Annotated in this window: 48 protein-coding genes (1 of these 48 only partly in view); 20 read left to right on the top strand and 28 right to left on the bottom strand. The window is 69.1% G+C overall.

Going from position 1 to position 43718, the window contains the following annotated elements; translation table 11 throughout:
* Positions 1–430: the 5' portion of a MarR family winged helix-turn-helix transcriptional regulator gene (locus tag ABZX37_RS19730; RefSeq protein WP_354741379.1), read on the bottom strand. It extends 20 nt beyond the left edge of the window; 430 of the gene's 450 nt are visible here — the first part of the coding sequence; its start codon is at positions 428–430; its stop codon lies off the left edge, out of view.
* A gap of 68 nt (positions 431–498) precedes the next feature.
* Here ABZX37_RS19730 and ABZX37_RS19735 point away from each other — a divergent pair, with 68 nt between their 5' ends.
* A complete protein-coding gene (locus ABZX37_RS19735) occupies positions 499–891 on the top strand; it encodes a nuclear transport factor 2 family protein (RefSeq protein WP_354741381.1) in 393 nt (130 codons plus the stop codon).
* A 39-nt stretch (positions 892–930) separates the two neighbouring features.
* Here ABZX37_RS19735 and ABZX37_RS19740 read toward each other — a convergent pair whose 3' ends face one another.
* From ABZX37_RS19740 to ABZX37_RS19765, 6 genes are all read right to left on the bottom strand, one after another.
* On the bottom strand, positions 931–2874 hold the full coding sequence (locus tag ABZX37_RS19740) for a right-handed parallel beta-helix repeat-containing protein (protein WP_354741383.1): 1944 nt from the start codon (positions 2872–2874) through the stop codon (positions 931–933).
* A gap of 30 nt (positions 2875–2904) precedes the next feature.
* On the bottom strand, positions 2905–3783 hold the full coding sequence (locus tag ABZX37_RS19745; protein ID WP_354741385.1) for a carbohydrate ABC transporter permease: 879 nt from the start codon (positions 3781–3783) through the stop codon (positions 2905–2907).
* 11 nt (positions 3784–3794) lie between these two features.
* Entirely contained in the window at positions 3795–4745 is a 951-nt protein-coding gene (locus tag ABZX37_RS19750; RefSeq protein WP_354741387.1) for a sugar ABC transporter permease, read from the bottom strand.
* The gene (locus ABZX37_RS19755; protein WP_354741389.1) at positions 4724–5968 is read right to left on the bottom strand and encodes an extracellular solute-binding protein; all 1245 of its coding nucleotides are present in this window, start codon (positions 5966–5968) and stop codon (positions 4724–4726) included. Before ABZX37_RS19755 ends, ABZX37_RS19750 begins: the two co-directional genes overlap by 22 nt.
* Positions 5969–6247: 279 nt before the next feature.
* On the bottom strand, positions 6248–8089 hold the full coding sequence (locus ABZX37_RS19760; protein ID WP_354741391.1) for a heparinase II/III family protein: 1842 nt from the start codon (positions 8087–8089) through the stop codon (positions 6248–6250).
* Positions 8082–9332 carry an alpha-L-fucosidase gene (locus ABZX37_RS19765; protein WP_354741393.1) on the bottom strand — a complete coding sequence of 417 codons (1251 nt, stop codon included), beginning with the start codon at positions 9330–9332 and terminating at the stop codon, positions 8082–8084. The genes ABZX37_RS19760 and ABZX37_RS19765 overlap by 8 nt, the downstream gene beginning before the upstream one ends.
* A gap of 149 nt (positions 9333–9481) precedes the next feature.
* Here ABZX37_RS19765 and ABZX37_RS19770 point away from each other — a divergent pair, with 149 nt between their 5' ends.
* Positions 9482–10288: a ribonuclease activity regulator RraA gene (locus tag ABZX37_RS19770; RefSeq protein ID WP_354741395.1), complete on the top strand. Its 807-nt coding sequence runs from the start codon at positions 9482–9484 to the stop codon at positions 10286–10288.
* Here ABZX37_RS19770 and ABZX37_RS19775 read toward each other — a convergent pair whose 3' ends face one another.
* The 3 genes from ABZX37_RS19775 to ABZX37_RS19785 are packed head-to-tail and all read right to left on the bottom strand — an operon-like array spanning position 10289 to position 13904.
* Positions 10289–11029: a sugar phosphate isomerase/epimerase family protein gene (locus tag ABZX37_RS19775; RefSeq protein WP_354741397.1), complete on the bottom strand. Its 741-nt coding sequence runs from the start codon at positions 11027–11029 to the stop codon at positions 10289–10291.
* Between the two features lie 52 nt (positions 11030–11081).
* A complete protein-coding gene (locus ABZX37_RS19780) occupies positions 11082–12509 on the bottom strand; it encodes an MFS transporter (RefSeq protein ID WP_354741399.1) in 1428 nt (475 codons plus the stop codon).
* A 60-nt stretch (positions 12510–12569) separates the two neighbouring features.
* Positions 12570–13904: an aminotransferase class V-fold PLP-dependent enzyme gene (locus ABZX37_RS19785; protein ID WP_354741401.1), complete on the bottom strand. Its 1335-nt coding sequence runs from the start codon at positions 13902–13904 to the stop codon at positions 12570–12572.
* A 129-nt stretch (positions 13905–14033) separates the two neighbouring features.
* Here ABZX37_RS19785 and ABZX37_RS19790 point away from each other — a divergent pair, with 129 nt between their 5' ends.
* Positions 14034–14477 (top strand): hypothetical protein, encoded by a 444-nt coding sequence (locus ABZX37_RS19790; RefSeq protein ID WP_354741403.1) that lies wholly within the window; start codon positions 14034–14036, stop codon positions 14475–14477.
* Between the two features lie 63 nt (positions 14478–14540).
* Positions 14541–14888 carry a helix-turn-helix transcriptional regulator gene (locus ABZX37_RS19795; protein ID WP_354741405.1) on the top strand — a complete coding sequence of 116 codons (348 nt, stop codon included), beginning with the start codon at positions 14541–14543 and terminating at the stop codon, positions 14886–14888.
* 232 nt (positions 14889–15120) lie between these two features.
* On the opposite strand, the gene ABZX37_RS19800 is transcribed toward ABZX37_RS19795, so the two are convergent.
* From ABZX37_RS19800 to ABZX37_RS19835, 8 genes are all read right to left on the bottom strand, one after another.
* Positions 15121–15711 carry an ATP-dependent Clp protease proteolytic subunit gene (locus ABZX37_RS19800; protein WP_344266854.1) on the bottom strand — a complete coding sequence of 197 codons (591 nt, stop codon included), beginning with the start codon at positions 15709–15711 and terminating at the stop codon, positions 15121–15123.
* A complete protein-coding gene (locus tag ABZX37_RS19805; RefSeq protein WP_354741407.1) occupies positions 15708–16322 on the bottom strand; it encodes an ATP-dependent Clp protease proteolytic subunit in 615 nt (204 codons plus the stop codon). The genes ABZX37_RS19800 and ABZX37_RS19805 overlap by 4 nt, the downstream gene beginning before the upstream one ends.
* Before the next feature lie 79 nt (positions 16323–16401).
* Positions 16402–17952: a hypothetical protein gene (locus ABZX37_RS19810; protein ID WP_354741409.1), complete on the bottom strand. Its 1551-nt coding sequence runs from the start codon at positions 17950–17952 to the stop codon at positions 16402–16404.
* Positions 17953–17978: 26 nt separating this feature from the next.
* Complete coding sequence (locus ABZX37_RS19815) at positions 17979–18650, bottom strand: haloacid dehalogenase type II (RefSeq protein ID WP_354741411.1); 672 nt, start codon at positions 18648–18650, stop codon at positions 17979–17981.
* A 9-nt stretch (positions 18651–18659) separates the two neighbouring features.
* Positions 18660–19094 carry a helix-turn-helix domain-containing protein gene (locus tag ABZX37_RS19820; protein ID WP_354741413.1) on the bottom strand — a complete coding sequence of 145 codons (435 nt, stop codon included), beginning with the start codon at positions 19092–19094 and terminating at the stop codon, positions 18660–18662.
* Between the two features lie 52 nt (positions 19095–19146).
* Positions 19147–20595: a polyprenol phosphomannose-dependent alpha 1,6 mannosyltransferase MptB gene (gene mptB / locus ABZX37_RS19825; RefSeq protein ID WP_354741415.1), complete on the bottom strand. Its 1449-nt coding sequence runs from the start codon at positions 20593–20595 to the stop codon at positions 19147–19149.
* A gap of 152 nt (positions 20596–20747) precedes the next feature.
* Positions 20748–21398, bottom strand: coding sequence for a superoxide dismutase family protein (locus tag ABZX37_RS19830; protein ID WP_354741417.1), 651 nt, complete (start codon positions 21396–21398; stop codon positions 20748–20750).
* Positions 21399–21531: 133 nt separating this feature from the next.
* The gene (locus ABZX37_RS19835; RefSeq protein ID WP_354741419.1) at positions 21532–22470 is read right to left on the bottom strand and encodes a hypothetical protein; all 939 of its coding nucleotides are present in this window, start codon (positions 22468–22470) and stop codon (positions 21532–21534) included.
* A gap of 71 nt (positions 22471–22541) precedes the next feature.
* Between ABZX37_RS19835 and ABZX37_RS19840 the strand changes: the two genes are divergently transcribed.
* From ABZX37_RS19840 to ABZX37_RS19870, 7 genes are all read left to right on the top strand, one after another.
* Positions 22542–23081: a hypothetical protein gene (locus ABZX37_RS19840; protein ID WP_354741421.1), complete on the top strand. Its 540-nt coding sequence runs from the start codon at positions 22542–22544 to the stop codon at positions 23079–23081.
* A gap of 88 nt (positions 23082–23169) precedes the next feature.
* The gene (locus ABZX37_RS19845) at positions 23170–24321 is read left to right on the top strand and encodes a hypothetical protein (RefSeq protein WP_354741423.1); all 1152 of its coding nucleotides are present in this window, start codon (positions 23170–23172) and stop codon (positions 24319–24321) included.
* 25 nt (positions 24322–24346) lie between these two features.
* Positions 24347–24673, top strand: a complete 327-nt coding sequence (locus ABZX37_RS19850) for a hypothetical protein (RefSeq protein WP_354741424.1) — start codon at positions 24347–24349, stop codon at positions 24671–24673.
* On the top strand, positions 24670–25467 hold the full coding sequence (locus ABZX37_RS19855) for an ESX secretion-associated protein EspG (RefSeq protein WP_354741426.1): 798 nt from the start codon (positions 24670–24672) through the stop codon (positions 25465–25467). Before ABZX37_RS19850 ends, ABZX37_RS19855 begins: the two co-directional genes overlap by 4 nt.
* A gap of 29 nt (positions 25468–25496) precedes the next feature.
* Complete coding sequence (locus ABZX37_RS19860) at positions 25497–25904, top strand: YbaB/EbfC family nucleoid-associated protein (RefSeq protein ID WP_354741428.1); 408 nt, start codon at positions 25497–25499, stop codon at positions 25902–25904.
* Entirely contained in the window at positions 25901–26209 is a 309-nt protein-coding gene (locus tag ABZX37_RS19865) for a type VII secretion target (RefSeq protein WP_354741430.1), read from the top strand. The genes ABZX37_RS19860 and ABZX37_RS19865 overlap by 4 nt, the downstream gene beginning before the upstream one ends.
* Positions 26206–27144 (top strand): hypothetical protein, encoded by a 939-nt coding sequence (locus tag ABZX37_RS19870; RefSeq protein ID WP_354741432.1) that lies wholly within the window; start codon positions 26206–26208, stop codon positions 27142–27144. The genes ABZX37_RS19865 and ABZX37_RS19870 overlap by 4 nt, the downstream gene beginning before the upstream one ends.
* Here ABZX37_RS19870 and ABZX37_RS19875 read toward each other — a convergent pair.
* The 3 genes from ABZX37_RS19875 to ABZX37_RS19885 are packed head-to-tail and all read right to left on the bottom strand — an operon-like array spanning position 27122 to position 30152.
* Complete coding sequence (locus ABZX37_RS19875) at positions 27122–27529, bottom strand: VOC family protein (protein ID WP_354741434.1); 408 nt, start codon at positions 27527–27529, stop codon at positions 27122–27124. The genes ABZX37_RS19870 and ABZX37_RS19875 overlap by 23 nt on opposite strands.
* Positions 27526–28989 carry a BTAD domain-containing putative transcriptional regulator gene (locus ABZX37_RS19880; RefSeq protein ID WP_354741436.1) on the bottom strand — a complete coding sequence of 488 codons (1464 nt, stop codon included), beginning with the start codon at positions 28987–28989 and terminating at the stop codon, positions 27526–27528. The genes ABZX37_RS19875 and ABZX37_RS19880 overlap by 4 nt, the downstream gene beginning before the upstream one ends.
* Positions 28986–30152 carry a histidine kinase gene (locus tag ABZX37_RS19885; RefSeq protein WP_354741438.1) on the bottom strand — a complete coding sequence of 389 codons (1167 nt, stop codon included), beginning with the start codon at positions 30150–30152 and terminating at the stop codon, positions 28986–28988. Before ABZX37_RS19885 ends, ABZX37_RS19880 begins: the two co-directional genes overlap by 4 nt.
* Positions 30153–30212: 60 nt before the next feature.
* Here ABZX37_RS19885 and ABZX37_RS19890 point away from each other — a divergent pair, with 60 nt between their 5' ends.
* The 3 genes from ABZX37_RS19890 (at position 30213) to ABZX37_RS19900 (ending at position 32643) form a co-directional block, all read left to right on the top strand.
* Entirely contained in the window at positions 30213–30785 is a 573-nt protein-coding gene (locus ABZX37_RS19890; RefSeq protein WP_354741440.1) for a TlpA disulfide reductase family protein, read from the top strand.
* A gap of 49 nt (positions 30786–30834) precedes the next feature.
* Positions 30835–31509: a TetR/AcrR family transcriptional regulator gene (locus tag ABZX37_RS19895; RefSeq protein WP_354741442.1), complete on the top strand. Its 675-nt coding sequence runs from the start codon at positions 30835–30837 to the stop codon at positions 31507–31509.
* A 237-nt stretch (positions 31510–31746) separates the two neighbouring features.
* The gene (locus ABZX37_RS19900) at positions 31747–32643 is read left to right on the top strand and encodes a C1 family peptidase (RefSeq protein ID WP_354741444.1); all 897 of its coding nucleotides are present in this window, start codon (positions 31747–31749) and stop codon (positions 32641–32643) included.
* A gap of 87 nt (positions 32644–32730) precedes the next feature.
* Here ABZX37_RS19900 and katG read toward each other — a convergent pair whose 3' ends face one another.
* Both katG and ABZX37_RS19910 read right to left on the bottom strand, forming a co-directional pair.
* The gene (gene katG / locus ABZX37_RS19905; RefSeq protein WP_354741446.1) at positions 32731–34959 is read right to left on the bottom strand and encodes a catalase/peroxidase HPI; all 2229 of its coding nucleotides are present in this window, start codon (positions 34957–34959) and stop codon (positions 32731–32733) included.
* Positions 34960–34988: 29 nt separating this feature from the next.
* Positions 34989–35420 (bottom strand): Fur family transcriptional regulator, encoded by a 432-nt coding sequence (locus ABZX37_RS19910; RefSeq protein ID WP_354741448.1) that lies wholly within the window; start codon positions 35418–35420, stop codon positions 34989–34991.
* A 147-nt stretch (positions 35421–35567) separates the two neighbouring features.
* On the opposite strand from ABZX37_RS19910, the gene ABZX37_RS19915 reads away from it, so the two are divergent.
* On the top strand, positions 35568–36398 hold the full coding sequence (locus ABZX37_RS19915) for an SAM-dependent methyltransferase (protein ID WP_354741450.1): 831 nt from the start codon (positions 35568–35570) through the stop codon (positions 36396–36398).
* 63 nt (positions 36399–36461) lie between these two features.
* Here ABZX37_RS19915 and ABZX37_RS19920 read toward each other — a convergent pair whose 3' ends face one another.
* The gene (locus ABZX37_RS19920; protein WP_354741452.1) at positions 36462–37151 is read right to left on the bottom strand and encodes a TetR/AcrR family transcriptional regulator; all 690 of its coding nucleotides are present in this window, start codon (positions 37149–37151) and stop codon (positions 36462–36464) included.
* 236 nt (positions 37152–37387) lie between these two features.
* Here ABZX37_RS19920 and ABZX37_RS19925 point away from each other — a divergent pair, with 236 nt between their 5' ends.
* Together ABZX37_RS19925 and ABZX37_RS19930 are read left to right on the top strand one after the other, a co-directional pair.
* Entirely contained in the window at positions 37388–37624 is a 237-nt protein-coding gene (locus ABZX37_RS19925) for a hypothetical protein (RefSeq protein WP_344266772.1), read from the top strand.
* Positions 37621–37761, top strand: a complete 141-nt coding sequence (locus ABZX37_RS19930; protein ID WP_344266769.1) for a hypothetical protein — start codon at positions 37621–37623, stop codon at positions 37759–37761. Before ABZX37_RS19925 ends, ABZX37_RS19930 begins: the two co-directional genes overlap by 4 nt.
* A 240-nt stretch (positions 37762–38001) precedes the next feature.
* On the opposite strand, the gene ABZX37_RS19935 is transcribed toward ABZX37_RS19930, so the two are convergent.
* Both ABZX37_RS19935 and ABZX37_RS19940 read right to left on the bottom strand, forming a co-directional pair.
* Entirely contained in the window at positions 38002–38655 is a 654-nt protein-coding gene (locus ABZX37_RS19935) for a response regulator transcription factor (RefSeq protein WP_354741454.1), read from the bottom strand.
* Positions 38643–39890 (bottom strand): sensor domain-containing protein, encoded by a 1248-nt coding sequence (locus tag ABZX37_RS19940; RefSeq protein WP_354741456.1) that lies wholly within the window; start codon positions 39888–39890, stop codon positions 38643–38645. Before ABZX37_RS19940 ends, ABZX37_RS19935 begins: the two co-directional genes overlap by 13 nt.
* A gap of 146 nt (positions 39891–40036) precedes the next feature.
* On the opposite strand from ABZX37_RS19940, the gene ABZX37_RS19945 reads away from it, so the two are divergent.
* Both ABZX37_RS19945 and ABZX37_RS19950 read left to right on the top strand, forming a co-directional pair.
* Positions 40037–40219, top strand: a complete 183-nt coding sequence (locus tag ABZX37_RS19945; RefSeq protein WP_354741458.1) for a hypothetical protein — start codon at positions 40037–40039, stop codon at positions 40217–40219.
* A gap of 25 nt (positions 40220–40244) precedes the next feature.
* A complete protein-coding gene (locus ABZX37_RS19950; RefSeq protein ID WP_354741460.1) occupies positions 40245–41117 on the top strand; it encodes a type II CAAX endopeptidase family protein in 873 nt (290 codons plus the stop codon).
* Here the strand turns inward: ABZX37_RS19950 and ABZX37_RS19955 are convergent.
* Positions 41111–41905 carry an SDR family oxidoreductase gene (locus ABZX37_RS19955; RefSeq protein WP_354741462.1) on the bottom strand — a complete coding sequence of 265 codons (795 nt, stop codon included), beginning with the start codon at positions 41903–41905 and terminating at the stop codon, positions 41111–41113. The two genes, ABZX37_RS19950 and ABZX37_RS19955, sit on opposite strands and share 7 nt — an antisense overlap.
* A gap of 18 nt (positions 41906–41923) precedes the next feature.
* Complete coding sequence (locus ABZX37_RS19960) at positions 41924–42661, bottom strand: LysR family substrate-binding domain-containing protein (protein ID WP_354741464.1); 738 nt, start codon at positions 42659–42661, stop codon at positions 41924–41926.
* Between the two features lie 44 nt (positions 42662–42705).
* Here ABZX37_RS19960 and ABZX37_RS19965 point away from each other — a divergent pair, with 44 nt between their 5' ends.
* Positions 42706–43080, top strand: a complete 375-nt coding sequence (locus ABZX37_RS19965; RefSeq protein ID WP_344266748.1) for a DUF5997 family protein — start codon at positions 42706–42708, stop codon at positions 43078–43080.
* Positions 43081–43718: the final 638 nt, after the last annotated feature.

Below are 43718 nucleotides of genomic sequence, written 5' to 3' on the forward strand. Positions count from 1 at the left end.
CCAGCACCCGACCCAGCAGCCGCACCAACGTCGCCCGTTCCTCCGCTGGCAAAGCCCCCAGCAGCTCGTCCTGGACCCCGTCCAGGACCTTGTCCATCCGGCGCAGCTGGCGGCCCCCGGACTTGGTGAGGTGCACGATGTTGCGCCGTCCGTGGTCCGGGTCCGGGGTGCGTTCCGCGTAGCCCAGCTCGGCCAGCTGGTTGACCGCCGCCACGACGTCGCTGCGGTCCACCCGGCAGCGGCGGCCCAGGTCCGCCTGGCTGGCCGGGCCGAACTCGTCCAGCGCCGCCAGGATCCGGTAGTGGTATCCGCGCGCCCCGGCCTCGGCGAAGCCCTGAGACACCAGCCGGCGGGCGTGCACGGTCAGCTGGGTGAGCAGCCAGCTCGGCTTCTCCGTCAGGCGGCGCGGGATCTCGTCCATGGCGCTCATGCTAGCAGTGTTGGCGCGACCAACAACTTTGCTCTATTGTTGGTCGCACCAACATTGAAGGAGTTCCCATGCCGACCACTGATCGTCTCGACGTCGCCGAGTTGTTCGCCCGTCTCGCGCGGATGCTGGACGAGCGGCGACACGACGAGATCGACCGCGTTTACCACCCCGACATCGCCGTTCATTCCCCGCGCGGCGAGCTGAGAGGGCTGGCCGAGGTGACCGAATTCCTCACCCAGCAGCGCGACGAACTCGCCCAGCACGTGCACAGCGACATCCTGGTCGACCTCGACGGCGAGCGTGCCACGGCGACTGCCAATCAGCTCGTCTACTTCTACCGCGAGGGCGAGCCGCCCCATCGCCGCAGCGGTTTGCGGCTGACCACTGCTGCGACCAAAACGGCAGAAGGCTGGCGGTTTACCGAGATGGGCATCAGTCCGGCGTGGATCCAGGAAAACTGAAAACAAACGGCGCCCGGACCGTTCCGGGCGCCGCCAGTTTTACCGCGTCGCTCCAGCTGTCCATTTAGGAGCGCCGTACTGATACGCGCCGAGGCTTGGCGTCGGGTCGGTGGAGCCGTCGTTGATGCCGGGCAACGGGATCGCCGCGTTGCGCGCGGGGGAATCCGCGCTCAGCCGGTAGTCGTGGGCAGCCGCGTCGACGAACTTCGGGTCAGTGCCTGCCGGGAGGTTGTTCGAGATCAGCATTCCGCCGTCGGTCGCCCCGGCTAGGCCGACGATCTCGCCGATGTTGTTGTACAGCTTGGTTCCGGTCGACTGCCCCGGCCCCTTGACGTAGAACAACGTCGCGCCGCCGGTGTTGTTGTAGACGAGGTTGTCGCGCGAACCGGAACCGAGACCGTTCAGCATCACGGTTTTCTCGAGGTTGTTCCAACCCACGTTGTTCGCGATGGTCAGGTTGCTCTGACCGTTGTCGGCATAGATCCCGGCTACGGCGAACGGGTTCACGCCGGGAGTGGGCGTGCCGTCGTGCAGGATGTTGTGGTCGATCGACGTTCGCAGCATGTCGGAGGCGCAGCAGGTGTAGATCGCCGCCGTATCCAGGCTCAGCCGTGCGTATTGGGAAATATCGTTGTATGCGATCCGGTCCGGGCCGGGTGTCGTACCCGTCGCGACGTCCCATTGCAGGTTGATGCCACTCCGGCCAACGCGGTAGATCGTGTTGTGCTGCACGGTTTGGTTATTCCCCGCGACGGCGATGCCCGCGGCGTAGGTGCCGAGATAGTCGGCGTCGTGGATCACGTTGTTGGAAGCGGTATTGTGCTGGCCGCGCAACGCGATCGCATTGCCTGCGCTGTAGGCGAGATTGCTGTTGACGACCTGGTTGTTCGTGCCGTTGATGACCAGGCCGGTGTCGGCGACGCCGCGGGTGACGGTGGAACCGCAGTCCGTCGCGCCCTGCGTGATGTCGGTGTAGTGCGACAGGTAATGGGCATTGATCTTGTCCAGCACCACATTCGTGCTCGAAGAACCGGTCTGGACCGAAGCGCCGAACAAAGTCAGTCCGGTCAGGTTCGTGTAGCTGCTGTTCGTGAGATCAAAGGCGAGTTTGCGTCGTTTCGCCTCGACGTTGTGTGCGGTCGGGTTGTCCGTGCTGTACACGTAAAGCCGTTTGGCGGTGGTGTCGTAGAACCACTCCCCCGGATTCGCGAGCTCGCCGATCTTGCCGGACAGCGAGTACCGCGTGTCCTTCGGCACGACCTTGTGCGTGCACGGCGGAGCCGCGGCCAACGTCACCGAGCCCACTGCCGAAGTGTTCACTGTGGACGTTGCCGACACATACCAGTATCCGGTCAGCGCGCGAGCGCCGTTCCAGTATCCGGCCGGACGGGTCATGCCTGGGTCGACGATGGTCGCGTCCGCGCTGCCTGCGCCTGCGTACGCGAGTTTCGGCGTCACCAGATCCAGGCCTGGGTAAGGCCACTGCGCCTCGACGCCCATGGTCCCGTCGGTGAAGACCTGCACGGTGGTCACATCGCTGCCCAGATCCACCGCGGTGCTGTAGATATTCCCCGCCGAAACCGCCTGGCTGAACGGCGAGTTCGCGGCGAACGGGTCCGTCTTGGCAATGGCAGCGACGTCGGCCGCGGACACCTTCGCCCAGCCGCGCACTGGCTCCGCGCCGCTCAGCGTCACCTTCTCGCCGGGCGCGGTGCGATAGGTGATCGGCTTTCCGGCAGTACCTGAATTGGCTGGCTTAACCGTTTCCCGGTAGGTGCCGCCGGCGATGACGCAGGTATCACCGGCCACCATCACGTCGGCGCATCGTTGGACGTGCTGGAACGCCGCGGTCGGGGCCTGCCCGTTCGCGGTGTCGTGGCCGTTCGTGGCCACGTAGAACGTGCGCCCGGCGGCCGAAGCGGCAGGGGCGACGGCGAGCGTCGTGACGAATGCGGCCGCCAGGACCGCGACCTTCCTCAGCACTGCATTGTCCTTACTCCTCATGAGAGAGACTCAGCCCTTCACGGCCCCGACAGTGAGGCCGCTGATGATGTGCCGTTGCATGTAGATGAAGAAAATGATCACCGGAGCGATCGCCAGCAGAAGATTCGGGAACACCTTCGTCAGGTCGGTCGAATACTGGCTGATCCCGGCGTAGATCGCGGTGGTCACGGTGTAGTGGCCGGAACCGGGGCTCAGCAGGATCTGCGGGCTCACGAAGTCGTTCCAGATGCCGATCGAATTGAGGATCAGCACGGTGACCACGGCCGGGCGCATGAGCGGGAAAATGATCATCCAGAACGTCCGGTACCGGCCCGCGCCGTCGATGGTCGCCGCGTTGTCGATGTCGACCGGAATGGTGCGGATGAAGCCGACGAACAGGAAAATGCTCACCGGAAGCGTCGAGGCCACGTCGTGCGCGATCAGGCCGGTCACGGTGTTCGCGAGGCCGACCGAACGCAGTACGTAGATCACCGGGATCACCAGCGCCGCGCCTGGAATGAACGTGCCCGCCAGGAAGTACAGCAGCAGCAACTGGGTGCGTTTCTTCAGGCTGCGCGCGATCACGTACGCCGCGGGTCCGGCGAGCGCGATGCAGAAGATGTCCACCATCACGACGAGGAACAGCGTGAATCCGTAGCCCTGCAGCACATTGAAGTCCGGGCTCGTCGCCGCGGCCTTGATGAAATCGAAGGTGAAGCTCCCGATCGGCAGCGCGAACGGGTTGTTGACGATGTCTTCCTGCGGTTTGAAACTGTTGACCAGCAACAGATAGACCGGCACCACCATGACCACGAGGAGCCCGGCGAGCAGCACGAACCGGACGACGCCGCCCTCGCGATCCGTGACTCGCTTCGCCGGAACAGCCCGCGGCCGCACCTGTACCACCACTGCTTGCCCCCTTATCCGGCCGCGGCTTGGTCTTGCCGGTTGCGCAACGCCGTGACCAGCAGGGCGAGCGCGGCCGAGACCACCATCAGGAACACGGCCTGCGCGGTCGCGTAACCGATTTTGGTGCCCTCGAACGATTTGGCGAGGATGAGATATCCGTACGTCTGGGTCGAACCGGCCGGTCCGCCGCCGGTGAGGCTCACGACGAGGTCGTAGGCGCGGATCAGGCCGACCAGGTTCAGCACGGTCGCGACGGTGACCACCGGGGCGATCATCGGGACGACGATCCGCCGGTTGATCTGCGCTTTGGACGCGCCGTCGATCGCCGCCGCTTCCAGCAGTTCCGCCGGAACCGTCTGCAGCGCGGCGACGAACAGCACCACGTTGAAGCCGAACCCGGCCCACACGATGACCCAGATCAACGCGATCAGCGCGAGCTTCTCGTCGAACAGGAATCCGATCGGACCGAGCCCGAATTTCTGCAGCGTACTGTTGATCGCGCCGTTGGTGCCGAGGATCGCCGCCCACAGGTACCCCAGGATCAGCGCGCTGATCACGTGCGGATAGTAGGCCAGCGCCCGGAAAAACGAGTTCCATTTGGACCGTCCGCGCAAGGCCAGCGCGTACACCAGCCCGCCGCCGACCATCAGCACCGTGCCCGCCACCGAGATGATGCCGGTGACGTACCACGCGCGGCCCGACGCCGGGTCGGAGAACAGCTTCGCGTAGTTCTTCAGCCCGACGAACACCGCCTTGGAGAAGCCGTTCCAGTCGGTGAAGCTGAGATAGATCGCGACCCCGACCGGCACGACAGTGAGCACGGTGTAGAGCAGCACCGCCGGACCGCCCATGCCCAGCGAGACAGCCGCCGCGCGCAGCCGGACGCCTCGCGGCCGCGTGTTCCGCCGCGGCGGCGCGGGCGGTGCCGCTACCGGCTTCGTCAGCTCTGCGAGTTCCACCATTTGTCCAAACCCTCCGCGACTTGCTGCGCCGACGAGCCTGTGTACAGGGACTGCACCTGGGTGTTGAGCTCGGTGGTGTACCCGTCGATCGGCTGGCGCTCGCCCGCCTTCACGAGCACCGACGGCGCGGCTTCGAGGATCTGCTGCACCTGCTTGCCCAGGCTCGACATCTCGTAGGTGAAGCCCTTGCGCAGGTTGCCGTCTGCTGCGAGCTGGCTGCGCACAGCCTCCTTGTCGGTGACGAGCCAGCGCACCAACTCGGTCGCTTCCTGCGGGTGCGGCGAGGCCGCGGCGACCACGTACGGATCCGCGACGTTGCCGAACTGGCCGGACGGGTACGCGCCGTCGGTCGGCATGCTGAACACGCCGATCTCGTCGCTCTTCTTCGCCTTGTCCGCGGAGGGAACGAAGTACGAGCCCATCACGTACATCGCCGATTTGCCGGCGAGGAACGCGGCCTGCCCGTCGGTGTAGGTGAGGCCGAGCGCGCTCTTCTGGAGGTAGCCCTGCTGGATCCAGCTCTGGTAGCGCTGCAGGTATTTCACGTAGCCGCTGTCGGCGAAGCTGACCTTCTTGCCCGTGCGCTTCACTGTCCACTCCGGATCGGCGGTGAGCACGCCCGCGTCGGCCGTCATGGAGAACTGCGCGCCCGGAACCCATTGCCCCGCAGTCTGCAGCGGCTGGAAGCCCGCCGCCTTAAGCCTGCCCATCGCCTCGGTGAACTGGTCGAGAGTCTTGATCGCCGCCGGGTCGACCCCGGCCTTCGCGAACGCGGCCTTGTTGTAGAACACCAGCGACTGGATCTGCTCGCCGACGCCGACCAGGTAACGCTTGCCCTCGATCTCGTGCTGCTGCGCGAGCGGCGTGTCCTTCGTCCACTCCTGGTCGCTGAGATCCGTGAAGAGCTGCGCGTTCTCCTTGGTCGGGATGATCTGCTGGGCGATGTCCGGCGGATCGCCCGCGGCGAGGTCCTGGTTGAGCTTCGCGCCCGCCGAGATCGTGCCGGTCAGCTCCAGCTTGACGTGCACGCCCGGATGCTTCTGCTCGTACTGGGCGAACAGGCCCTTCCAGTACTCCTGGGTGAGGTTCGGGGTGATGTTGACGATCACCCGCAACGTCGTCTCGCCGGACGCGTCGGACGACCCGCCGCCGCACGCCGCGGTCGAGCCGAGCACGATCGTCGCCGCAACGGCAGCGGTGCCTCGGCGCCAGTGTTTTCTCATGTCAGCCACACGCTCCATTGCGTAATCGCGAGTAATCGATAGTCGAGATGAAACCACGCGCCCTGGGTGCGGTCAATAACGAATCGGAAGCGAAACGCCTGTGCCGCAACGGAATTCGCAACCACATGGGCGCACGGGGATGCCAGGGACAGCGCCGCTCAGCGCCGGGCGACGCCAACCCCAGGACGCCGGTGTGCTGCGGGAAACGATCAATCCTTATCCATCGTCTATCGATAGATGATCGTAGACCCGGTCCCTCGCCTGTTCAAGACCGGATTTTCACCGTCGCCAGCGCACCTCGACCCGGCGCGCGGCCGGATCGGTGACCCGCAGGGTGAGCCGGGTGAGAGCGTTTCCCCAGCTCAGCCGAAGGAGCGGATCGTCGAGCGGCTGCTCGCGCAGGTCCGCGACCGCCACCGCGGGATCCCACGCCAGCCGCAGCGTCCGGCCGTCCGCGGCGACCACAGCCCAGCCGTCGCTGTACTCGACCGAACCGGCCAGGAGATGGTGCAGCAGAACGGGTTCCGGATCTCCGTCCCACTCGTCCGCGACCACCACCTCGCCTTCTGCCCGGCGCAGCCGGACCGTCCGCTGCCACCGCGACACGGCACCGTCCGGGTACGCGCCGCTGATCTCGGCGCGCAGGCTCGGCTCGCTGAGATCGGCCGTCACCGCGCGGGCCCCGAACCCAGCGCCGGGCACCTGCTCCGCGCCGGGTTCGGGGACGTTGTGCCAAGCGCTGCGGAACGGCCACGCGGCGTACCGGTCCGGGCCGAACGTCGCGGCGGTGTAGGTCGGCCGTCCGGCGTCGACGACCATCGGACGGCCGTCGAGCGCGACCCAGTACGTGCCGACGTCGAGGTGGTTGTGGTGCTCTCCGTTGTGCCCGGCCTTCGCTGCCACCGCGAGCCCGTCGACGCGGCCGGTTTCCTCGCGTGCCACCAGAATCTGGACTCGCGGAAACCACGATTCGCGCGCCAGCCACGGCGTCTCCGGGTTGTCGTCGAGAGCGGCCCGGCACCAGTGCGGATCCCGCAACGCGGCGAGCGCGCGGCCGAGCCCAGTCACCGGATGCACGGCGCGACCGGACAATCGCGCACCGGCCGCCGCGTGTGCCGCCGTCTCGGGTTTACCGAGCAACCGGCCCCACTGATACGGCACATGCCAGGGTTGAGACAGCAGCAGCCGCGCGGAAGCATCCCCGACGTTGACATACCAATCCTCGCCGAGATGCATCCGCTGCGGATATCGCAGCAGCTCGGCGAACGGCTCGCGGACGTCCGGACCGCCGACCTCCGACAGCAGGTCCAGCGCTTCCAGCAACCGGCACGGACCCTGCCACCAGTACGCGATGCCCTCGTCGATCGCACCGTCGTCGGGCAGCGCGGCGAGGTAGTGGTTGAGTCCTTCGCGGACGAGCCGCACCAGCCGAGTCCGGCGCGGCCGGTCGTCGCACAGGAAGACCGCGGCGGCGAGAACCGCGCCGTGGATCCAGGGATTCCAGTTGTTCGCGGTGCCGTCCGCGCCGATCCACGCCCAGTCCCGGATCCGCTCGAACGGACCGAGCACGCGCCGGTCCGCCTCGCGGCGAAGACGTCGGCGCAGGCCCGGCGCGCGCAGCTCCAGATACGGGCCGAGCACCTGGTCGGCCCAGGCCAAGAGGGACACCACGTCGGCCGCGCCGAGGTCGAGGAACGGTTCGTCCGGGTCCGGGAGGACGTCGCCGCGGGCCGCGGTGAACCGGTCGTGCGGGGCCCAGCACCAGCTGGTCGCCTCGGCGAGCGCCACCAGGCCGTCGATCGCCGCGTCGAGGTGCGGGCACTCCCCCGGCGGCGCGGCGGCCGGCGCGACTTCGCCGGTCAGCACGGCGGCCAGCACCAGCACGGTGACGCGTTCCTTCAGCTGCCGGGCCTTCGCCTCGTACGCGCTGCGGTTGCCGTCGCGCAGCGGGCGCGCCCAGTCTCCGGCCAGCAATTGCGGCGCGGGGCGGTCGAGCTCGATGGCGGCAGCGACCAGAATGTCGTGCCGCGTCGAGGATTCCGCCGCATCCCAGACCGCGCGATCGGTGACGTCCGGCAGGTCCGGCTCGATCAGGTCCACTTCGGACAGTCGCTCACGCATCGGCGTCGAGGAACAGCTCGAGGACGGGGAGCAGCACGTCCGGCGCGATGATCGGCAGGGTCAGGGTGAGCGTGCCCGCGTCCTGGCTCGGCGGTGCGAGGTTGTTGTGCTCGTGGTTTTCCCCGTCGAGCTGATGGAACCGCACCTCCGAACCGTCGTGCAGCAGCTGCGCGTACCGGACGCGACCGGCCAGCCCCGGCAGATGGAGGTGTTTGAGCGGCCACGACAGCAGGTGTACGTACAGCCGGTCGCCGACCTGCGTGTACAGCACGTTCGACGGCGGCGTGAACTCCGCCGGACCGGCGTCGTGCACCGAGCGCTCGTGAAGCCGCATCCACCCGGCGATGGCGGCGAGCGTCTCCCGGGCACGCGGGTCGAGCGCGCCGCGGCCGGTCGGACCGACGTTGAGCAGCAGGTTTCCGCCGCACGCCACGGATTGGACCAGCATCCGGACCAGCAGCGCGGGGTCTTTGTATTCGTGATTGTCGCGGTCGTAGCCCCAGGATCCGTTGAGCGTGTGGCAGGCCTCCCAGCGCACCGGCACGCCGTCGCGTTCCAGCGGACGGTCCGGTTGGTACTGCTCGGGCGTCACGTAATCGCCGGGGATGCCAAGGCGGTCGTTGACCAGGATTCCCGGACGCAGTTCGCGGACGAGGGCCAGCAGTTCCTCAGCGCCCCAGTCCTCGGGGCCCTTCGCGGGGTAGGTGAAGTCGAAGAACAGCAGGTCGATGTCGCCGTACTCGGTGAGCAGTTCGGTGACCTGGCCGCGCAGGAATTCGCGGTAGCGCGCCATGTCTCGCGGCTGTTCCAGCGCGGCGGCGTCGGCGTGCAGCGGGTGGTAGCGGTCGATCTCGAAGTCCGGGTGGTGCCAGTCGAGCAGCGAGTAGTACAGCCCGACGCGGATTCCTTCGGCGCGCATCGCGTCGGCGAACTCGGCGACCAGGTCGCGGCCGGTGACGCGGACTGAGTGGTAGCCGGTCAGTTTCGAGCCGAAGAGACAGAAGCCGTCGTGGTGCTTGGCGGTCAGCACGGCGTAGCGCATCCCGGCCTCGCGGGCGGCTCTGGCCAGCGCCGGGGCGTCGAACTGGTCGGGGTCGAAGCGTTCGAGGTAGCGGTCGTACTCGGCGTCCGGGATGGCCTCGCGGCTGCGGACCCATTCGTGCCGCGCGGCCAGGCTGTAGAGGCCGAAGTGGACGAACAATCCGAACCGGGCCGGCTCGAACCAATCCGGGGATGCGGGCACAGCGGTCTCCCTTCCGCGGGACCTCAGGGGGTCTCGAGGGTCTCGGGGGTCTCCGAGGTTGACAGCCCTCGGCCGTCGGCGGTTACATCTACCATCGATAGACGATAATGTCACCGTCACTCGGACGGCGACGCGCGGAGAGGCACGCCATGGACGCGAACGGCCGGCAGGCTGTCCCAGCAGGGGAAACCGACACCTACGATTCGAAGCTGGCGCCGGTGCAGACCGCGACGTTCACCCGGCCGACCACGCGGATGGTCGAGGCGCTGGACGACGTGAGCGCGGCGACGGCGTGCGCGAAGCTGCACCAGATGGGCATCACGCGGACCTTCCTCGACGGCCCGGTCCCGCTGCACCGGACGCCGGACGTCAAGGTGGTCGGCGGCGCGGTGACGCTGCAGTTCCTGCCGCAGCGCGAGGACGTTTTCTCCGGCACCGCGCAGGAGGACGCCGAGCGCAAGACGGCGTTGTGGCAGGTGCTGGAGTCGATCAAACCGGGTGACGTGCTGGTCGTTTCGGCGTTCGGCAGCCATTTCACCGGCTGTCTCGGCGACATGCTGGTGCGCTACTTCAAGCTGCGCGGCGGTGCGGGAATCGTGGTGGACGGCCGGGTGCGCGACGCCGCGAGGATCCGTGCGTTGGGCGTGCCGGTGTGGTGCACCGGGGTGACGCCGCATTACGCGTCGCAGACGGAGCTGTTCCCGGCGGCGTTCAACGTTCCGGTCGGTGCTGGTGGCGCGTTGGTGACACCGGGCGATCTGATCGTGGCCGACGAGGACGGCGCGGTGGTGGTGCCGCAGCAGAAGGCGCTGGCTATTGCCGAGGATTCCCTTGCCCACCAGGACAAAGAAGCGTTCGCGCGGCGTCGGCTCGACGAGGGCGGGCGGTTGTCGGACTACTATCCGCTGACTGGGCGCGGGCTGGAGGAGTACATGGCGGCGCGGACCGTCGGCTGATCAGCCGCGCCAGCGCGCCAGCCATTCCGCCGCCGCGCGCAGCGGGACGTCGATCGGCGCGATTCCCGGATGCCAGGCGCGTTCCCATTCCAGGGAAATCCAGCCGGACCACGGCCGCAGCAGACGTCCGCATTCCGCGAGCGGGACTTCCCCCTCGCCCGGCGGGACCGGCGTCAGCCCGGCGGCCGCGTCCTTGAGCTGGAAGTACCCGAGGTACTCCCCCAGCAGTGCCCGGGTCCGCGCCGGGGGTTCGCCGGCCCGCCACGGGTGCAGCGCGTCCCACAGGACCGCCACCCGTGCCGGGTCGGCGAACGGTTCGACCAGCCGCAGCACGGATTCGGCGGTCAGGTGGGAATCGTGGGTCTCGACGAGCAGCCGGACTCCCGCCGCGGCGAGGTCCGGCAGTACCGCGGCGATCCGTTCCACCGCACGGCCGTCCTCGCCGGTGCCGCCGGGGAAGACCCGGATCGCGGGGGCGTGAAGCCGCGCGGCAAGGTCGATCAGCGCGCGCAGTTCATCCACCACGCCGGGGCCGGGTGCGCAGACCTGGACATAGCCGGCCAGCGCGGAAATCTCCAGCCCCGCTTCGCTGATCTGTTCGCGGACGGCCGCGGCCTTGCTCAGTCCTAAGTGGACTTCCTCGTCCGCGTGCACCCGAAGTTCCAGCCCGGCACAACCGTGCGCGGCGGCGATCGCGGCCGACTCACGTACGGGAATGCCAGGCATCCCCAGTGTGCTCACCGCGAATTTCCAGTCTGCGCAAGTATTCCGGCCGTCCGTCACCGCAGTGATCTTACGCGGTTGCCGTCCCACCGGTGGCCGGAGTACGACCGTGCCGCATCACGAAAGTCAGCAAAAGCGCGAGTACGCTGACGCCGAGCAGCACGAAGTACGCCGCCTGGTAGCCGGTGTCGCTGGTGATCGACTTACCGGAACTGATCTGGACCTGATTCGCGGCGGTAATCGAGCCGACGATGGCCGTACCGAGCGTGTTCATCACGCCGAGTGCGGTGTACAGCAACGACGTCGTGACACCTTGCGCTTCGGCGGGCACCGCTTCGATGACGAGATTGTTGGCCCCAGCGTAGAGAAATCCGAGTCCGATGCCCATGAGCGCGGCGATCACCACGATCAGGACCGGTCCGCTCAACTGTCCGAAAAGGATCAGCACCACTCCCCCGAGCGTGCCGATAATCGAGGTGAGCAAAGCAGTTCTCGGCGCGAATCTCCGGCACACCCACCCGGCGGCGTAACCCGCGGCCGCGCCGACGAGTCCGAACGGAAGACCGTAGCTCACGCCGTATTCCAAAGCAGTCATACCAAGACCGCGCTCCGCGACCCCGGGGACGTGCGGAGTACGAAGCAACTGCGGGATGAGCACGGAACTGTTGGCGGTGGTGACGAAAATGGCGGTTCCCGAGGTGAGCAGTGTCAGCCACACCTTGGGTTGAGATACCAGCGTCAGATCGATCAAGGGCTCGGCACGGCGACGCTCGACAATCACGAAGAGCACCAGCAATACCACCGAAAGTGCCACGGCGTAACCGAGGTAATGCTTTTCGACCAACCCGAGCACCAGCACCGCCATCCCTGCCCCGAGCAGCAACCCGCCGGCGACGTCGATGCGCCGTTTGATCCGTACACGGGTTTCGGGAACGACAAGCAGTACGAGCGTCGAGACGACGACGTCGTAGCCGAGCGTGAACCAGAAGGCGCTGCGGAACCCGTAGGCGTCGACCAAATACCCGCCGAGCAGCGGACCGCCGAACGCGGCGACGCCGGTACCGACACCGAGCGCGCCGACGCCGAGCGGCACCCATCGCGGCGGGAAGAGGTCGCGGATGAGGCCGTAACCGGCGACGTACGCGACGACGAACGCGGACTGGAGCACGCGTCCGGTGAGGAACAGCCAGTACACCGGCGCCAGCGCGCAGATCAGCGACCCGGCGCCGAACATGACGGCCGCGGCCAGGAGGACTTTCTTCTTGCCGTGCGCGTCGGCGAGTTTCCCGGCGATCGGGAGGAACACGAGCGACGCGACGAAGACGACGGTCATCACCAGCGCCACCTGGCCGGTGCCGAAGGCGGCGGCGATGTCGGGCAGGCCCACCCCGACGAGGGTGAACTCGAAGTTGGCGTTCTCGGTCAGGAGTGCGATCGCCACGACGATCAGCACGTAATACCCTTTCGACCGCTCTGCGGTGCGCGGTTCCTCAGCCATGCGCACCGATGTAACCGGCGGTCCGTCCGGATTGAGCGGGTCAGTCCCGCTGTCCGGGACTCACTCCGCCAACCGGTCGAGCGCTTGCTTGAGCTGCGGGATCCAGGCCTCGTGCTCCGGCTTCATCAACACCGAGCGGAGGATCGTCACCGTCTCGGCGTCGCGTTCGATCTCCGGGTGCAGCGCGGCGAAAGCGTCCGCGTTCACGCGCAAAGTGGACAGATACAGCGGGTTTTCCGTGTCGGCCATACCGTTCTGGAGGATAGTGTTGGCGGATTCGGTGATCTCGCTCATCCGGGCGCGGCGAGGCCAGTAGGTGACAATGTCCAAAGTGGGCTCGAGGTGCAAAGCGAACCGGTCGGATTCCTTGATGCGGGCGGCGAAATCGTTCGCCGCCCGGCGGCAGGCGGCCAGCAGCTTTCCGAGGCCGCGGTCGCGTTCCAGCGGAAATGCTTGCAAGGTAAGCCAAAGTGCGCCTGCAGCGGCACCGGCGCGGGAGCATTCCAGTGAGATCTCTCCGAGGTGCAACTCGTCGGAAGTGAAGTAGGTATAGGGAGAATCGTGTTTGTAGAACCGGCCGACCGCCGGGTCGGCGAACAACACCGCGCCGCATCCGTACGGCTGGAGCCCGTGCTTGTGCGGGTCGACCACGACGGAATCGCACGAGCCGATCGCACGGTAGGCCTCATATTCGTCCAGCAAGGTATAGAACCCGCCGTACGCGCCGTCGACATGCAGGCGGACGCCGTAACGTTCCTTCAGCGCAAGAGCCTGCTGGATGTCATCGACCGCCCCGAGCCCGGTAGTTCCTGGGGTCAACACGACGGTCCCGACCCCGCCGCCGCGGACTTCGGCTTCGACCGCTGACAGATCAACGCGCCCGTCGGGAAGTGCCCGCACCGCGCGGGATTCGACGCCGAGCACCTGGCACATGCGGCCGTGCGTGTAGTGCGCGTCCTGCGAATGGACGACCGCCTTGCCCGGGGCCAGTTCGCGGGCGACCCAAAGGGCTTCGAGGTTCGCGATCGTCCCGCTGGAGGTGAGATGCCCGAGCGACGGCTGCGCGAACCCGAACATCCGCGCCAGGTCCGCGATGACCTCGACCTCCATCGGCGAGGTCGCCTGCGAGGCGTCGAGCGCGTGGTTGTTCGGGTTGACCACCATCGCGGCGAGGTAGGCGGCGACCGCGACCGGATGCGGCGGTTTCAGCATCTGGCCTGCGTAGCGGGGGTGGAAGAAGGGGAAGGACGCGTCCATGCGGGCGGCGTAGTCCTCCAGCAGCGCGGGGAAGTCGACGTCTGGCCGGCTCGCCGGGGACGGGGTGTAGGGACCCCATTTGCGTTCCCACGCCTCGACGCCGCGGAGAGCCTGGTCGATCAGTTCGCGCCGGTCCATGCGTCACCTCTTCGGTCGCCGGTTGCTGCCTCTCGGGCACCCTATCGACCCGAGGGCAGCGGATTGGGCTTCTCGCGCCGGCGATCTAAGGTGTGACGACGTTTCTTCCGCGCGGTGAGGAGCTTTCCCATGACCGATGGCCCGGAGTCCGGACCCGCTCCGCAGCAGATGCCGCCGGGAGAGCCCGCTCCGATGCCGGGACCCGCGCCGCAACCGGTGCAGTGGGCCGGACAGCCGCGGCAATGGGCCGGGCAGCCGAACGCCCAGCACTATCCGAGCCCCTACCCGCACGCCCAGCCGTGGGCCGCGCCCGCTCCGGCGAATGGTGTCTGGCTGGGCGTCGCGGCGCTGGTGCTGGGCCTTCTCGGCTGCGTGCTCCCGCTGCTGCCGATCGACCTGTCCGGCATCCGGGCGTACCTCGCGCTCCCCTTCGGGTTGGCCGGGCTGGCCTGCGGACTCGTCGGCGTCATCGGACGACGCACCGCGAAGCCGTTGTCGGCGGTGGGCATCGCGGTGTCGGCGATCGCGCTGATCCTCGGCATGATCATGCTCAGCAACCAGCTCGTCGGATGAAGGCCGTTCTGCCCTGAGCGGAACGGCTGTCCATCCGGCCCCGGCGGATGCCAGGCTGGGCCTATGGCGGACATCCTTCCTTTCCACCAGCGCCGCGCCCCCGTCCGGGACGACGAGGCCGAACCGCTGTGGCGCGAGGTGCTCGGCCGCAGTCTCCGCGCCGAACGGGAGACACAGGGCGAGCGGCTCGTCGACGTCGCCGAGCGGGCCGGGATCTCGCCGCAGTACCTGTCCGAGATCGAGCGCGGCCGGAAGGAACCGTCGAGCGAGATGATCGCCGCGGTGACGGGTGCGCTCGGGGTGAACCTGGCCGGTCTGCTGAACGGGATCGCCGGGGACATCCGGCGGATCAGCGTGGTGGGACCGCGCCCGGCGCGCCGTCCGGCCGGACCCGTGCTGATGGCCGCCTGAACCACGGTCCGCCGCCGCCGAAATGGCCGGTTCAAGTCCGTGCGGGGCCCCTTGAGGGAATCAGGTTCCGATGCCAGGGACTTAAGGCGGCGATGCGGGTGCGGTTTGCCCAGGTCGAAGGACCTGGGCGGGGTCGGGCGTCCGTGAGGGGAACCCTGAGGGACTCTGAGTCCCTCAGGGTTCCCCTCACGCAACGCAGGCCGGAACCCCAGACCGGCCTGCGAGCCCCGCCTCACGGACGAGCGGCGATCACCTGGTCCGCCAGCCCGTACTCCACCGCGCCGGCCGCGTCGAACACCCGGTCCCGGTCGGTGTCGTGCCGCAATTCCGCCACGTCGTGGCCGGTGTGCCGGGACGTGATCTCCTCCAGCTGCGTCCGGACCCGGACCACCTCGTCCGCCTGCAGGATCAAGTCCGGGATCGTCCCGCGTCCCTGCGCGGCGGGCTGATGCAGCACCACCCGCGCGTGCGGCAGCACCGATCGCCGCCCTTCCGCACCGGCGGCCAGCAACACCGCGCCCGTCGCGACCGCCTGCCCGACGCAGGTCGTCGCCACCGGGGCCTTGATGAAGCGCATCGTGTCGTACAGCGCGAGCATCGCGGCCGGGTCGCCGCCCTCGGAGTTGATGTACAGGTTGATTTCCTGTTCCGGGTTGTCCGACTCCAGGAACAGCAGCTGCGCGATCAACGCGTTCGCGACGCCCGAGTCGATCGCCGTGCCCAGGTACACGATCCGTTCGGACAGCAGGTGCGAGTAGACGTCCATGATCCGCTCGCCGCCGGGACTGCGGGTCACGACGTTCGGAATGGTGTAGGTGCTCATGCGCGTACCCCCAGGCCCATCGCGTGCGTGCGCACCGGCACGACCTGCTCCAGGCGGTCGACGATCTGGTCGATGAAGCCGTAGTCCCGCGCCTCGGCGGCGGTGTACCACCGGTCGTGCAGGGAGTCGGCGAAAATGCGGTCGAACGGCTGGCCGGTGTCCTGCGCGGTGAGGCCCAGCACGGTGTCGCGGGTGTAGCGCAGGTCGTCGGCCTGCACCTCGACCTCCACGGCCGAGCCGCCGATCCCCGACGAACCCTGGTGCATCAGGATTCGCGCGTGCGGCAGGGCGAATCGCTTCCCGGGAGTGCCCGCGGACAGCAGGAACTGCCCGGCGCTGCAGGCCAGCCCGAGCGCGAGCGTCGAGACGTCGCACGGCACCAGCCGCATCACGTCGCGGATCGCGAGCATCGACGGGACCGAACCGCCGGGCGAGTGGATCCACAACGCGATGTCCTTGACCGGGTCTTCGCCGGCGAGGGAGAGCATCTGGGTCGCGAGGACCGTCCCGTTGTCGTCGTCGAGCACGCCGTCCAGTACGAGGACCCGCTGGCTCAGGAACCGTTCCCGGAGCCGCTGGTCGAACATCGGCGGAGTCGATTCGTTGGTCATGCCTCGACTGTGCCGTCGCGGCCCCGGCCGCCGCTGCTTTCGCTGCCGACGGCAGATCTGCTGTGAGCAGCGCGGGAAGTCAGCCGGTTTTGCGGACGAGGTTCGTGTACCCGGCCAGCGCCAGCGTCGCCAGACCCCACACCGCGACCTGCACGCCCCAGATCGCGGCCGTGAAAACCTGGCCGGAAACGCTCGCCGTGTCGAGGTCGCATCGGCTCCGCAGACCCGTCGGCGCGATCGGCAGACCACGGTCGAGCCCCAAGCCGATCAACTCGATCGGCGAGCACGCGGCACCGCTCGCGACTCGTTCCGCGGCGTAGTGCCCGGGCCGGGTTTCCGTTGTCCCAGACCACAAACCGAGCACTCCGGCCGCGACGAGCGCGAGCAACAACGCCGCCGCGGTGCGCCGCGCGCGGTAGCCGTATCCGGCCAGCGCGCCCCAGATCCAGTGGAACAGCCGCGACATCCGCCCGCCGAGAGCGTCCGGTGAACGGCGGCGCAGGTCGTCTTGCTGGGCGATCAGGATGGTGCGCGCGTTGCCGTCGTGGCCCGCGGTCCGTTCGACCGCCGCCAGCTTCTGGTAACCGGTAGCGTCGTAGTACTCGGTGTGGCAGCGAAGCAAGTGCAGCCACCGCCGCCATCCGAACGACGGATCGATTGCCGCGTAAGTGAATCCGTCCAGCCACGCCAGTTCGGAATGGGCGCAATCGGCACCGGTGCTGCCGTCGGGACAGACGAGGTCGCCCGGCATGAACACCGTCGTGGCCTTCGCGTCAGAGAGCCCGAGCAACCTCCCCTCCGGCGACGTGACGCGCGTCGTCGCGGAGAACTCGAGCTGCCCGCCGATCTGCGCGCCCTGCAACCGCACCGCGCCGATTTCGCCGTTACCGCTCAGCTCCGAGTCCCGGATCAGCATGCTGCGGCCGACCGTCAGGTTGTCCGCCTCGATGGCCGGTCCGAGGTCGTTGGAGACCTTGGTGCTTTGACACTCCAGCGGACCGCCGATGCACGCGGCATTGAGGTGGATCGCGCCGTCGGCCGACGAGCCGGTGATGCGCGTTCCCTGGTGCAGGTACAGGCCGCTGCCCAGCTCCGCCGAACTCGCCTCCAGCGCGAGCCCGCCCGGATTGGAGATCTCCGCGTCCCGGCACAGCAGGCTGCCGCCGATGCGCGCGCCGATCAGCCGGATCGCACCGTCCGAGTTGGTGCCGGTGATCCGCACACCGTCGGACAGGTGCAGGTCGCCCGCGATCCGCACCCGGGACGCGTGCAGGCCCGGCGTGCGCCCGCCGATCAGGTACAAGTGCGGCAACGTCGCCTGGCGCGCGAGCAGCGGCTGGTCGAAGACGCAGGCGAGCAGCATCAGTCCGGCGGTCGCGGTGGCGCCGTCGAGGTTCAGTTCGCCGGTGATGCGGGCGCGGGCCAGCATGATGCCACGCGGGTCGAGGTCGCCGTGCCTGCCGAGCAGCACGTCCCGCAGCACCTCCGCGCGCACGAGGTGGTCCGGGCTTTCGGTTTCGGCCAGGTCGGCGACGTCGATCTGGTCGGCGCCGAGCAGTTCGCCTTCCCGGGCCGACTCGACCAACCGGCGTTCGAAGTCGCTGAGATCGGTCACCCGGGGCGCAGTCACTCCCGAGATCATGCCTGGTCCGAGACTCAGTCGCGACCGAGCTGGTCAGCGAGGTCCGCGAGTCCGTCTGCCCGCAGGTCGAACTTGTCGGCGGGAGCGGGCGGGTCGCCGACTGGGCGCCCGACGTACGCGGTGCGGAATCCCGCTTCCTGCGCCCCGCGCAGGTCCCAGGCGTGCGCGGCGACCATCAGCAGCCGCTCCGGCGCGCGTCCGGCGACGTCGATGGCGAGCCGGTAGACGTCCGGAGCGGGCTTGTAGGTGCGGGCGTCCTCGGCGGACAGCACGGTGTGCCAGCGCAATCCGGCGTTCGCACACAGGTCGAGCAGCACGGTGCGGCTGGCGTTGGAAAGCCCGACCAGTGGGAATCGTTCGGCAAGGCGGGCGAGCCCGGCCACCGTGTCCGGCCACGGCGGGAGCTGGCGAGCCGCGAGCGCCAGTTCGGCCGCGTCCCCGGTGCCGACTGCGTCCGCGACGGCCTGCGCGGCTTCCCGGTCGATGACGTCGCTCGCGGCGTACGGCCGTTCTCCGGCGACGATCCGGCCCTGCTCCCGCTCAACATGCTTCTGCCACACCGAAAGCAGCTGTTCGACCTCGGCGTCAGCGAGCGACGGCGCGAATTTCCGGATCCCCGCCCGGATTCCGGCCGGTTCGTCGACGAGTGTGCCGAGCACGTCGAACACGAGCACATCGATGTCCATGATCGCAACCTATCCGGACGTCCCGCCCAGAGCAACCAGCGCCGTTCGCAGCCAGCGTCCGTATTCCGCCGCGACCCAGTCATGGACGCGACGCAGGTGCACCATCGTGTCCGCGCACAGCAAGGCGTCCGTGGTGCTCGCGAGTTGTTCAATGTCCATAGTGGACGCAAAAAGGCCATCACGCCTCGCGCGGGACCAGAATTCCCGGCACAGTCGCGCCGTTCCGCGTCGCCCCGACTGTGCCGCCTCGGCGATCTCCGGCTCCGCGTCGCCGACGAGCGCTTCATCGATGCCCCGCCGGAACGACGCCGCCTTGGTGCCGAAGCGGACGTACACGGTCCTCGGCGCTACCCCGGCCTGGCGCGCGACCTGCGTCAGCGCAGTGGCCGCGTAGCCGTGTTCCAGAAACAGCTCCCGCGCCGTTACGCCGACCGGCGTCACCATGACGCATCCCCGCGGCGGACCGGACCGGCGAACAGGTCTGGCTGGCCAAGCACTAGTCCACTGTGGACAGCTTCCGCAGCCCGAAGAACGCCGCGACCACCACCGCGAGCCCGATCACGTACGCGAGCACCAGCAACCCGACGCGTCCGCTGAAATTGCCGCCCACCGGCGGAAGCACGAGAGAGAACACCGCGACGAGCGTGATCACGACGGAGCGCACGCGCCCGGCAGGCAACGAAGCGGCGAGCGGAATCGCCGCCCACAGCAGGTACCACGGCTGCACGGCCGGCCCGAAAATCACGACCACGCCCAGCATCAGCCCGAGCGAGCGGACCGCGTCGATCCGGCCGGTCCACTGACGCCGCAGCACCACGACGATCCCGGCCGCGGTGAGCACGTACCCGATGATTTTGCCGACGCCGATCATCGTCTGCGTGATGTGCGCGCCGAACAGCGAGCCGACGCCGCCGACGAGGAAGCCGAACCAGTTCGTGGGCGCCATCCAGCTGTTGACCGCTCCCGAGGTCGTCAGCGCCGACACCCAACTGAAGCCGATCCCGGTCGCCAGCGAAACCGCCGCGGACACCGCCACGAAGACGACCACCATCCCCGCACCGGCGAGCAGGAACTCGCCGATCCGGCCGCGGCGCCGGGCGAGCGCCGTCCCGACCACGGCCAACGCGACCAGCGCGGGCACCTTCACCTCGGCGCCGAGCGCGATGAGCAGCACGCCGCCGGCGAGCGGCCACCAGCGGATCCGGTCGCCCACCGCTTCCAGCGCGACCGCCACGCCCGCGACCATCAGACCGATCATGAGGGCGTCGTTGTGCATCCCGGCGACCACGTGCCACAGAACCAGCGGGTTCAGCACGCCCAGCCACAACGCGACCCGCGGCGACGCGCCCGCCGCAGCCGCCAGCCGCGGCACTGCCCACGCGATCAGCACGAGCCCGGCCACCTCGACGAGCCGGTGCAGCGCGACGCCGACGATCGGATTCCCGCCGGACACCTGCGCGATGACCCGCTCCACCGCACCGAACAACGGACCGTACGGCGACGGCGTCTCGCGCCAGTAAACGCTGACCCGGCCGACGATGTCCGACGCCGATCCCAGCGCCTGCTGCGGACCGACGACGTTGAGGTCGAAGCCGTGCGCGGCCACCGCGCCCTGCGCGAGATAGCTGAAGACGTCGCCGCTGAACAGCGGCGGCACGACGAGCAACGGCCCGCACCACAACGCGAGCGTCCGCTTCAGCCAACCGGCGTCGGGGGTGTCCGAGGCGAGCACGCGCCCGCCGAGCAGCGCCCACGCGAGCACGACCAGGCCGACCCCGGCGATGCCGCCCGCGAACGGCAGCACCCCGGACATCCCGGCGGCCCCGGCGTACACCGCGGCGGCCAGCAGCAGCACCCCGCCGAAGCCGGTCCAGCGCAGGCTCGCCGCGGACGCGAAACCGAAGAACCGCACGGGCCGCGAGAGCGTGACCGGCTGACTACTCATCGAAGACCTGCGCACGACATGCGGCGATCGTAGTAGCCGCCGCCCCCGCGCCTCCGGCTACCGGTCCGTGAAGGACTCCTTGAGGGAATCAGATTCCCCCAAGGAGTCCTTCACGGACCACGCTCAGCCTGAGTCCACAAAGGACTTGGGGGTCAGTTCTGGTCGCGGTTGATGACGCCGCAGGCGTACCGGGAGCCCGCGTCGCCGGTCGCCTTGGTTTTCTCGTCCGGAACCGGTGCGCTCGGGTCGCCCCGGACGGCGTAGCGGTCGGCGGGGATGTTCGCGAAATTGTCGGACTTCGAGTGCACGATGATCGAGGTCCCGTCAGGACCGAACAGCTGGTCCAAGGTGAAGGTGTCGAGCACGAACTTCGTGTACCCGCGGCCGTTCGACCGCACGAGCACCGAAGGAAGCTGGCCGATGGGCAGTCCGGTGTGGTGGTCCATCGGCATCAGGTGGCCGCCCGCCGCGGTGAACGGGTTTTTCGGGTCGCCGACGGTGCAGTTTCCCTTTTCGTGGACGTGCATGCCGTGGAAACCGGGCGCGAAATGACCGGTGAGGTACACCTCGACCCAGACGGCCTTCGCCCGGCTGTCGGCGGTGAACCACGCGGAGCCGACCTCGTTGCCCTTGGCGTCCTTCAGCGTGGCGGAGGCGGAGTCGCCGTCGCGGTAAGCCGCACCGGCCGGCTGCCGGGCGGTGTCCGGCGACTGCTGGCCGAGCTGGCTGCTTGCCGCCGGCGCCACGCCCACGACCAGTGCGCAGGCACCCAACGCGCCTGCCACCAACTTAGTTCTGCGCACGGTATCTCCCTGAGGGCACTGGTGATCTATGACCGATACAGAATCGGGCCTCGCCTTCTCCGTGACCAGGGGCCAGATGGAACTAAAAGAATCCGGCACGCGGCGGAACGTCCATCTTGCGCGGAACTCTCGTTCACGAAGAATGTTCGGCGATCAGCCGCTTCACCGTCTCGTACACCGGTTTCGGGGAATAATCGTCCCGCAGCAATCCGAACCGATTCTCCCGAGGGCCGCTCGACAACCCGTCCCGCAGCCCGAAAATCTCGTAGGTGTCCACGCCCGCCTCAGCTGCCAGTCCGAACACCGTGCGCGCGACGGATTCCATCACCTGGACCTGTTTTTCCTCCGAATTCTCCGGACCCGTCGGCCAACCGGTCTCGGTGATGTGCATCGGCACCGTCGCCGGGACCCCGATCTCCGACGCGGATTCGCGAAACGACCGCACGACATGGGCCACCGCTCCGGCCAATGCGTCGGCGGGCACTGGCCGGAAGACATCCGGAAAGAAGTCCAAGCCGAGGAAATCAATGCGATTCAGCACTTCTGGGTCTACCGCCGAGCGCACTGCTTCCCAGAACGGATCGCCGGGCAGCGCGACCGCGGCGTTGAACCCGATCAGCACGTCGGCCCCGAGCCGCGCCCGCTCGTCCACCGCCGCCGCGAGCCCGGCGCCGAGCGCCTCGTAACAGCCAGGACTGCCGCCGTCCAGCGGCGCGGCCACGTTGACCTCCTCGCAGACCTGCAATTTCCCGCCGCCCGACTCGGCAACCTCGCGAACCGCCGCGCGCACCGCGTCGGCGAACCCGTCCGGATCGACCTCCGGACTGCCGTAGCCGAGCACGTAGTCCACCACTCGCCCGTCGCCGAGGTACGACGCCGCGTCCGGCGGCGTCGGCTCGTGCGGGCCCCGGTAGTGGCGATAGCACCGCACGTAGAACCGTTCCGTGCCTTTCGCCAGGTCCCGCAACGCTTCCGCCGTCCGTTCGACGTCCTCCGGCGGCGCGTCGATGAACGTTTCCAGCCGCACCAGATCGGTGCTGACGACGCCGGGCCACACGCCAAAGGTGATCATGACCATCCCTCTCCATAGTCGTATACGAACAACCGTACTCGTATACGACTAGCGTGCGCTACCCTGGTCCGGTGCCGACGAACGCTCTCGACAACCCGCTAGTGCTGCCGATGCTCGGCCTGCTCGTGGAAACCCCGCGCCACCAGTACGCGCTCCTGCGCGAACTCCGCACGCGTTACCCGTTCCTGAACCCGAAGACGTCGACCGTCTACACGCTGGTCGGCACGCTGACCCGGCACGGACTCGTCGCGCCGGACGGCGACGGCGACCCGCGGCCGGTGCGGCTGACCGAAGACGGTCTCGCCGATTTCCGCGAGCGGATCGAACGGCAACTCCGCGACGCCGACCCGAACCTCGATTCCCGGTTCCTGATCGCGCTGGCCTATCTCGGCGCGCTTCCGCCGGCGCACGCGGTCACCCTGCTGCGAGACCGGGCCGAACGGGTCCGAGAACAGCACCGCGAGCTTTCCGCGACGCTCGATAATGCCGATTTGCCGGAAATGCAGATGATCGAGGTGCATTTCCTGGTTTCCCGGCTCCGCCACGACGCCGCGTGGCTCGCCCGCACCGCGGACCGGATCGAGAGCGGAGACCTCGTCCCGCCCCGGTGAGCACAGCTTTCATCGTGATTTCATCGCCGCCCCTTACCGTGCGCGAGTGCCCGGCGGAAGCCTGCCGGGCAAAGGCGAAGGCGGGGGTATGACCGGAGAATCCGGATCGGTGGTCGACGCCGCGTCGGCCGGGGTGGAGAACCTGGCGGGCTCGGCGCTCGCGGGACTCGACAAGGCGGGGCCGGTCGGCGACCTGGCCCGGCCGGTGGTGTCGGCGCTGCGCAACGTGTGGGAGGGCTACTTCGGGGCCCCGGTCCCGCCGGGCAGCACCAACTGGAACGCTTACACGCACCAGCAGCTGTACCAGATGCTGTGGGAGAAGGCCGACGTCGGCGACGTCAGCACGGTCGCCGCGGAATGGCAGCGGCACGGTTCGGAAATGCGCACGCACGCCGATTCGCTCAAATCGCAGCGGGGGACGCTGCACGAGAACTGGAGCGGACAGGCCGCCGAACGCGCGTCCGGGCGGCTGGGTTCGCTCGGCGACCGCGCGTCCGGGATCGGCGACCGCGCCGGGACCGTCGGCGGCGCGGCCCAGAACGCGGGCGATTCGCTCGCCGTCGCGCGCAACACCATGCCGAAGCCGCCAGGCGACCCGACTGGGGGCGCAGTCGCCGCCGCGGCGGCCGGAGCGGGTGCGGGCGCGGTCATCGGCGGGATCCTCGGAGCCGGGGCGGGCGGCATCGGCGCCGGTCCGGGCGCGTTGATGGGCGCGGCGATCGGTGCGGTCGCGGGCGGCGGGGCGAGCCTGTTCGCCTCGAATGTCGCCGCGGCGGAGCAGAAAGCCGAAGCGGTGCACGTGATGCAGCGCTACGAAGCCAGCCTGCACAAGAGTTCGCACGCGATCAATCCGCCGCCCGCCGGGTCCACGACCGCGGATTCCTACGGCGCGGACGACTCGACCAGCGCGTCGAGCTACGCCGGTCCGCTCGGCGGAGCCGGATCGGGCGCGGGCAGCGGCATGCCGTGGGGAGCGCTGACCACCGCGGCCCCGGTCGAATCGGGCCTGTCGGCCGGAATTCGCTCCGCGCTCGGCATGGAGGGCGCGATGCTCGCCCGCAACGCCGCGATGGCGGAGATGGCCGCCGCTCGCGCGGCCAGCGGCAACGGCATGATGCCCGGCCGCGGCGCGGGCGCCTCGCAGGAGGAGGAAGAGGAGCACAAGAACAAGATGCCGGTGCTCGACCAGCCGCTCCTGCACCCCGAGGACAAGACCATCAGCCCGGTGATCGGGCTGTGATCGGCAAGAAAGACAGGAGCACCCGATGACCGGCCACGAGGTCGCCCCGAACGCGCTGGACCGCCAGGTCGCCGCGCTGGGCAGACTCGGCGAGCAGACCGGGGAACTCGTCGGTTCGGCGGGACGGCTCGCCGACCGGCTCCCGCAGCTGGGCACCGCGCCGCCCGCGCTGCACCTGGCCCAGCGGCTGCGCGAGGCCGCCGGGCACGCCGGGCTGACCGGCGAGCTGGGCGCGGCGGACACCGAACTGACCGGGTTCCACGAGGCGCTGCAGGCAGGCATCCGGCGCTATCAGGAGAACGAATCCGGCGTGCAGCAAGCGTTCCAGCGGCTCGAACGGCAAGCCGAATGACCGCCGCACTGCCCCGGGTCGGCGACGAGACCGTCCACATCGGACTCGTCGAGGCCGACCTGCTGGCCGCGCACGCCGGGGCGAGCTGGCCGTTTCCGTTGCAGGTACCGTCTTACGGGCGGATCGACGGCGAGCGCGAGATCCTGTTCGCCACTGCCGGGCAGGCGCTGCAGGCACGCGGGCTCGCGGACGACTCCGGGCCGGACGGCCTCGCCGCGGAAGCCGTGACCGCACTGCGCGAATGTCGCGGCATCGTTGATTTGGTGGTGGCGGACGCCGAGGGGGCGACCGCCGTCACCGCACTCGTCTACCGGTCCTCGGCGCTGATCTGCCGTCAGCGGCTCGAGGCCGACACGCTGTCGGTGCGCCGGGTGGACGAAACGGCGCTGGTGGACGCCGTGCTCGCGGAAATCCCGAAGGTGGAGGCAGCCCGCACGATGCCGGTCACGCTGCCCGCGCACGCGGTGAAGGAGGCGATGGCGCTCACCGACGACGAGGACGACACCTCCCGCGCCCACCGCTTGCGCGACCTCGTCCGCGACAGCGGCGGCGACCCGGCGGCGCTGGACAGCCTCGTCGGCCTGGTCGTCCCGCTGACCGGCCGCGGCCAGCTCGGCGCGACCCGCGACGGGCGCACCCGGGAGGGCCGCGAACTGTCCTGGATGGACGGTCCGCGCGGCCGCGTCCGGATCAACCCCGCGCGCGACGGCTGGCTCAGCGTGAACTCGCTGCGTCAGGCCGACCTGCGCTTCGCCCTCGGCGAGCTGGCCACCGCCGCGCGGCGGCCGCGATGACCGCACCGAAACCGACCGGAGGACCTTCCGTGCCGATCCAAGACTCGGCGGCCTGGCTCGCCGACTACCAGAAAAACCTGTCCCGGATGCAGGCCAACGCCGAGGCCGCGAGCGCGAACCTCAGCCGCGTCGGCGGCCGGGCCGCTTCTCCGCGCGGCGAGGTCGAGGTCGAGGTGGGCCCGAGCGGCGCGCTGACCGACCTGCGGCTGAGCCCCGCCGCCCGCGCGCTGGAAGCCGACGCGCTCGCCCGGCTCATCCTCGCGACCGTCCACGACGCGCACCGCCAAGCCGGCGCCCAGGTCGTGGACATCATGACCGACTACGTCGGCGCCGGCCCCGCACTCCAGCTGGTCCGCGACAACCTGCCGGTCGAGGCCGCCCCCGCCGCCCCGCGCCAGGAAGACGACTACTTCGCGAACCCGGGGATCATCTCGTGACCGCCGGTTTCGAGGTCGACCCCGCGCAGTTGCGCCGGCACGCGGCCACCGTCGGCGACCTGGCCGACCGGCTCGGCAATGTCGCCCGCAGCGCCCCGTCCGGACTCGGCGACCAGGCGCTCGGCGTCTTCGTGCAGTTCCTCACCGCGGGCCTGCAGTCGGCGGTCGGCAAGACCAACGACGCCGTCTCGCACGCATCGTCCACTGTGGACAAAGTGAGCGGGAACCTGACTCAGGCGGCGGAAAGCTACGAACGCCGCGACCAGGGCAACGCGGCCGCGCTGCCGGGGAAGGACCTCCCGTGACCGACTCCAGCCAGCTGCTGACCGACCTGAAAACCACCACGCAGGCGGTCGAAAACCACGACTGGGTGTCCGCCGGACTCGGCGGCGCCACGACCGCGCTCGACCTGCTCGGCGCGTCGCAGGACCCGCTCGCCGCGCTGACGTCGGCCGGGTTCGGCATGATCACCGAACTGGTGCGGTTCCTGGAGGAGCCGCTGAAACAGTTGCAGGGAAACCCGGATTCGGTGTCGTCGCACTCGCAGGGCATGGAAGGCGGCGGCCAGCAGGTGTCGTCCGTCGCGGACGATTACCGGCAGTCCGCAGGCCCGGAAACGTCAGGGTGGAGCGGTTCTTCGGCTTCCAGCTACCGCGACAACAGCTCGCAGCACGCGGACTGCGTCGAGGCGGTCGGCCAGGCGGGCATCGCGATGGCCAAGGCGGCTACCGGCGCGGGGAAGGTCGTCGCGAAGGCGCAGCAGGAGGTCGGCGGGCTTATTTCGGAGGCCGTCGGACAGATTATCCAGCTGATGACGCAGGCTTTCGCCGCCGCTCAGGCGACGTTCGGCGCGAGCATCGCGGCGGCGATCCCGCAGGCGGTGGCGATCGCTACCCAGTACGGCGGGCAGATCGCGCAGAAGCTCGGGGTTCTGCTGTCGGATTCGGACAATTTGCTGCAGCTGATCACCTCGGTGACCCAGGGGCTGGAGGCGGCTACACAGCTGATGACGAAGCTGAGCGAGGCTTCGAAGAGCGGTTCCGGGGAGAGTTCCAGCTCTTCGGATTCTTCGCAGACTTCGTCGAGTTATCCGTCGTCTTCGCAGTACTCCAGTTCGTCAGACTCGCAGTACTCGGATTCCTCGGACTCGGACTCGGACTCTGCTCTGGACTCGGCGGATTCGCAGTACCCGGGCCAGAACCGCCCGCGCACTCCGGTCAGCACTGCCCAGCAGAGCTGACGAGTTCGACCTCGAAGCCGTCGTCGTTCTGCAAGTACGCGGCATAGTGCTCCGCGCCGCCCGCATGGGGATGTTTCTCCGGAAACATCAGCTGCCACCCGTGCCGGGCGCCGTCGGCGGCCAGCCGCTCGACCGTCGCGGCGTCCTCGACGTGAAAAGCGAGGTGGTTCAGCCCCGGACGGCAGCGGTCGTGCCTGTCCGCAGTCAGCGCCGGGGATTGCTCGACCACGAGATACGTCGGGCCAAGCCGCCAGCTGCGGCCGGCCGCCCAGTCCTGGAACTGTCGATATCCGAGCTCCTCCAGCAGCCAGCCCAGCGACGCCACCGCGCGGCCGAGGTCCGGCACCCACAACTCGACATGGTGCAGGGTCCCGTGTTCACTCACGAGGGACCCCGATCCGAGCTGAGCACCGTCCGCAGCTCCCGGTCCAGCTCCGCCCCCGGTTCGACATCCAAATCCGTCCGCAGCCGCTCCCGCATCCGCCGATGCACCGCCAGCGCGTCCGCCCGGCGGCCACCGCCGTGGAGCGCCCGCATCAGCAGCACCGCCAACGGCTCCCGATGCGGATGCACCGCCAGCAGCGCCGACAGCTCGTGCACCACCTCGTCAGTCCGCCCCAGCTTCAACTGCAGCAACGCTTTCTCCTGCACCAACGTCAACCGCCGCTCAGTCAGCCGCAGGCGCTCCCCCTCGACGAACGGGCCCGGCAACCCGGCCAACGGCTCGCCGTGGAACAGGGCCAGCGCACCGGCGTAAGCATCGACAGCGGCCGACGGATCGCCGCCGTGGGTGGCGGTCGTGGCTTCCGAGATCCGGTCGGTCAGCTCGGTGACGTCCAGCCGCACTCGCTCTCGAGCGAAGCGGTATCCGCCGCGATCGCTGCCGATGACTGAGTCTTCCGTCCTCTCGCCGACCGCACGCAAGCATTTCCGCAGTCGATGCACGTACACCGGCACCACCCGGCCACCGGTGCCCGGCGGTTCCAGCCCCCACACGCCGTCGAGCAGTTCCCCGGGGCTGACCGTCTCGCCGGGTCGCAGGACCAGCGCCGCCAGCAGCGCCTGCTGCCGCACCGGGCCCAGGTCCAGCAGGTTCGGTCCCCGCCAGGCTTGCAACGGCCCGAGGACGCTGAACCGCAGCGAGTCCGGACCGGCCGGAGCCGGGGCCGCGCCGGGGGTGACCAGGCCGTGGTCGAAGGCGTAGACGATGCCCGCCGCCCGGTCGCGGAGGCGGAGTTTCGCGCACACCCGCTCGAAATGCGCCTCGACCGTACTCGCGGAAATCCCCAGCGTTCCGGCGATTTCCGCGTCCGTCAGCCCCCGGGCCACCGCAGTCAGCACATCCAGTTCACGCGGCGTCAACAACCCGGACGGGACCGCCGGGCGCTCGGCAGCCGCCTGGCGATAGGTCGTGAGCACGCGTCCGGTGACCGCCGGATCCAGCCACGCCTCGCCCATCGCGACGGCTCGCACCGCGCGGATCAGGTCCTCCGCCGAAGAATCCTTCAAGACGTACCCGACGGCACCCGCGCGCAGCACTCCGGCGAGCAGCTCGTCGTCGTCGAACGTGGTCAGCGCGAGCACCGGCGGGCGCGGGCCGGACGCGCGCAGCCGCCGCGTCGCCTCGATGCCGTCGACGCGCTTCATCCGCAGGTCCATCACCACTGCGTCGACCCGGTCGACCCCGCCGGCCGCTTCGAGCGCGGCCGGGACCTCGTCGCCGTCCGCGCACTCCCCCACCACCGCGAACCCGTCGCGGCGGCGCAGGATCAACCGCAGGCCCGACCGCACCAATTCCTGGTCGTCAACCAGCAAGACCCGTATTTCCTCCGACGCCGCGGTCACGACACGACCTCGCGCGCCAGCGGCACCGTCACGTCGACTACCCACTCGCCGTCCTCGGGCCCGGCAGCCAACCGCGCGCCGAGCTGGCCCGCGCGCGCCGTCATGCCCGCCAACCCCGAACCGCCCGCATTGCGCGCGGCGCCGTTGTGTCCATTGCGGACGGTCAACCGGGCATCCTCAGCGCCGATCTCCAGCCGTACCAACGCCTTCTCCGCCGGGGCATGTTTGACCACGTTCGCCAGCGACTCCTGGACGATCCGGTAGAGCCCCAGCCCCACCGTGTTGTCGACCGCGGTCACGTCGCCCTCCAGTTCGTAGTCCGCGACCAGCCCGGCCGCGCACGTTTCGGCCACCAGCTCCGCGATGTCGCCCGCACCGGGCAACGGCCGCGTCCCCGCCGACTCCTGCGAGAGCAATCCAACCGTGCGGCGGATATCGGCCATCGCCGCCCGTCCGATCCGCTCCGCCTCGGTGAGCGCCGCGACGGCCTCGTCGATGTCGCGGTCCGTGCGCAGCCCGTGCCGCGCGCCCGTGACGTGCAGCAACGTGATGCTCAGCGAATGCGCGACGACGTCGTGCACCTCGCGCGCGATCCGCTGCCGCTCGCCGAGCCGCGCCTGTTCGCGCACGGCCTCCTGCTTGCCGCGCTCGGCGTCCAGCGCGCGCACGTACCAGCGCAGCATGAACCCGGCGGCCATCCCGACCACCACCGCGAGCGTGTACACGGGGAACCCGACGAGCCCGACCGTCAACGCGGCGGCCCCGAGCAGCGCGACCGCCCCGCCGGTCGCCGCGAACGCGACCCGCGCCGTCGCGATCGACCCCAGTTCGCCGGTGAGCACGGCCAACGGCATCGGCGCGAAGTCCGGCACCACCGGATACGCCAGCAGCAGCCCGATCCCGGCGAGCATCCCGAGCGCCTTCAGCCACGACGGCGCGAGCCGCCCGGTGAACGCGAACAGCAGCGACGACGACGTGGCCAGCAGAAACCCGGCGAGCGCGACCGGCAGCGCGGGCCCGACCCGCTGCCCCACCGCCACGACCAGCCCGATCACCGTGAAGGCGGTCGTCCCCATCGGCACCCACCAGGGCAGCGTGAGCCCCGACTGGGCCAAGCCGTCCGCCAGCCGGCCCCGGAGCCGGTCCCTCGCTGTCTCCCACACGGGGTCCAGCCTAGAAAACCGCGTCGGAAGCCGCCGAGCGTATCGGCGATACGATGCCGCGTGCGCTTCGCTCGCCTCTTCCTCCTGCTGACACTGCTGCCCCTCACCGCGTGCGCGACCGGGAAGGACGCGGTCAGCCAGTCGGACACCTTCGAATTCGTCTCGCCGGGTGGGCAGACGACCATCCACTATCCCGTGCCGCAGCGCAAAAAGGTGGCCGAACTCAAGGGCCCGAGCCTGCGCGAGCCCGGCAAGGACATCTCGCTGGCCGAGTACTCCGGCAAAGTCGTCCTGCTGAACCTCTGGGGCGCCTGGTGCGGGCCGTGCCGGGCCGAATCGCGCACCTTGCAGACCATCGCGGACGCCGGGCGGGGTCGCGGGATCCAGGTGCTCGGCCTCAACGTCCGCGACAACCAGAAGTACGCCGCCGACTTCGTCAAGGACCTCGGGCTCGGCTACGAGTCGATCTTCGACCCCTCCGGCCGGGTCGCCCTGCGACTGCGCGGCCTGCCGCTGGCCGCGGTGCCGATCTCGCTGATCGTGGACAAACAGCAACGAGTCGCGGCCGTCTATCTCGGCGCTGTCCTGCGGACCGACGTCCAGCCCACCCTCGACAGCGTGCTCGCCGAGTAGACCGGCCAAGGTCCAGACCGTTCAAGCGGCGTGCGCCTACCATGGGCGGATGACCGCGAGTGGCTACAACCGCCGGGAACGTCCCGCCAAGCCCGCGCTGAGCCGCGAGGGCATCATCGCGGCCGCTCTCGACGTCGTGCGCCGCGAAGGGGCCGAGCGCGTCACCATGCGGCGGCTCGCGAAGGAACTGGACACCGGACCGGCCTCGCTCTACGTCTACGTCCGCGACACCGACGAACTCCACGCCGCCGTGCTCGACGAACTCCTCGGCGAAGTCACCGCCACGACCGCCGGCTCCGACTGGCGGAGTCGCTTGTGGACAGTCGTGTCCACCTACCGCGACGTCCTCTACGCCCACCCCGGGCTCGCCCGCGTCGCGCTCGTGAGCCCGTTGAACGGGCCGAACTACCTCGCCATCGTCGACACCGTGCTCGGCCTCCTCGCCGAAGCCGGGGTGCCGTCCGGCCCCGCCGCGTGGACGGTCGACCTGCTGCTGCTCGTCGCCACCGCCAGCGCGGTCGAGCACAGCACCCGCAAGGACCGCCCGGACTCGCAGCAGCGGCACGACGCGCTCGCCGAAACCGTCCGCGGCCTCTCGCCCGAAACGCATCCGCACATCGTCGCGGCGAGCGAGAACCTGTTCTCCGGCAACGCGGACACGCGTTCCCGATGGGCGATCGACGCCCTCCTCAACGGCGCGCGCACGACCCCGCTTCCCGATTAAATGGTTCAGACCATAATCGAACGGTTTCCCCAAGAGTCCATAATGGACCAGTACGCCGGAATAGCGACGTTAACGGGCGCAATGTCCGCTTGATCGATCCTCTCTATTTCCGCAGTTGATGCGGTCCCTCCTTTCGTAGGTTCCCGGAAAATTTCCGCCGATCTACCTTTGCAGTGGTCGGATCCACCTCCCCACCCTTTCCGCTTTCTTTTTCTGCATGTCCAAAGGAGTACCAGGATGCAGATCAGAAAAACGTCCGCACTCGTTTCCCTGCTCGCCGCGGCCGGTCTGGCCGCGGCGATGGGCGCGGCCCCTGCCACCGCGGCCGCCGCCCAGCACCACCCGCAGCACCTCAAGCACGGCCTCGGGCTGAACGTCGCCGGGCTGAAGGCCGCGCAGGCCAGGATGCACGCCCACGCGAACTCCGCGCTCCCCGTGCACCCGCGCGCCACCGCCGAACTGCCCTCCAGCGGCGACCTCACCCAGTACGCCAACGCCCCCGGCGACCAGGGCCAGGTCGGCGCGTGCGTCACCTGGGCCACCGGCTACACCGGCTACGGCGTCCTGATGAACGAGCAGGGCATCACCGGCGGTCCGATGGCCCCGATGTTCATTTACTCCCAGATCGCCCAAGGAAACGACCAGGGCACCTGGGCGAGCGTCGCGCTGCCGATGGAACAGCAGCAGGGCATCGACACCAAATCCGACTACTGGCAGGGCGATTTCGACTACACCACTCAGCCCGACCAGAACGAAAAGTCGAATGCGGCGCACTACAAGCTGTCCGGCTACACGCAATTGTCGACGAGCGGCGACGCGGCGCGGTCCGACATCGAGAACGCCATTTCCCAGGGCGAGCCGGTCGCGATCGGGTTCAATGTGCACCAGAGCTTCATGAACCTGGACTCCTCGACCGCGAGCGACTACTCGTATCTGCCCGGCGACTCGGGCAGCGACCCGGTCGTCGGCGGGCACGAGGTGACCATCGTGGCCTACAACGACCAGGGCGTGAAGATCGAGAACAGCTGGGGATCCGGCTGGGGCGCAAGCGGTTTCGTGACCGTGCCGTGGTCGTTCTTCAGCACCGGCGACGTCGACGAGGTCAACGCGATGGGCAAGCTCGTCCAGAGCTGACCCCTCGGCGGTAAGCACGGCGAAGAAAAAGGGCTCCTTGCGGGAATTCCCGCAAGGAGCCCTTTTCCGATCAGCCGATCAGGAAACTCAGACCAGGTCGTACCGGTCGTTGTTCATGACCTTGTGCCACGCGGCGACGAAGTCGCGGACGAACTTCTCCTTGGCGTCGTCGCTGCCGTAAACCTCGGCGACGGCGCGCAGTTCGGAGTTCGAGCCGAACACCAGGTCGTTGCGGGTGCCGGTCCACTTGACCTCGCCGGTGGCGAGATCGCGGGCCTCGAAGGACTCCGCGTGCGAGCCCTCGCCGTCGGCCGGCTTCCACTCGGCGCCCATGTCGAGCAGGTTGACGAAGAAGTCGTTCGTCAGCGTGCCCGGCCGGTCGGTGAGCACACCGGCAGCCGAGTTCTGGTAGTTCGCGCCCAGCACGCGCAGGCCGCCGACCAGCACGGTCAGCTCCGGCGCGCTCAGGTTGAGCAGGTTCGCCTTGTCGACCAGCAGGTACTCCGACGGCAGCGGGTTGGCCTTGCCGCGGTAGTTGCGGAACCCGTCGGCCTTCGGCTCGAGCGGCGCGAACGAGTCCGCGTCGGTCTGCTCCTGCGTCGCGTCGGCGCGGCCCGGCGTGAACGGAACGGTGACGTCGACGCCGCCGTCCTTCGCCGCCTTCTCGACACCAGCCGCGCCGGCCAGCACGATCAGGTCGGCGAGCGAGATCTTCTTGCCGCCGGTCTGCGCGCTGTTGAACGCTTCCTGGACGCCCTCGAGCGTGCGAAGCACCTGAGCCAGCTCGTCGGGCTCGTTGACCTCCCAGCCGCGCTGCGGCTCGAGGCGGATGCGGGCGCCGTTCGCGCCGCCGCGCTTGTCGCTGTGGCGGTAGGTCGAAGCCGACGCCCACGCGGTGGACACCAGCTGCGCGACCGACAGGCCCGACTCGAGCAGCTTCGCCTTCAGGTCCGCGACGTCCGCGTCGTTGACCAGCTCGTGGTCGACGGCCGGAATCGGGTCCTGCCAGATCAGCTCCTCCTGCGGCACCAGCGGGCCGAGGTAGCGCTGGATCGGGCCCATGTCGCGGTGGGTGAGCTTGTACCAGGCGCGGGCGAAGGCGTCCGCGAACTGGTCCGGGTTCTCGTAGAACCGGCGCGAAATGGGCTCGTAGACCGGGTCGAAACGCAGCGCCAGGTCCGAGGTCAGCATGCTCGGCGCGCGGTTGAGCTCACCGCTCTCCGGGTCCGGCACGGTGCCCTGCGCGGCGTTGTTCTTCGGCTTCCACTGGTGCGCGCCCGCGGGGCTCTTGGTCAGTTCCCACTCGTAGGTGAACAGGTTGTGGAAGAACCAGTTGCTCCACCGCGTCGGGGTCGGGGTCCAGGTGACCTCGAGCCCGCTGCCGATCTGGTCGCGGCCCTTGCCGCTGCCGAAGCTGTTCTTCCAGCCGAGGCCCATCTGCTCGATCGGGGCGGCCTCGGGCACCGCGCCGACGTTCGCGTCCGCGTCGCCCGCGCCGTGCGTCTTGCCGAAGGTGTGGCCGCCGGCGATGAGGGCGACGGTCTCCTCGTCGTTCATCGCCATCCGGGCGAACGTCTCGCGGATGTCGCGCGCCGAGGCGATCGGGTCCGGGTTGCCGTTCGGGCCTTCCGGGTTCACGTAGATGAGGCCCATCTGGACCGCGGCGAGCGGGTTGTCCAGCTCGCGGTCGCCCTTGTAGCGCTCGTCGCCGAGCCAGGTGCGCTCCGGGCCCCAGTAGATGTCCTCGTCCGGCTCCCACACGTCGGCGCGGCCGCCGGCGAAGCCGAAGGTCTTGAAGCCCATGGTCTCGAGCGCGCGGTTGCCCGCGAAGACCATCAGGTCGGCCCACGAGATCTGCTTGCCGTACTTCTTCTTGACCGGCCACAGCAGCCGGCGCGCCTTGTCGAGGCCGACGTTGTCCGGCCAGCTGTTCAGCGGCGCGAACCGCTGCTGGCCGCCGCCCGCCCCGCCGCGGCCGTCGTCGATCCGGTAGGTGCCGGCGCTGTGCCAGGCCATCCGGATGAACAGCGGGCCGTAGTTGCCGAAGTCGGCGGGCCAGAATTCCTGCGACGTGGTGAGCAGCGCGTCGACGTCGCGGGTCAGCGCGTCGAGGTCGAGGCTCTTGAACGCCTTGGCGTAGTCGAAATCCCCGCCCATCGGGTCCGCCGCGGGGGCGTGCTTCCGGAGGATCTTCAGGTTGAGCTGGTTCGGCCACCAGTCACGGTTCGCGGCACCCTCGGAGGGGTACCCCATGCGGCCGGTGACCGGGCATCCCGCCGTGCGGTCGTCGGCAACGGAATCAAGCGATTCGGACAACAGAAATCCTTCCGGGAATCATGTCTTGCTCAGGAACTCGGCACAGCGGAACAAGCGGGGCAGCGCCCCCAGTAGACGACCTCGGCTTCTTCGACGACGAAACCGTGCGTCTGCGAAGCGGTCAGGCAGGGAGCCTCGCCGACCGCGCAGTCGACGTCCTCGATGGCACCGCACGAACGGCACACGACGTGGTGGTGGTTGTCCCCTACCCGGGCCTCGTACCGCGCGACCGAACCGGGCGGCTGGATGCGCCGCAGCAGCCCCGCCTCGGTCAGTGCGCGCAGCACGTCGTAGACGGCCTGGTGGGAAACCTCGCCGAGATCCGCGCGCACCATGCCGATGACGGATTCGGTGTCCGCGTGCGCGTTGGCGTGCACCGCGGAGAGCACGGCCACCCGAGGGCGCGTGATCCGCAACTGCACTCCGCGCAGCAGCTGCTCGAAGTCCGTGGTCGTCGGCATGCCCCGGAGTCTGCCGGATTTTCTGGAATGAATCAAGAATCTGTCACCCACTCCGGTTGTCCTCCTCCTGGCGGTCGCTTGACAGCGCCGGAGGGCTACTGTGAGTAGGCCAAAGAGACGCCCGACACATCCGAGGTGACGCCAGAAATGACCGAGGCCGTCGAATCGCCCAGTTCGCATCCGGTCGGGGTCGACATCACGCGAGCGAGCATCGCCCGGGTGTACGACGCCGCGCTGAACGGCACGAACAACTACGAGATCGACCGCAGGGTGCTCGACCAGGTGCGGACGGTGGCCCCGGAGGTCAACGACCTCGCCTGGGCCAACCGCAACTTCCTCATCCGGGCCTGCCGGTTCCTCGCCACCCAGGGCAGGGTCACCCAATACCTCGACTGCGGTTCCGGGCTGCCCACCGCGGAGAACACGCACCAGGTCGTGCAGCGGATCATCCCGGACGCCCGCGTGCTGTACGTGGACAACGACCCGGTGGTCCTCGCGCACGGGCGCGCGCTGCTCGAAGAGAACGAGAACACCCGGTTCGTCGAGGCGGACATCTTCAAGCCCGAGCAGATCCTGCAGAACGAGACGGCGCGCGAGTTCCTCGACTGGACGAAGCCGATCGCGTTGCTGCACAACGGAACCCTGCACCACTACCTCGGCGACGACTACGAGGAGATGATGCGGACCTACGTCGACGCGCTGCCGTCCGGGTCGTTCGTGGTGGTCGCGCACTTCCTCGACCCGAAGACCGAGGCGCACAGCGCGATCGCCCGGCGGATGGAGGAGAAGTTCACGCACAGCCCGATGGGCAGCGGCCTCTTCCGCACGTGGGACGAGATCGGGCGGATGTTCGGCGGCACCGAACTGGTCGACCCGGGCCTGGTCCTGTGCGAGGACTGGTGGCCGGACGGCCCGCGGTACCAGCCGCTGAACCAGGTCCAGGAGTGCATCGCGGGCGGGGTCGGCCGGAAGGCCTGACGCTTCTCGCTTGACTGTCCGTGAAGGGCCCCTTGAAGGAATCTGATTCCTTCAAGGGGCCCTTCACGGGCGTTCGACGATGCGGAAATCCAGCTCGGACAACGGCGAATCCGGGTTGAGCGCCACGCCGACCGTGCGCAGGGTGTCGTCGAGGATCGACCAGACCCAGCGGGCGAGCAGCTGGCGCAGATCGTCGCGGTCGATGCCGCGCGGGGCCTCGAGCCAGTGCGCGGTGCTGGATTCGACCAGCCCGACCAGTCCGTAGGCGATGGTCTCGCCGACCCGCTGGTCCGCGCCGAACAGGCCGAGGTAGTACTCGAACAGCACGGTCAGCTGCCGGGCGATCGCGGTCTTGACGTCCGCGACGACGTCGCGCGGCCCGGTCACCGACTGGCGCATCAGATATTGGTAAAGCTCGCGGTGTTCGGAAAGCCATTCGATATGCGCGCCGATCGTCGCGTGCACCATGTCGCGCGGGGTTCCGGAAACTCCCCACAGCGGCGAGAATTGCGCGCCGAGCATTTCCGCCGCGCGCAACGCGATAGCGCGCTGCAGATCCGCGGTGTCGGCGAAATGCTTGTAAATGCGCGTGCGAGCGACACCGGCCTCGTCGGCGATCTGCTCGGTGGACACCTCCGGCCCGTATCGGGCGATCGCGCGCATCCCGGCTTCCACGAATTCCCGGCGCCGGCGTTCCCGCTGCCCTGCCCACCGGGTGGCCCGCCCGTCGGACGGAGTGCCTGAGGACGTCATCCGCGCGAGTGTATCGCCGGGTCACATACTGGATACGGCGCTGTACCTGTTACTTTGGGTATAGAGGGATGACTGTCAGTGGTCGGCGATGCCTCGATGTAGCAGTCGCTTTCACAGCGGCAGTTGCTTCGATGTGACCCAGATCATGGACCGGGAATGCGTCATCGGCACGCGGGGAGCGAGTCGCGTCGATGAAGCGAGCGTCGCCCACAAGGGTGGCGTGCAGGGAGGAACACATGGACGGCGAACAGCACCGGCCCGAACTGTCCACCGGTCACCGGGTCACCTACCTGGTCGGCCAGCGCACCGGCAGGCGGCAGCTGTGCAGGCGCGGGGTGGTCACCGGAGCCCCGGTCACCGACGACGCGACGGCGGTCACCTGGGTCCCGGTCCAGGTCGACGGCCAGGCGAGAGACGCGAACCCGCAGTGGATCGCGGCCGACGCGATCATCGACGTGGTGAGCGCATCATGAGCGGCGAGCAGGCCGTGGCCACCCCGATCTTCGACGGCGTGGTCGCCGAGGCCGGGCTGGACTGGTCCGAAGAGGACGTTCCGGCCGGCGGCAAGGGCGGGACGGACGAGGCCAAGAAGGCGGGCTCCGGCAAGTAACCGCCGTTCCCCAGCTCCGCACCGGCTCTCCGGCGCGGTACTCGCGCGCGCCCGCATCCCGGCGGGAGGGCGCGATGCGGCCACTTCGGTGTCACCGGTTCGCGCGTTCGATACTGCACTCGTCCGGGTGAACTGCGCGACGCCGATTGCCGGTGAATGCGGGCCATTTCGCCGTCCGCCGGTCGATCCATGCCGCGCATCGCCAGATACTCACAAATTCGTCCAGCGTTACGCAAAAGATCAACGGCGTGCTTCGTCCAAATACCGCAGCACCGCCGTAACCCGCCGATCCGCGCTGTCGTCCGGAGCCAAATCCAGTTTCGCGAAAATGCTGCGGATGTGTTTGTGCACCGCGCCGTCGGTCACCACTAACCGTTCCGCGATCGCGCCGTTTCCCAAACCCTGCGCCATCAGCGCCAGCACATCCCGTTCCCGCGGACTGAGCCGTTCCAATCCGGAATCCGCGCGCGTCCGGGTCAGCAATTGCGCCACCACTTCCGGATCGATCGCCGTTCCGCCGTCGGCGACCCGGTTCAGCGCTTCCATGAACTCGTCAACCCGGCCGACGCGTTCCTTCAGCAGATACCCGAGCCGCGCGCTGCCGCCGCCCAGCAGGTCGGTCGCGAAGGCCTGCTCGACATATGCCGACAGCACCAGCACCGCGAGCCCCGGCCGTCGGCGACGGGCTTCGACGGCCGCGACGATGCCCTCGTCGGTGTGCGTCGGCGGCATCCGGACGTCCACGACCGCGGTATCCGGCTCGTATTTGTCCACCGCGGCAAGGAAATCGGCCGGGTTGTCCGTGGTCGCGACGACGTCGAGGCCCTCCGCGCGCAACAGCAGCGCGAGGCCTTCACGCAGCAACGGGTCGTCCTCGGCGATCACAATCCGCATGGCAGGCTCACAGTCAGAGTGGTCGGTCCGCCGGCGGGGCTCGCCAGCGCGAAAGTTCCGTCGAGCGCCTCGATCCGGCGGCGCATCCCGCCGAGTCCCGAGCCGCCGGTTTCCGCGGCGCCGCCGCGGCCGTCGTCGGTAATGCGGAGGTGCAGCACGTCGTCCTGCCGACGCAACACGACCTCGACGCTGCGGGCACCGCTGTGCTTGGCGACGTTCGTGAGCGCCTCGGCGACCACGAAATACACCGACGCCTCCACCGAAACGGCGTACCGGCCAGGCAGGTCGGCGTCGATCGTGCACGGCACCGGGCAGTCCGCGGCGAGCGCGGTCAACGCGTCGGCGAGGCTCCGGTCGGCCAGCACAGGCGGCAGGATGCTGCGCACCACCGCGCGCAATTCGGCGAGCGCGGTCTCGGTGGCGTCCTGCGCGCGGCCGAGGATTTCGTCGACGTCCGCCGAACCCCGGGCGGCTGCCCGGCGAGCCGCGCCGACCAGGACGTTCACCGCGACCAGTCGGTTCTGCGTGCCGTCGTGGAGCGCCCGCTCGATGCGGCGCAACTCAGTGGAATGCGCGTCGAGCGCGGCGGCACGGGTCGCGGTGAGGTGGGCGATCCGCAGCGTGACGTCCGCGTCCGAACCCGCTGGCAACAGCCGTCGGCCGGGCAGCGCCTGCAGCCGCGCCATCGCGGGCAGCAGCGCGACCGAAAGGAACGCCCATGCGACGCCGAGCAGCGACACCGGAAGCGCCTCCGCCAGGCTGTGCACCGGCCAGCCGAGCGAGGCCGTCGCGTCGTCCGGCGGGAGCAGGTACCAGTAGAGCGGGAAAAGCCCGTCTCGCGCGGTGTTGAGCACGATCGTCAGCGCGATGAAGCCGAGCAGGAGACCCGCGAGGCCATGCACCGCGACCCACAGCACTTCGCGCTGCACCGTCCGGTCGCGCAACGCCGCGCCAAGCCGCTCGGGGCCTGGGCCGGGACTGATGACGTCCGGCTTCATCGCGGTGAGCCGGATCCGCTCCCGATCGGCGACCGCGTGCACGACGCTCAGCATCGGCCGCGCCAGCAACAAGCCGACGCCCACGAGACACAGCAGCGCGACCGTGACCACGCCGAGCAGTACCAGCAACGCCAGCACCGAGGTACCGATCCCGCCGACGAGGTGTTCCAACGCGTCGAGAGCAGCCCGGACCCGCACAGCCCACGAACGCGGCCGAGGTTCCCCTGCGGTTGCCATCGCACCTCCTAGCGCCTCACGCGCCGAACCCTAGCCGAGAAATCCGCGCTGACGCTGCGGTGCGGCGCGAAAGTACAGCCTGCTGTACCTAGATCCTCCCGCTCACGGGATCGTCGTGGCGAGCCCCGATTCGTAGCGTTCCCGGCATGACGAAAACACCCGCCCGACAAGGCACCCGGCCACTGCTGTGGGGCGTGCTGGTACTCAGCGCCGCAGCCAACGCCCTCACCTCAGCACTCGGGGTCAATCTCCTGCTGAGCACCATTTTCGGCGTCGTCACCCTCGCCGCGGGGATCGCACTCATCGCGAACTACCGCTCCCGCCGCTGAACCATCCACAAAGGACTCGCCCGCCATGACCGCACTACGCGCCCTCGTCGCACGCCACCCCGTCACCACCTTCTTCACCCTCGCCATCACACTCAGCTGGCTCGCGTGGATCCCTTACGTGCTCTCGGACAACGGCCTCGGCATCGTCCACTTCGGATTCCCGCCAGTGCTCGGCACGACGCAAATACTCGGCATGCTCCCCGGCGCTTACCTGGGCCCGATCTTCGCGGCATTCCTCGTCACCGCACTCGCCGAAGGCCGTCCGGGGCTGCGCGCGTGGGTCGGCCGATTGCTGCGCTGGCGAGTGAACTGGCGATGGTACGCACTCGCCCTTCTCGCGGTCCCGGTCGTGCTGACGCTCTCCAGCCTGCCCTTCGCCGGACCATTCCGGATCCCCGCCGCGTCGCTGATCCTGGTGTGGGCATTGGGTTTCGTCCTTCAGGTGATCACCACCGGCCTCGCCGAAGAACCCGGCTGGCGCGATTTCGCCCTGCCGCACTTGCAGCCGAAGCACGGCCCGTTGCGCGGCACGCTGATCCTCGGTCCGCTGTGGGGCGTCTGGCATCTGCCGTTGTTCTTCACCGAATGGGGCCATTGGCCGAACGTGACGGTCTGGTCGGTGCTGGAGTTCGTCGCGACCGCCATCGCGATCAGCTTCGTGATGACCTGGGTGTTCAACCGCAGCGGCGAAAGCCTGCCGATCGCGCTGCTGCTGCACGCCGGGATCAACAACTACCTGTCCGTCGCATGGGGCGAGCTGTTCCCCAGCGCGGACCCGAAAATCGCCGAACACCTGCTGTTCGCCGCCTTCGCCGCGGCCGCGCTGATCGTGGTCGCCGCGACCAAGGGCCGTCTCGGCTATCCCCACCCGGCGCGGGAACTCCAGGCTGTTCAGTAATAAATCTGCCCGGGGACGCCGCCGCCGACCGCGATGGCGTCCCCGTTGATCGCGACGCTGCGCGGAGACGCCAGGAACGCCACGACGTCCGCCACCTCGGCCGCCGTCACCAACCGCCCGATGCTCACCCCGGCGGCGAGGCTTTTCTCCAGCTCCGCCACCGAAATCCCCCGCATCGCGGCGATCTCGGCGAACTTCTCCGGCGTCCGCTCGGTCACCGTGTAGCCCGGATGCACGACCGTCGCGGTGATGCCCTGCGGCCCCAGCTCGTCGGCGAGATTCTTGGTCATCGCCGCGACCGCGACGTTGCGGATCGAACCGAACGTCGAGGCGGCGATCCGCGCGTTGAGCCCGCTGACGTTCACGATCCGGCCCCAGCCGCGCTCCCGCATCCCCGGCGCGAGCGCGCGGGCGCACCGCAGGTAGCCGAGCACCTTGGTCTCGATCTCGGTGCGCAGGTCGTCGTCGCGCAGGTCGTCGAGCGGCGTCCGGACCCCGCTCGACGCCGGAGCCGCGCAGTTGACCAGGATGTCCGCCGCGCCGAACTCCGCCGAGACCCGCTCCGCCATCGCCGCGACCGCAGCGTCGTCGGTGGTGTCGGCGACCACCGAGATGACCTTCGTGCCGTGCCTGCCGACGCTTTCCACCGCCGCCGCAAGCGTTTCCGGATCCCGGGCGACGAGCGCGAGGTCCGCTCCCTCCGCCGCGAGCACCTCGGCGACCGCCAGCCCAATCCCGCGGTTAGCGCCCGTGACGACCGCGCATTTGCCCTTCAACCCGAGATCCACAGCTTCTCCCCTAAAGCGTTAACGACGCCGACGAGGCTTGCCGCGCCCGCCGGGCTTGGGCGCAGTCCGCCGACGAGCCGGTTCGCGCTGCTGCTGCGGCTTCTTCTTCGCCGGTGCCGCCTTGCCCGTCTTGGCCTGCGTTTCCTGCTGCCCGCGGGTGCTGTTCACCGTGCGCCCGCGGACGATGCCGATGAACTGTTCCACCAGGTCGCCGGTCTCGCCCTCCGGCCAGGACAACGCGACGCGCGACTGCACCGCGTCGTCGACCGGCCGGTACGTGAGGTCACGACGATGGTGCAGCCGAGCGAGCGACTGCGGCACCAGCAGCACGCCGACCCCCGCCGCCACCAGCTCGATCGCGTCCGCCGTCGTCTCCGGCCGCTCGAGCGCGGGCTTGCCGGGCAGCTCGTCCCAACCGAGCGAATCGTCGAGCGGATGCAGCACGAGCTCGTCCGCGAGGTCCGCAATGGACACCTCGTCAGCCGCCGCGACCAGGTGATCCTTGGGAACGATGACCACCGTGGACTCGGTGTAGAGCGGGATCGCGTGCAGTCCTTCGCGGTCGTCGGACAACCGCAGCAACGCCGCGTCCGCCCGCCCCTCGCGGACCACGCCCGCGGCCTCGGCGGCAGTGACCGCGACCAGGTCAAGCGGCACTTCGGGATTGCGTTCGCCCCAGATCCGGACCCACTTCGCGGGGGTCGCACCCGGAACGTAGGCGAGCCGGAACGCCGAGGCCTGGTCGGCTTCTGTCACGTGGCAAGGCTACCGGCGCGGGGCTGCCGGTTACGCTGGTGGGCATGACGGCGCAGAAGACCCCCCAGACCATGAAGCCGGCGACGGCAGCGAAGAAGCTGGGCGTCTACCTCGAAGCCACCCCCGCAGAGTTCCGCGCGGGCGCCGTCTCGCGCGACGAGCTGAACGCCCTGCAGACGGACCCGCCGGAATGGCTGCGCGACCTCCGCCGCAACGGCCCGCACCCGCGCCCGGTCGTCGCGGCGAAACTGGGAGTCTCCATCGGCGGCCTGGCCCGAGGCGGCGTCACCGAGGCCCTGACGACGGACCAAATCGAGGCCCTGAAGTCCGACAACCCCACCTGGCTGCAACACGAACGCGAAACCCAGGCCGAGGTCCGCCGCGAAGCAGCCCGCCTGAACGCGGAAAAGCCCGAGTAACGTCCACTTCGGACCTTGCTTGCGCACGGAAGTCCGTGAGGGGAACCCTCACGGACTCTGATTCCCTCAGGGTTCCCCTCACGACCACGCGCGCCGCTGACGGACTCCCCCACCAACGCGGATTCCCTCAAGAGGCCCTTCACGGACCGCCGACGGTCAGCGATGGGGCTTTTTCACATACGCAGCTCACCTCAAGAAGCCCTTCGCACCAGGCGATGGTCCGTGAGGGGCCCCTTCACGGACTCTGAGTCCCTCAGGGTTCCCCTCACAGCCAGCGATGTGCCGTGAGGGGCCCCTTCACGTACTTAGATTCCCTCAAAGGGCCCTTCACGGACCGCCCGCCGCCGCGATGCCCCCAATGTGGCGTTCGGTGCATCCCACGCACCCAATGTGGCGTTCGGTGCGCCAGATGCACCCAATGTGGCGTTGGTTGCGTCGCATGCACCCAATGCCACATTGGGGCGCTACCTCCAGCCGCGAACCCAATGCGACCAGCCGCCCAACCCGCGCGCACCACCCACCCAACCGCCGCCGATGCACCCAACGATCGAGGCACCCAGCCCCTCCCCCGCACCCCGATACGAAGCCTCCCTGCGGTTCGGGGGTGCTTGTCAAGGCATCTTTCCCGCCTTGACAAG

The sequence above is a fragment of the Amycolatopsis sp. NPDC004079 genome (assembly GCF_040610415.1).
Classification (GTDB): Bacteria; Actinomycetota; Actinomycetes; order Mycobacteriales; family Pseudonocardiaceae; genus Amycolatopsis; species Amycolatopsis halotolerans.

Excerpts from the sequence above, each read along its gene's own strand:
- ABZX37_RS19735 (WP_354741381.1), top strand. The coding sequence starts at position 499 with ATGCCGACCACTGATCGTCTCGACGTCGCCGAGTTGTTCGCCCGTCTC.
- ABZX37_RS19750 (WP_354741387.1), bottom strand. The coding sequence starts at position 4,745 with ATGGTGGAACTCGCAGAGCTGACGAAGCCGGTAGCGGCACCGCCCGCG.
- ABZX37_RS19755 (WP_354741389.1), bottom strand. The coding sequence starts at position 5,968 with ATGAGAAAACACTGGCGCCGAGGCACCGCTGCCGTTGCGGCGACGATC.
- ABZX37_RS19760 (WP_354741391.1), bottom strand. The coding sequence starts at position 8,089 with ATGCGTGAGCGACTGTCCGAAGTGGACCTGATCGAGCCGGACCTGCCG.
- ABZX37_RS19770 (WP_354741395.1), top strand. The coding sequence starts at position 9,482 with ATGGACGCGAACGGCCGGCAGGCTGTCCCAGCAGGGGAAACCGACACC.
- ABZX37_RS19780 (WP_354741399.1), bottom strand. The coding sequence starts at position 12,509 with ATGGCTGAGGAACCGCGCACCGCAGAGCGGTCGAAAGGGTATTACGTG.
- ABZX37_RS19785 (WP_354741401.1), bottom strand. The coding sequence starts at position 13,904 with ATGGACCGGCGCGAACTGATCGACCAGGCTCTCCGCGGCGTCGAGGCG.
- ABZX37_RS19790 (WP_354741403.1), top strand. The coding sequence starts at position 14,034 with ATGACCGATGGCCCGGAGTCCGGACCCGCTCCGCAGCAGATGCCGCCG.
- ABZX37_RS19795 (WP_354741405.1), top strand. The coding sequence starts at position 14,541 with ATGGCGGACATCCTTCCTTTCCACCAGCGCCGCGCCCCCGTCCGGGAC.
- ABZX37_RS19800 (WP_344266854.1), bottom strand. The coding sequence starts at position 15,711 with ATGAGCACCTACACCATTCCGAACGTCGTGACCCGCAGTCCCGGCGGC.
- ABZX37_RS19805 (WP_354741407.1), bottom strand. The coding sequence starts at position 16,322 with ATGACCAACGAATCGACTCCGCCGATGTTCGACCAGCGGCTCCGGGAA.
- ABZX37_RS19815 (WP_354741411.1), bottom strand. The coding sequence starts at position 18,650 with ATGGACATCGATGTGCTCGTGTTCGACGTGCTCGGCACACTCGTCGAC.
- ABZX37_RS19820 (WP_354741413.1), bottom strand. The coding sequence starts at position 19,094 with ATGGTGACGCCGGTCGGCGTAACGGCGCGGGAGCTGTTTCTGGAACAC.
- mptB (WP_354741415.1), bottom strand. The coding sequence starts at position 20,595 with ATGAGTAGTCAGCCGGTCACGCTCTCGCGGCCCGTGCGGTTCTTCGGT.
- ABZX37_RS19835 (WP_354741419.1), bottom strand. The coding sequence starts at position 22,470 with ATGATCACCTTTGGCGTGTGGCCCGGCGTCGTCAGCACCGATCTGGTG.
- ABZX37_RS19845 (WP_354741423.1), top strand. The coding sequence starts at position 23,170 with ATGACCGGAGAATCCGGATCGGTGGTCGACGCCGCGTCGGCCGGGGTG.
- ABZX37_RS19850 (WP_354741424.1), top strand. The coding sequence starts at position 24,347 with ATGACCGGCCACGAGGTCGCCCCGAACGCGCTGGACCGCCAGGTCGCC.
- ABZX37_RS19855 (WP_354741426.1), top strand. The coding sequence starts at position 24,670 with ATGACCGCCGCACTGCCCCGGGTCGGCGACGAGACCGTCCACATCGGA.
- ABZX37_RS19895 (WP_354741442.1), top strand. The coding sequence starts at position 30,835 with ATGACCGCGAGTGGCTACAACCGCCGGGAACGTCCCGCCAAGCCCGCG.
- ABZX37_RS19900 (WP_354741444.1), top strand. The coding sequence starts at position 31,747 with ATGCAGATCAGAAAAACGTCCGCACTCGTTTCCCTGCTCGCCGCGGCC.
- ABZX37_RS19910 (WP_354741448.1), bottom strand. The coding sequence starts at position 35,420 with ATGCCGACGACCACGGACTTCGAGCAGCTGCTGCGCGGAGTGCAGTTG.
- ABZX37_RS19915 (WP_354741450.1), top strand. The coding sequence starts at position 35,568 with ATGACCGAGGCCGTCGAATCGCCCAGTTCGCATCCGGTCGGGGTCGAC.
- ABZX37_RS19920 (WP_354741452.1), bottom strand. The coding sequence starts at position 37,151 with ATGACGTCCTCAGGCACTCCGTCCGACGGGCGGGCCACCCGGTGGGCA.
- ABZX37_RS19925 (WP_344266772.1), top strand. The coding sequence starts at position 37,388 with ATGGACGGCGAACAGCACCGGCCCGAACTGTCCACCGGTCACCGGGTC.
- ABZX37_RS19930 (WP_344266769.1), top strand. The coding sequence starts at position 37,621 with ATGAGCGGCGAGCAGGCCGTGGCCACCCCGATCTTCGACGGCGTGGTC.
- ABZX37_RS19935 (WP_354741454.1), bottom strand. The coding sequence starts at position 38,655 with ATGCGGATTGTGATCGCCGAGGACGACCCGTTGCTGCGTGAAGGCCTC.
- ABZX37_RS19940 (WP_354741456.1), bottom strand. The coding sequence starts at position 39,890 with ATGGCAACCGCAGGGGAACCTCGGCCGCGTTCGTGGGCTGTGCGGGTC.
- ABZX37_RS19945 (WP_354741458.1), top strand. The coding sequence starts at position 40,037 with ATGACGAAAACACCCGCCCGACAAGGCACCCGGCCACTGCTGTGGGGC.
- ABZX37_RS19950 (WP_354741460.1), top strand. The coding sequence starts at position 40,245 with ATGACCGCACTACGCGCCCTCGTCGCACGCCACCCCGTCACCACCTTC.
- ABZX37_RS19965 (WP_344266748.1), top strand. The coding sequence starts at position 42,706 with ATGACGGCGCAGAAGACCCCCCAGACCATGAAGCCGGCGACGGCAGCG.